Origin of the sequence: Mucilaginibacter polytrichastri (assembly GCF_001911425.1) — a bacterium.
Classification (GTDB): Bacteria; Bacteroidota; Bacteroidia; order Sphingobacteriales; family Sphingobacteriaceae; genus Mucilaginibacter; species Mucilaginibacter polytrichastri.
In genome coordinates this window covers 4,981,161-5,038,500 of record NZ_MPPL01000001.1, presented here as the reverse complement: position 1 = coordinate 5,038,500, position 57,340 = coordinate 4,981,161, and the positions used below count along the sequence as shown (strand labels likewise).

Genomic DNA, 57,340 nt, shown 5'->3' with positions numbered 1-57,340 from the left:
GTAATGATGAAAAGGTAAATACCAAAATACTAACCAAAGTACTTAAAGAAACTAAACCCGATGGTATATTTTGCTCGGTAGAGCGTTTGGCCTTTGCTACTTACCACGTATGTAATTCCCTGGGGGTTTCTATCCCTAACGATCTGAAGCTGATCAGTTTTTCGAGTCTGGGGATAGCACCCTTGCTTAGCCCGGCATTATCAACCATTACCCAGCCCGCATTTGAAATGGGCGTAAAAGCGGCCACCCTATTTTTTGAAGCCCTGGAAAATAAAGACCTTGACGTGCCTAAAAAGCATATCGTGCTTAAATCAAAGCTCTTTATTCGAAAGTCATCCGAGTAAATTAAAACAGCAAAGGCGCTTTTAAGCGCCTTTGCTGTAAGAGCGTAGATTGCTCTTGCGGTAACGTATTAAAACGATTATACGTGGATAAAAAGGTCTTCGGCTGGTTTGCGTACTTTGGCAAAAGTAGCCGTAACATCGTCGGCAGAGCGGTAACCAATGGTTACAATTACAGAGGCAGTTAAGCCCTTTTCTTTCAAACCTAATATTTCATCAAATTGGGGGGCGCTAAAGCCTTCCATCGGGCAGGTATCAATGCCCAGCTCTGCAGCAGCAGATACTAAAACACCTAAACCAATATAGGCTTGTTTGTGCGCCCATGTAGTTTTTTGCTCGTCGGTTAGGCCATTTATAGAGCCCAGCATCATGCCTTTGTAGCCTTCAAGGCTTTCGTGGCTTGTATGCCTAACTTTTACAACTTCGTCTAAGTATTTGTTTACATAAGCTTCGTCTAGCTTAGTTTCGGCAGCAAAAACAATTACTTGTGATGCATCAGTAATTTGAGTTTGGCTATAAGCTGCAGCTTTTAATTGCTCGCGCACTTCGGGGTTTTCAACAACTATTATTTTGTAATGTTGTAAACCATAAGAAGATGGTGCTAAGCGAACTGTTGCAAGTAATTGCGCTAAAGTAGCAGCAGGAATTTTTTTATTTGCGTCGAATTTTTTAGTGGCATAGCGCCAGCTAAGCGTTTCAATTAATGGCATGACTTGTATATTTTTAAATGTTTGAACAAACATAGATGTTCAAACATTTAAAATCGTCAGCCAAAGGTAAATCTATGAAAGTCCTCTTTCGTGCAATAATTTCCTGCGTTCTTTTTCCAGGCGTTTTTGTTCTTTCTTTTCTTCCTTTAAGCGCTTCTTATTTATAGCAGCCGTATCAATGGCTTCGTTCTTGGTCGTATCTTTTTTACCTCCGCCAAATAACCGTTTAAAAAATCCCGGTTTGCTTTCTTTCTCGGGTTCGGGCTCTACCGGTATTGGTACAATGCCGGTTTGGTCATCATCGCCATTTTGTTTCATCAAGCTGTCAACAACAGCCGGGTTATTATCTACAGCAGGGGCAGGGCGCAGGCTCTCTTTTAACCTAACGGTGTAAAAACCATAGGCACTCGTGTCGGGATTGGTTAGTCCGTTTTTGGCCATTAGCTTGCCTATTAAATTAAAATAGCCATGCAAGCGTGGGTTAAGCGAACCGTCTGATAAAAAGGCATACAAGCCCACTTTGGGCTTAGGCACAATACTGGCCAGAAAAATACTTTCGCCGAGGCTAAGATCGGCCGGTTTTTTATCAAAATAATAGTGAGATGCTTCGCCAATGCCATACACATTGCGGCCCCACTCAATAATATTAAAGTAAACCTCCAGCATACGGTTTTTAGTCATGATACCGGTATTCTCAATCATCCATACAATCAGCGTTTCTTCTATTTTGCGCGATAATGTTTTTTGCCTGCTTAAAAAAGCATTTTTAACCAATTGCATAGATATGGTACTGCCACCGCGTTTAAACTTCTTTTCCTTAAAATCTTCGGCAATTGATTTTCTGATAGATTCTTCCACAAAACCGTGGTTGCGGTAAAAGGAAGGGTCTTCGGCAGTCATTACTGCGTTACGCAAATTGGGCGAAATATCTTCGAGGGGTGTGTAATACGGGTTTTCGGGGCTGATATTACGCGCCGGCATGGGCTTGCCTTTTTCGTAAGGGGTGTACACAAAGGCGTGGTTCAGCTTGTCGAAATCTGTTTTGCCATAACTTAGCACCCTGAAATTGTCTTTATCTAAACGCGAATCAAACTTTACATTATCAGGGTCTGATGTATCGAGGTAAAAGTTAAGGTTATAGTTTAATTTACCGGCCACCTTCATTCCCTCCAGCGATTCGAACATGCCCTGCGGAAACGAGTTCCAAATGTCCTGTGCATTGATAAAACCGGTATGTACTTTCAGTTCATAGATTTTATTGGGCCTTACCGTGTATTTAATATAGGGGTTGGCCACGATATCCTTAATGCGGATTACAGAAGAGCTATCGACCGATACAGAGCTTTCGCCCACAAACAGGTTGGCATCCATACTGGCTTGTGGTACCACAATATCATTTGACGATAGCGCGGCATGATTGATCAGCATATTGCGAACAGAGGTATAAGCGAATATTTTGGTTTCGCCGCTGCTATGCTCTACCTTAATTAGTTTGGTGGTTAGGGTATCAAAGTTAAACTTTAACTTAAATTTCTTTTCTATTAAAGGCAACTCCACCTTTTTACCATCGGCATAAAGCTTTATGTCGATGTTTTTATCGGATGGGTGCATCTTGCCGTCAAAATGCCAGGTAGATTCGCCATTGTTAATATTGATGGTTGACTTAAGATTACCGTTTTTAATAATTGCCGTTGGAGTAACCACTTTAACCGTGTTACTGTCATCGGCAAAAGTGATGGCGAAATTTTTCAAGTTCAGGTTATCCGGTATTTTGTATAATACATCATTAACCAGGTTATTAGCCAGTTCGGCCATATCAACCTTTGATTTGGTTGCGGTAGAGTCCCGCTTCTTTTTAAACAAAAAGTCAAAGTTGCGTACGCCTTTTTTGCTGGTGAGGTTCAGGTAACCGTTCTGCAGGTTTACATCAGAGAGCTTTACATTACCAAAAATGAGGGGCAGCAGTTTAACACTTACCTCAAAGTTGTTAATTTTAAGCAAACTGTCGCGTTGGTAAGGCACTACCGTAATGTCTGAAAAGGCCACAGTGGCAAGCCCTGTAAAATGGGCAGAACCTATTTTTACATCTAAATTATAATCTCTCTGGGCTTTTGACTTAGCTTTGCTAATCACTTTTTGCAATAAAGCCTCGCGCTTTGAATAGGCAACTGCGCCGCCAATAAGCAATACTATTAGGAGTAAAACAAGTACGATAACGGCTATACGGATATATTTTGGATTGAGGCGATGCATCTGTTAAATTTAACCAAACATAAAACTAATCTTACTTCGTGCAAAACGGTTTGAAGTAAAGTTTATTTCCTAACAAACCCAAGCACCGCCTGTTTTTATAAATTTGCGTGATTTTTTTAAAGAAATAATGATAATAACCCAAGAACAAGTTCTGCAAGCCCTGGGCAATGTAGAAGAACCCGATCTGAAAAAGGACCTGGTTACTTTAAACATGATACAGGATATTAAGATAGACGGCAACAAGCTTAGCTTCTCTGTAATATTAACAACACCGGCCTGCCCGTTAAAAGCCTTAATAGAAAATGCCTGCCGTAATGCTATTGGCCATTTTATAAGTAAAGAAATTGAGGTTAGCATCAATATGACCTCGCAGGTTACTACGCAAAAGAATACTGGTGTACCGGGGGTTAAAAACATTATCGCTGTTGCATCTGGCAAGGGTGGCGTTGGTAAATCAACCGTTGCAGCCAATTTGGCATTAGGGCTTGCTAAAAAAGGGGCTAAGGTTGGCTTGATAGATGCAGATATATATGGCCCTTCTGTACCCATTATGTTTGGTCTGGAGGGTGCACGCCCATTGGCTTCGCAGGTAAATGGTAAAACCCGCATAGAGCCCATTGAAAAATATGGAATTAAATTATTGTCGATAGGTTTCTTTACAGACCCAAATCAACCGGTGCCGTGGCGCGGGCCAATGGTATCTACAGCGGTAAAGCAATTGTTTAATGATGCCGATTGGGGCGAACTGGACTATTTAGTGGTCGATTTGCCACCGGGTACCGGCGATATTCATATTACCGTTACGCAAAGCTTCCCGGTTACGGGGGCCGTAATTGTAACTACACCACAAAATGTAGCCCTGGCCGATGCGCGTAAGGGTATTGGTATGTTTATGATGGATGCCATTAATGTGCCCATATTAGGGGTTATCGAAAACATGTCGTACTTTACACCTGCAGAGTTGCCTGATAATAAATATTATATATTCGGACAAGGTGGCGGGCAAAAACTTGCAGAGCAAATTGAGGCACCGTTTTTGGGAGAGATACCATTGGTAAAAAGCATTAGCGAAAGCGGCGATGCTGGGCAGCCTGTAGTGCTGCAGGATAATAACCCAATGACTGATGCGTTTTTGAATATTGCAGAGCGCGTAGCCCAGCAGGTGGCTATTTGTAATGCAGGTATATCTAATAAAATAAATAATTAATATCTTTACTTTTATAATTAAGTATAAATGAGTTTAATAGATCGGGTAGAGGCAGCTCTGGACACCATTCGTCCATATCTGGAGGCAGACGGCGGAAACGTTTCTGTTGAAGAGATCACCCCTGAGCATGTTGTAAAGCTGAAGTTATTAGGATCGTGCGGTTCATGCCCAATGAGCATCATGACCCTGAAAGCAGGTATTGAACAGGCTATTATGAGGGCTGTGCCAGAAATTACTGCCATTGAGGCCATAAACTTAACAGATATTGACGACCCCAATGCGGTGTTGCCAGAAAATTTGAGATAATGTTAAGTTATGTTAAAAATACAGCTGCAGTATATGCAACGCTGTATTTTTGCGTTTTAACAAAACCATTTATCCTATTAATTAGTATTTAATTTAGGAGATTGATTAACAAGTTGATGAAGCGTTTAGCATGCATATTATTTTTTCTGTTAGTTACAGGAATAACAGCCTGGGCACAAGAAAAAGAGCAGCCATTAATACAGTTTACAGGTGTGATACACAATGCCGACAGTAGTGCGGTAATTGTGCCTTATGTAAATATTACCAACCTGTCATTTCATAACCAGTTAAACATGTCTAACTACCAGGGTTACTTCTCTTTTGTAGTACATGAGCTGGATACTTTGCGTTTTACCAGTGTGGGTTATTTGCCGGAGACGGTGGTAGTGCCTGCCGGAGGTAATAAAAGCTATGTTTTGCAGGTAAAGTTAAAACCGCAGACCATTAATCTGCCGGTTGTGCGCGTTTTCCCCTGGGCTACTACAGACGAGTTCAGAAAAGATTTTATCACCATGAAAATTGCGGATGATGACCTGGAAATTGCCAAGAAAAACTTGTATAAAGCCATTTATGGTGTAGATATAAACAGCCTGGCGCGTGATGCACAGGAAATTCAGATGGCCAGCTACCAGGATATGCACACACGGATAATGAATGAGCACTCGCTTACGCCTAACCCGCTGTTAAACCCTATTGCATGGGGTACGCTGATTAAGCAGATCTCTGACGGCGATTTTTCCAGAGGCCTTAATCGCAATTAACGCCCCTTTTTAACAGCCGGGAATTTCATTTTATAATCCACCTTTACCATCCCTTTCGAAATATCGTTCAATCTTTTTTCGATCAGGCGTTTACGTAGCGGGCTCAGCTTGTCGGTAAATAATTTACCTTCTATATGGTCATATTCATGCTGGATAACACGTGCTGCCAAGCCTTTAAAAGTTTCTTCATGGTGTTGCCAGTTTTCATCGTAATAGCTCAGGCGTACGGTATCTTTACGGTACACATCTTCGCGAATATCGGGGATGCTTAAACAACCTTCATTAAAGGCCCACTCTTCGCCGGTTTCTTCTACTATTTGTGCGTTAATAAAAGCTTTTTTAAAGTTAGCCAGCTCTGGTTCGTCATCATCAAAAGGAGATGCATCTACCACAAAAAGGCGTTTTAATATACCAACCTGTGGTGCTGCCAGGCCAACGCCACGTGCTGCATACATGGTTTCAAACATATCATCAACCATTTTTTTAAGATCGGCTTCGTCTTTTTCAATATCACTGGCCTTTTTTCTTAAAACCGGATCACCATACGCTACTATAGGAAGTCTCATACTGCAAAATTACGGATTTAAGTTTTGTTAAAAAATTAAGTAGTTTTATTAAAAGCAAAAATTTAAAATGATTGAGAATATTGGCTCAAATAAATATCAACTAATAGGGAAATTAATTGCGCAAATTGCGTTCATACTATTACTGATTCTTTTGTTATATGTTGCTATCTATCCAAGAGGAAATAAAATCCCTATTATTTTAAATGTGATAGTTATTGCTTTAGCTTTAATTGCTAATGTTTTAATAATAGTTCAAATTCTTCTTCTACCAATAGGTGTATCAATTAATAACTTAACACAGCAACTGGAAATAAAATACCTACTTAAAAGAAGAAAGGTTGTTCAAAACACTGACATTGAGTCATATAGTTTAACCAATATTTATACAAGGTCGTCAGAATATAATGGGGTATTAATTCAATTAGTAGAAAGAGAAAAAATACTTTTGAGTGATTTTAATTTAAAAATATTGTGGTCCGATTATTACATTTCTGAAAAGTTCAAAGATAAATTGCATTGGAAAAGAGAAGTTTGCTTTTATAACATATTACTCGCAATCTTTTAAATATTCGATTTAAGTTAAACGCTGTTTGTAATGCAATTGGATTGTAAGCGATTAAGATAAGATATGACGAAGCGGGCAACAATAAAACGAATACTGAACGCAATTAACCACCTTCCCAAAGGCAAGGTTAAGGAGATATCTGACTTTACCAAATTTGTTGCTAAACGCTACGACGAACAACACCTGTCTGAAAGTATTCAACAGATGACAGCAAAAAGCGAATCCTTTAGTTTTTTAAATAATGATGAAGATCTTTACTCTGAAGCTGACTTGAAAGAAGTTTACTAATACCTTAATCCAGCGGCTCAAATGATAAGGTTGTCATCTGTTGATTATCCAGTATCTCATTAGCAATTTCCAATGCCTGGTCTGCCGTTACGGCATTAATCTTAGCGATCACCTCCTCCAGCGAATCAATGTGGTTAAAATCCATCAGGCTTTTGGCCATAGAGATAATTAATCCCATGCGGTTTTCTTCGGCAAGGGCAATTTGTCCGTTAAATTTCTGCTTGGCCTGGTGTAGTTGTAAAGTACCCAGCTTATTTTCGCGCAGTTTTTTCAGTTCTTTATTAACCAGGCGCATAGCGCGTTCGGCTTTTTCGCTATCTGTGCCGTAATAAATATTAAATATGCCAGTATCGGTTAATGGCGTATAGCTCGATTCGATGGTGTAAGCAATACCATACTTTTCCCTGATCTCCAAGTTCAGCCTGCTGCTCATACCCATACCACCTAAAAGGTTATTAAGCAGCAATAAGCCGCTTTTATAAGGATGTGAAGAGGGATAGGCCTGCATACCCATAACACAATGGGTTTGCGAAATAGCCTTCTCTGACTTAACAAGCTGCGGTTTGTTAACAGGGGCCTTAATACGGTTTTTGGGCGTATTATTTACTGCAATGGCACCCATGTATTTATCGGCCAGTTTAACCAGCTTCTTGAAGTCGTAATCGCCGGCTACGGCCAGTATAATTTGCGAGGTATTGTAGTTATTGGCAATGAAACCACGCACATCTTCTTGAGTAATGCGGTTAACTGTATCCGGCGTTCCCAAAATATTACCGCCCAGGATATGGCCTTTAAAAAGCAATCCTTCAAAATCGTCCTGAATGGCTTCTTCGGGCTGATCGAGGTAAGAGGCAATCTCATCCAAAATAACGCCTCTTTCTTTTTCGAGCTCGGCCTGTGGAAAGGTAGAATGGAAAACAATGTCTTCAAACAGATCTATTGTACGCTCCAGGTGCTCCTTTAAAAAAGATGCGTGGATGCAGGTATATTCTTTAGTGGTGTAAGCGTTTAAATCGGCACCAACCAGTTCGAGCCGGTTAAGAATTTGCGAAGTACTGCGGCGCTCTGTTTCTTTGAACAAAAGGTGTTCAATAAAATGCGCCAGGCCTTCCTGCTCGGGGTTTTCATCGCGCGAACCTGCATTAATTAACAAACAACAGTGTGCAATTGCCGATTTTACGGGGTGGTGCAGTATACGTATGCCGTTAGATAGGGTATAAACCTGGTATTCCATAATAATGTGACAAAGATACTGTTATTTGAAGCCATAACTTTTATGCTTATTAGGTAGCTTTGTAGCATGAACGTAAAAGTTGTAGATCTTGAGTTTGAACCCCTTATCACCCATGAAGCTATCCAAAAGCGCCTGGCAGTACTTGGTGAACAAATTAGTAAAGAATATGATGGTAAGCTACCTGTATTTTTAGGTGTACTAAATGGCAGCTTTTTATTTATTGCCGATTTAATAAGGCTGATAGATATACCTTGTGAAGTAACTTTTACCAAGCTGGCATCATATTTTGGCGGCACCGCCAGCAGCCGAACCGTAAGAAACGACATTGACTTGGGTGTTGATATCCAGGGCCGTCACGTAATTATTGTAGAAGATATTATCGACTCGGGCAATACCCTGGCTTACCTGATAGAGCGCCTGAAGGTATTTAAACCAGCCTCGCTAAAAGTTTGTACCCTGTTATCAAAAACAACAGCTATCGAAATTTTTATCCAGGAACTTGCTTATGTAGGTTTTGAAATAGAGAAAGAGTTTGTGGTTGGCTATGGCCTGGATTACAAAGAACAAGGCCGTAACCTGAAAGATATTTATAGATTGGTTAGTGCATAAACGCAATGAAAAACATCCTTGCTGCATTTTTGCTGTTATTGGCAATGGCTTCCTGCAAAAAACAAGCTGCTGTTACTAATACAACCGCGTCTACACCTTTTGCCAATGTGCTGATACTGGGGAATAGCATCACTTATTCTCCGCCGAACCAATCACTCGGGTGGGCGGGTAGCTGGGGTATGGCAGCATCGGCGCTTAATAAAGACTATGTGCATTTATTAACCGCAAAGTTTCAGCAAGTGAATAAAAGCTGTGTGGTACAGGCAAAAAACATTGCAGGGTTTGAAACCAATTCTGATATCTACAATTTTGATGCTGAACTGAAGGCATACCGCGACAGCAAGCCCGACCTGCTTATTTTACGTATCGGCGAAAACGTGCAAAGCTCATTTGATTCGGTGGCATTTACCAAGCGCTACCAGGCCTTAATTGCTTACATGAAAGTGGATAACCCTAAATTGAAAGTATTGGCTGCAGGTTCTTTCTGGTCTAACCGGGATTACATTAATTTAATTATGAGCAGGTATACGCCATACATCTCTTTAGCAATTTTGGGCGAAGATCTTAGTAACTATGCTTTCGACAGAACCGATGTGGCCAGCGCAGTACAACAACACCCCGGCGATAAGGGCATGCAAGGCATAGCCGATATGATATGGGCAAAGGTAGATACCATGAAATAGTTAGGTTTAACTAACTATTTCGCCCGTCATTTCACCCAGTAACTCTACAGCGCGTTCTATAGTCGAAATTCCTTCCACGCTAATGCGCAGTGTGTTTTTAACTTCTTTCATGTTAACCCGGCGCGGGTTATATTGCACATAATTTAATACCTGCCTAAAGGCCTCGGTTTCAAAATAGGGCGATTGCTGGTTGCTGATGAAATATCCGCGCAGCACATTTTTTTTCAATGAAATTTTCTCGAAACCAATTGCTTTACCCAACCATTGCAGGCGTACGGTATTCAGAAGATCGTTCACCTGTGGCGGCACGGGGCCGAAACGATCTGTAAGCTGCTGTTCGAAGGCTCTTAGCTGTACTTCGTTCTCCAGCTTGGATATTTCTGTATATAAATTATACCGTTCGGCAATGTTGGTTACATATTCGTCGGGGATCAGGATCTCTAAATCGGTATCTATTTGGGTAAAGGAAATAAAAGGCCGCGGTTTTTCGTCCTGGAAAAGGTCTTTAAACTCATCGTCTTTCAACTCCTGGATAGCCTCGTCCAAAATTTTATGGTACATCTCGAAGCCGATCTCGGCAATAAAACCGCTTTGCTCGGCACCCAGCAAGTTTCCGCTGCCGCGAATGTCCAGATCGCGCATGGCTACATTAAATCCGCTGCCCAGTTCAGAAAACTCTTCGATAGCGCTTAGGCGTTTACGTGCTTCGGAAGTTAAGGTTGATAACGGAGGACTGAGTAAATAACAAAAAGCCTTTTTATTGCTCCGCCCTACACGGCCACGCATCTGGTGCAGGTCGCTTAACCCAAACATGTGCGCGTGGTTAATGATGATAGTATTAGCATTGGGGATATCCAACCCGGCCTCGATAATGGTGGTAGCAACCAACACATCGTACTCGTGGCTCACAAATTTCAGCATCACATCTTCCAGATCGTCACCTTCCAGCTGGCCGTGGGCAATGCCTATGCGAGCTTTAGGTACCAACTTGCGGATCATGCCGCCCAGCTGGGTTAAATCTGCTACCCGGTTATGGATAAAAAAGATCTGCCCGCCGCGGTCTATTTCATACTCAACAGCTTCTTTAATCAGCTTATCATTAAAAACGTGCAGTTCGGTAACTACCGGCTGGCGGTTTGGTGGTGGGGTTGATATAATGGAAAGATCACGCGCACCCATTAAAGAGAAGTGCAACGTACGCGGTATGGGCGTTGCGGTCAATGTCAAGGTATCTACATTAACCCGCATCTGTTTTAGTTTTTCTTTGGTAGATACGCCAAACTTTTGCTCCTCATCAATAATCATGAGGCCGAGGTCTTTAAACTTTACATCTTTGCTTACCAGGCGGTGGGTACCGATAATGATATCCACCTTGCCCTCTGCTAGCTTAGCCAAAGTATCTTTGATTTGCTTACTGGTTTTAAAACGATTGATGTAATCGATATTGCAAGGGAAACCTTTAAGCCTGTCTGTAAATGTTTTATGATGCTGTGCTGCAAGGATAGTGGTTGGCACCAATACAGCCACTTGTTTACTATCAGCAACGGCTTTAAAGGCAGCGCGGATAGCTACCTCGGTTTTGCCGAAACCAACATCGCCGCAAATAAGGCGGTCCATTGGGTGCGGCGATTCCATGTCCTTTTTAAAATCGGCAGTTGCTTTTTCCTGGTCGGGGGTATCCTCATAAATAAAGGAGGCCTCCAGTTCGGTTTGTAAGTAACTATCGGGGAGAAAAGCTGTGCCCTTTTGCGCCTTACGGATAGCGTAAAGCTTAATAAGGTCGCGGGCTATGTCTTTAACTTTTTTTTTTGTGGTTTTCTTTAACTTTTCCCAGGTATCGGTACCCAATTTATTCATTTTAGGTACAGTGCCCTCTTTGCCGCTGTATTTAGAGATGCGGTTAAGTGAGTTGATATTCACATACAGCAAATCATTATCGGCATAAATAAGCCGGATCATTTCCTGCATTTTGCCGCTCACCTCCACTTTTTCTAATCCGGCGTACTTGCCAATACCGTGGTCGATGTGGGTAACGTAATCGCCGGGTTTTAAATCCCGAAGTTCTTTGAGGGTGATGGCCTGCGTACGCTGGTAGCCTTTGCGCAGTTTGTATTTATAATAACGGTCAAAAATCTGGTGATCGGTGTAGCAGGCAATTTTCTGCTCGCGGTCTATAAAACCCTCCCGTACCGAAATATTGATCGGCGTAAATTTTACGGTATTATCCAGGTCTTCAAAAATGGCATATAAACGCTCTACTTGTTTGGCAGAATCTGTAAATATGTAATTCTCAATTTTATCAACCTCGTTATTTTTAATGTTATGGATTAGCAGGCTAAAATCTTTATTGAACGATGGCTGCGGGCGAATCTCAAAATTGAACGCGTTGGCGCCTTCATAAAAGAACTGCTTGCCATATTCTACAACCGCAAAATCATACAATTGATCTGCAATCAGCTTATCGTCCGTAAAGCCAAATTTAGGGTCAATCCAATCCGGGTTCTGGTTTTTCTCATCTGCGGATAATGCTTTCCATAATTGGGTGGCTTTTTTGTAGCCATCGCGAATTACATCTAAGGTAAACTGTACGTCCTTGATCCAGATCTGGGTTCCGGCTTCAGCGTATTCCAGCAGGGAAATATTATTCTCTGTCAAAAATTTCGATTGTACATTGGGCACAATCGTAATGCTTTTCATTTGCTCAATAGAAAGCTGGCTCTCTACTTCAAACGTGCGGATGGTTTCGATAAAGTCGCCAAAAAACTCTACCCGGTAAGGCAGGTCGTGCGAGAAAGAGAAAATATCTACAATACCGCCCCTTACCGAAAACTGGCCGGGTTCGTATACAAATTCAACACGCTCAAAATCATACTCTATTAAAAACTCGTTGATAAATTCGATGCTCAGGTTATTTTGAACCGAAATTTCCAGCGTGTTTTTCTCCAGCGAAGCCCGGTCAATCACCTTTTCGGCTAAAGCCTCGGGGTACGTAACAATTAAACGGCCTACCGATGACGTATGGTTCAGATCATTCAATACCTCGGCGCGGGCCAGCACATTGCTACTATCGGGCTGGGTAAATTCAAATGCTTTACGGTATGACGATGGGAAAAGCAAAACTTCCTGGCCGGTTAAACTTTCGAGGTCTGCCTGCATATAGCTGGCCTCTTCACGGTCGGGCAGTACAAATATCATGTGCTGGTGCTGCAAAAACCACAGCGCCACAGCAACTGTTGCATCGCTCGATCCAACAAGCCCACGTAATTGTATGCGGGGATTCTTGGATGCATTAAGTGCTTTCGCAACTTCTTGCACCCGGCTGTCGCCCTTGTAGCGGTCTAATATGTCACGGATATTCAAAACGATACAAATATAAACAAAAACAAGGCCTAAAAACAGTCTCTTGGAAAAGCCTCACCTAAATTCGCTCTAAAGGAGAGGCCTTTTAACAACCGCAAAGTTGCGCTTTCCCCCCGGATAGGGCAGGAGTGATACTCAGACACAAAAATATCTGTTAAAACAAACAATCTGCTGACAAAAAACCTTTTACATAAGCGGAGCAGATCAGCTGTTACTGGCAATTAACTTTAACCGAATTGTATTATGAGAAGTGATATTAAAAATGCAGTTATGTATGGATTGTTCATTGGCGTTCTAAGTATTATTTGGCTTGTTATAGTTCAAAAAATATGGCCTGGAGTAAAAGACAATACATTATCCCTTTATGAATATCTTTCTGGGCTTATACCGCTTATTGGTTTGTTTTTAGGTATCAACGCCTACAGAGCCTCTCTTAATGGGGAAATGGGGTTTATACAGGCGCTTGTTCAGTGCTTTAAGATTTTGATTATAGGTGGCGGTATCGCTGTATTGGCCGGGGCATTATACATTGGTACAATAACAGAAACAGGTACAGCCTCTGACCTTTCCGGGCGATTATTTGCCGCTTTACTTATTGGAATAATATTGGCTTTCGGTGTATCTTTACTCCTGATGACCAAATCCAGAAAGATTGATTAAAAAGGTACAGGCTAACTTCGAACTGATATTTTGGATAATGGCTATCATGGCGCTTGGTTTATGCAACCCGGCAACAGGTAGCCATTTTACTTTATGCCCGCTTAAATTGCTAGGCTTTGGCTGGTGCCCCGGTTGTGGGATAGGGCATGCGATAACATACCTGCTGCATGGCGATACCGGTAAATCTTTTAAAGCACATTGGTTGGGCTTGCCGGCATTGGCAATAATTTTATACCGGATTTGTAACTTAATTTACTTGCAAACATCTAAATTTAAGAAAATCAAACCCTTATAAATCATGGATCTTAACTCTTATGCAATGTTTCCGGGTGTTACTTATGAAGAAGCCACTTTTTTAGGCCAGCTAACTACCGGGCTTAGCGATACACAAAAGCATAATTTTGTAACCATTTATGGAGGTAAACGTCGCGACCCGCAAGATATTATGCTGGTTACCTTGCTTGGTTTTGTGGGTATTGCCGGGGTACAGCGTTTTTTAACCGGGCAAACGGTTATGGGTCTTATTTACTTTTTTACAGCTGGTTTTTGCTTTATTGGTACCATTGTAGATATTATTAATTATAAAAGCCTGGCCAATGAATTTAACCAGAAAATGGCCTACGAAAGTTTGGAAATAGCCCGGATGGGTGCTTAGCGGTCTTTTCTATATTTATAATTTGGAGGTAGCTAAACGTGTAGTTAACTTGCCGGGAATATTATGAAATTAGCAGAACTAACCACATACCTCGAAAGCCTGGCCCCGCTGGCCTACCAGGAAGATTATGATAATTCTGGCCTAATTGTTGGCCATCCCGAGCAGGAGGTTAACCAGGCGCTGATTTCGCTGGATTGTACCGAAGCCGTGGTTGATGAGGCCATTGCTAAAAACTGCCAGGTGATTATATCGCACCACCCAATCGTTTTTAAGGGGCTAAAAAAATTTAACGGCAAAACCTACGTAGAGCGCGTGGTAGAGAAGGCTATACGCCATCAAATTGCCTTATATGCCATACATACCAATTTGGATAGTGTAAGCGATGGCGTAAATGCACGCATATGCCAGGTTTTGGGTTTGCAAAACTGCCATATCCTTTCGCCTAAACCCAATTTACTTAAAAAGCTGGTTACCTATGTGCCGCAAGCGCATGCAGATGAAGTGCGTGAGGCATTGTTTAAAGCAGGGGCGGGTAACATTGGTAATTACAGCGAATGCAGTTTTAATGCCGAAGGTACCGGTACGTTTAAAGCCGGGGCAGATACCAACCCATATGTTGGCGAGCAAGGCCGGCAGCACCACGAGCCGGAGGTAAGGATAGAAACCATTTACCCAGCGCAGCAAGAAAGTAAAATTTTAATGGCACTTTTTCTTTCGCACCCTTATGAGGAGGTGGCTTACGATCTTTACCATTTAACAAACCATTACAAACAGGTAGGGGCTGGCATGGTTGGCGAACTGCCAATAGCGCTGGGCGAAGAGGAGTTTTTGCGCCATGTAAAATATAATATGAAAGCCCAGGTAATACGGCATACTGAACTGCGTGGTAAAAGCGTTAAAAAGGTAGCCGTTTGCGGAGGCTCGGGAGGCTTTTTATTGAAGCAGGCCATAGCCGCCGGAGCAGATGTTTTTATTACGGCCGACTATAAGTATCACGAGTTTTTTGACGCTGAAAAAAAGATTGTAATTGCCGACATCGGACATTTTGAAAGTGAGCAGTTTACGCAGCATTTATTATATGAAAAAATTCAAAAAAAATTCACTAACTTTGCCGTCCGTTTAACAGAAATTAATACAAACCCCATAAAATATTTTATTTGATGGAACAAACCATAGAACAGAAGCTAAAAGGTTTATACGAACTGCAAACCATCCACACTAAAATTGACAAAATCCGTCAGGTTAGAGGCGAATTGCCAATGGAAGTTGCAGACCTTGAAGATGATGTAGCCCAGCTTGAAACCCGTATCCAAAAGATCAAAGCAGAGCTTGATGATCTGGAAGATGATATCGTAACCCGTAAAAATCTGATCAAAGATTCGCAGGCGAATATCAAAAAATATGAAGGCCAGCTTACCGATGTGAAAAACAATCGGGAGTATGATGCAATCTCTAAAGAGGTTGAAATTCAGGGTCTGGATATCCAGGTGAGCGAGAAAAAAATCAGGGAGTTTGAGTACGAGATCAGCACCAAAACGCAGATCTACGAAAAAGCTGCTACCGATCTGGAAAGCCGCAAAAGTGACCTTGACGCTAAGAAAGCCGAACTAGGTACCATTACTGCCGAAACTCAGAAAGAAGAAGGAGAGTTGAATGCACAGGCAGAAACTGCTAAAGAAGGCATTGAGCCCCGCTTGTTAACAGCTTACAGCCGTTTACGCAACAACGCTAAAAATGGCCTTGCTGTAGTAACCATTCAGCGCGATTCATGCTCTGGTTGTTTTAACCAGATCCCGCCTCAGCGCCAATCGGATATCCGCCAGCGTAAAAAAATTATTGTTTGCGAACATTGTGGCCGTATTTTGGTTGATGAGCAAACAGCGCTCGAAACTGAGACTGCTTAAGCAGTTTTTTAAAATATTACTAAGGCGCCCCTCAAGGCGCCTTTTTTTGTTATGGTAAAAAAAATATTTGTACTAGCTATCTTTTTACTGGGCTGCAGCCCGGTGTTTGCCAATTTTGATTTTAACAGTAATTGTGTACAGGCCTACGATAACCTGCTAAGTTTAAAACTTAAACGTGCAAGGGTATTGATAGACCAGGAGAAGGCCCAGCACCCCGACAATGCCATTGCCATACTGCTTGATAATTACTACGATTATTTTTACCTGCTTACCACAGATAGCAAGGCAGACTTTGACCGACTGAAAGATAACAAAGGTAAACGCATAAGCCTGTTGGAGAACGAGGATGATAAATCGCCGTATTATAATTTTGCTGTAGCACAGGTTAACCTCCAATGGGCGCTCATCCATAGCCGGTTTGGCGAAAACACATCAGCAGGGCTCGAAATCAATAAGGCTTACAAACTGCTGCAAACCAATAGCAAGAAATTCCCGGCTTTTATGCCCGATGATATTCCGTTGGGGGTGGTTAATGTGTTGCTGGGCTCGCTGCCCGATGGCGCGTTGAAAAGTACGCTGAGCTTTTTCGGTATTAAAGGAAATGCTGCCACAGGTTTAAATATGCTGCAACAACTTTCGGTTAAATTGCCGCACTCGGGCTACGCCATGTATTACGATGAGTTGGTGTTTTATTTAACCTATATCCAGTCGTACGTAATTAATGATAGCAATGCTTACCAGAAAATGCAGCAGTACACCGCATCTATGGATAATAGCAGCCTCAACAAGGCTTATATTAAGGCCTTTGTGGCCTTAAGAACCGGGCATAGCGGCGAGACTGTAGATTACCTGGAGCATCGCCCTACAGGGCCGGATTATCAGCCTTACCCATATCTGGATTATTTGCTGGCCAATGCAAAAATGAACAGACTGGATAGTACTGCCGATGATTATTTTAAGAAATTTCTGACAGAAACCAAGGGCGTAAGTTTTATTAAGGATGCTTACCTGCACTTAGCATGGGATGCGTTACTGCATGGCGACGAGCGTAAGTACCAAAGCTATATCCAGCTGGTAAAAACAAAAGGCTACCAGTTTAATGATAAAGATAAGCAGGCCTTAACCGAAGCCGGTAACCCTACGCCCAATGCCGATTTATTACGAGCCCGTTTATTGTTTGACGGTGGTTTTTATGATAAAGCGTTGAAAATATTGCAGGATAAAACTCCAGCCAGCTTAACACAGTTACAGGACAAAACAGAATATTATTATCGTTTAGGACGCGTTTATGATGCCATGGATAAAGATGATGAAGCCTTACGCAATTACCAGTTAACTATTAACACAGGTAAGGGAACAGCCTATTATTATGCACCAACAGCTGCTGTTAAAATAGGCAACATTTACGAGCGCCAAAAAAACAAACCCGAGGCTGTACATTATTACAACATGGCAATTGCATTTAAAAACCACCAGTACGAAAACAGCATAGAGCAGAAAGCCAAAGAAGGCTTGAAGCGATTAGGATATTAGGGAGAGAGGCAAGAGTCGATAATCAAAGTAAAAGACAAAATACTTGAAACCAACATTGCGCTTGTTTTTAAACACTCATTTTTGTCATTCTGACGTAGGAAGAATCTTCTGCTGTAAATAAGTCAATTTTGGTAATAGCAGAAGATTTCCCACCATCGTTCGACAAGTTATTTAAAGCATTTTCCATATATAAGTGTTGAGTGAGGCACTAAAACAAACTCGTCTGCCTACCACTTTTAGGTGTAAAATGTGTAAGATCATAAGGTGGCATTTCCCGGCCGGCTAAAAAGCGGTTGCAGGCAATGCGGTACAGCTGATGGATAGATTCGGCAATGTTACCGTCGCCCGTCATGCGCCTTCCAAAATCACTATCATTTATTTTGCCTCCGTGGCAGCTGGCAATCATGTTCAGCACTTTTTCGGCTTTGTTGGGGAATGCTTTGTAAATCCAGTCGGTAAAAATATCACCTATGCTGCCATTTAAGCGTACTATGGTAAAACCAGCAGCAACAGCGCCCCGGTTGGCCCCGGCGCGGATAATATCGGGCACTTCATTGCTATTTAAGCCTGGTATAATGGGGGCCGACATTACCCTTACCGGTATGCCCGCTGCCGATAGTTTTTCTATAACCGCTAAACGCCCGGATGCCGTAACAGTACGGGGCTCCAACTTTTGCCGTAATTGCTCATCGAGCGAGGTGATCGAAACATTTACGTGGATGAGGTTAAGCTTGGCCAGTTCTATCAATATATCCAGATCGCGCAGTACCAGGTTGTTTTTGGTGATAATGCTTACCGGGTGTTTGTATTGAAGAAATACCTCGAGCAATTTGCGGGTTATTTCGAGTTTGCGCTCAACCGGTTGGTAGCAATCTGTATTGCCTGATAGTACAATAGGTGTTGGCAGATAGCCGCGTTTATTAAAATATTTTTCGAGCAACTCGGGCGCGTTATGTTTGATGATGATCTTACGTTCAAAATCCAACCCGGCGCTAAAACCATAATATTCATGACTATTACGGGCGTAGCAATAAATACAGCCATGTTCGCAACCCTGATAGGGGTTGATAGAATACATGTGGCTTAGATCGGGGCTGTTAGATTCGCTTACAATTTTTTTGGCATTTTCGTGATAAAACTGGGTAGCTTCGTTTTCTAGCAAAGGTTCGTCCAAACCCTCTGCATGCTCGAGCACATATTTGTTTTTTAGAAACTTATTGTGGGTGTTTACCTGCGCTCCTCTACCCTTAATATATTCGGGATTATCTTCAAATGGCATACAACAAATTTGCTAAAATAATTAGCAAATTTACAATTGAATTAAATTATTTTTTATGGCGTAAAGTACCAGGCCAACGCGGCTTTTAATTTGCAGTTTTTCAAATAGTTGATCGCGGTAACCATCAACAGTTCGGGCGCTGATGCACATCTGGTCGGCAATTTCTTTGTAGGTAAGCTCTGTACCGGCCAGCCTTAAAAATTCTATTTCCCGGTTATTTAATTTGATATGCTCTTTTTGATTGAGGTTTTTAATTAAATGATCTGTAACGAATGAAGGGTAATACAATTCGTTATTGGCCACTGCTTTTAAAGCCAGCTCAAACTCGTACGGTTCCGAATCTTTAAGCAGGTAACCATGCACCCCAAGCCTAACCATTTTTAATACCTTATCGGCATCCTCAAACATGGATAAAATAATGATCTTAATTTCGGGGTTGTTTTTTTTAAGCCATTGCGTGGTGGTGAAGCCATCCATCTCGGGCATATTAATATCAAGCAAAATAATGTCGGGCTTTTGGCTGGCCTTTATTTGCTCAATTAGCTCCAGGCCATTGGCTGCTTCAAATAAAATATTGTATCCGGTAAATTGATCAATTAATGAAGCAATTCCACTTCTGAAAAGACGATGATCATCAACTAATGCTATCTGCGTTGGCATATACGTGTTCTAAAAGCGGATCGAGTGAGATCATGACCGAACAGCCGTTGCCGGGCGAGCTTTTAATAGTTGCGACAGCACCAATTAAGTTTGCTCTGTTTTGCAGGTTTTTTAAACCAGACCCACGATGTTCATCCAATATGCTGGTCGGGAACCCGTCACCATCATCCGCGATGGTCAAATTAAACACTTTTGCTGAATATCGCAACTCAATTTTTAGTTGTTTGGCATTGGCATGCTTTAGCGCGTTATTAACAGTTTCCTGAAAGATCCTGAACAGTACCAGTTCATTTTTTTCTCCGAGTGAAAAAGCATCGCCTTCTACGCTAAGTTTTGCTTTAATCAGGCCGCTTTTGTTAATCCGATCCAGTTCAAAGGCTATCGTTTTTTCCAACCCCGCCGCTTTGATGGTATCAAAGCTCATGCTCTTGGATAAGTCACGAAGATCATTAATAGCCTGCGATATTAACTCCCGGCTTTCTGTTATTTTGGTTTGCGTATGTGCCGCATCTTTGCCCACTACACCAAGGGATAGTTTTACAAAAGAAAGCACCTGGGTAATGTTATCGTGTATTTCGCGGCTAACATAGGTAAGTGTTTGATCCTGAACCTCTATTTGGGTTTTCAGAATTTCCTGCTTCAGGTTCTGCTCAATTGCCGCAACCTTTTGCTGGTGCTCAAATGTTTTGCGCTGGTAAATAAATAAGATGGTAATTATAAATAGCACAAACAGTACTAAAATACCAATAGCAACTGTGAGTAAAATCCAAAAATCGAAACCTTCTGACACTAAATTGAGTATGCTTTTTTTGGTTTTGTAGCACTTTTAATTAATGCCACAAAAATGCATAAATATAAAAGGATATTGGTTAAATACAATAATGGTTTAACTGCAGCATATTGTTGTGATGCATACATGTGAGCTTTATTTAAGGGACTAAACATAACAGTTAATGGAACGTTGTGCAATTCAGAATAATTTACCAAGTATATTTCCGAAAAGTTTAGTATAATACTAAAACAAGAGTAAAAGAGTAAGGCTGCAACTACCATAAGCACATACACACTCAATTTTTTGTAGTTGCTTATTTGATCGAATATGTTTATTATATAGGCAATAGACCAAAGCGTTAATAGTAATCCTTTTGTGGCGATAACATAATCTAGCAATATTTTTGCTGGAAGAGGGGTGAGTTTGGTGAAATAATAGAGATAACCAATAATGAAACTAAAAAAGAGTAATACACTTGCTTTTATTAATTTCTTACAAGTTTTGTAATCGATATTAACATAAAAAAACCACGCAAAGCAGGCGTATTCAATAGGATTAAAAAAAAAGTAAACGTTTAAATTGTAATTAAATTTTAAAGTGAAAAGATGTGCTACAATTTCTTCAATTAGTGAAATAATAACTGCTAAAGCAACTGGATACATACTTTTACCCAGTTGCTTTAAAAATAATAATGATAGTCCTAACAAACTATCTATTATTAGAATACCCCAAGCAGAATATTCCATCTGTATTAGCTATTAAACAATGTTGTCATGCGGAGGGTTGGGATTACAATTAGGGGGGCAGGAGCTAAAGTCTTCATATACCTCAGAGTCTTCTTCGCCGGCTTTAATGGTATTAGATGCACTATTTACGCCAACAGCAACAAGTGTGTGCCCAACCGGTAGGCCTTGCGCTTTTACTGTAGGGTCGGCTAATGCGATGTGAAATTTAACATAATGGCAATCGGGCTGATCAATGATCTTTCTTAAATGGTCTGCGCTGATGGTTAAGTGATGGATGTGACTATCGTCGCAATTAGCTCTGTAATCAGAGATCATTTTTTCAGCTTGGCTCAGTTTAATTTTAGCGCCGATAATTGGAGGTGTTTTACCTTGTGACATTGTTTTTTGTTTAAGGAGGTCAAATAAAATTTGATCTAAAAATACTGTATTTATACATACCTCATTATACTATTAAAAGAATTACCGGTATAAATTCATGAGTTTATACTGGATTTATTGATTTTGTTGCCATCCGGTATTTTTATAATAAGTCTGATTATGTTATAAGTATTTTAAAGTATTAAAATTTGTGTTTTAACTATACATAGTAAGCATGCAGGTGTAGTTATTAAATATTATTATCAAATAAAACACAAAGCACTGGTTTTTAGTTAATTTGCAATGCGCCGTATTCTTCAAAAATTACTAACACAGCCCGTTATCAGGCTTTCTGATAAATACGCATCACGGCCCGATCAAAAGCGTGTTTTTAAGGCATTGAGCGACCTGCAAAAAAAAATTTTAACAGACCCCGGTAAACGTGGGCTGGTTGTGCCATTTGATGTTAACCAGGGTAAGTTTATAATTTTGTCAGATCAGCATAAAGGCGCACGCGACAATTCGGACGATTTTGCACTGGCCGAAAAAAATTACCTCACCGCACTTGAGCATTATAACAGAGATGGCTTTACCTACATTAATCTGGGCGATAGCGAAGAGCTTTGGGAAAACTTGCTATTAACCGTTAAACATCATAACAAAGCTACTTTCGAAGCAGAAAAACTTTTTTTAAAGCGGGATGCATTTGTAAAAATATTTGGCAACCATGATCTGTATTGGGATAACGACCCATTGGCATCGGTGAGCCTGTTTCAGATTTACGGCAGGGCCATTCGTATTTACGAGGGCATTATTTTGCAGACAATCATCAACGGCAAACCTTTAAATATATATATGACGCATGGCCACCAGGGCGATTTGCAAAGCGATGGTAACTGGTTTAGCAAGTGGTTTGTATCAAACGTATGGGCACCCGTGCAATCATACTTGCGCATTAACCTCAATACCCCGGCTAATAATGACGATTTAAAAACAGCGCATAACAAAATGATGTATGATTGGAGCGCCAAACAACAACATACGCTATTAATAACCGGGCATACTCATCAGCCGGTATTTCAATCGCTAACACACATTGAGAGTTTGTACATCCAGCGGGCCAGGGCAAAAAAAGCACACGATATTGCCACCATTACTAAACTGGAAGCAGAGATAACCAAGCGGCATTTAAAGAAAGACAGTTCGCTTAATTTCACAGGTTACCGGCCAACCTATTTTAATAGTGGCTGCTGCTGTTTTAATGATGGCGATATTACCGGAATTGAGGTTGCCGATGGCTATATCCGCCTTATTAAATGGGAGTACGATAAAGAAGGGAATAGCGTACGGGAAGTATTAGAAGAACGTACCCTGGAAAATTTGGCTGCTGAAATAGAAGCCAAGGCCTAGTTTATCCGTCTAACAGAAAAACAAAAAGTTCTTTAGGGCCGTGGGCGCCTAACACCAATGTTTTTTCAATATCTGCTGTGCGGCTTGGGCCGGTAATTATCGAGAGCATAGATGGTAGCTGGGTACCGTATTTTTGCTTAACAATATTAAATCCGTCTTTAAGGTCTATCACCAACTGTGAAGTATAGGCCAGCACAATATGTATAGGGGGATAGATACTTAGCCTGCGGCCTGCGGCATCGGCATTAGAAATTAATATGCTACCGTTGCGGGCAACTAGTGCTTCGCAAAGGGTAAAGCCAACTTCAGATTGTTCAAAGTCTTTATCTGTCTCATAATAGGGATACTCATACCTTTCTAAAATAGCTTTTAGAGCAGGTTCCCAGCAGTATATTTTGTGCCAGTTACGTTCTTCGGCCAGGGTAAGCAGGTTCTCTATAAACTGGATCTCATCTTCACAAAATACAAACTGGCCAGCGGCAGCTGTAAATTGTTCGGCAAACATTACCTCCGGAATTTCTTCTGCCGGGGGATAAATAGGCATCTCCTCCAGGTTGGGATAAGGGTTGTCCCTTTTTTCCAGCAAGGCTTTGCGTATTTTTTTAAGCAGTCGTTCTTTTGGTGTAATGTTACTCATCCCTTTAAAATAAAAAAGCCATTATGCCTAAGCATAATGGCTTTTTGGTTATTTAAAACTTACGGTTTTTCTGTGCCTTCAATATTAGTAGTTCCGGCAGGGTTGGTTACCGATTCCGGGATGGCGTTGTTATCAACATCCGGGTTTAAGGCCGCTTCGCCATTTACAAACTTATCGTAAGTGGTACGGTCATCAAACGGGCGTTTACCCAATAACTCTTCCAGGTCAGACTGGAATAGTACTTCTTTTTCCAAAAGCTTAGCTGCTAACAGTTCAAGGCCTGCACGTTTATCGTTCAACAAGTCTTTGGTACGTTGGTAAACTTTGTCAATCATAATACGTACTTCGGCATCAATCAGCTCGGCTGTGGTATCAGAGTATGGTTTGTTAAACTGGTATTCACCTTGTGGGTCGTAGAATGATACGTTACCAACTTTTTCGTTCATACCATAGATCTTAATCATGGCATAAGATAGTTTGGTAATGCGCTCTAAATCGCTTAGTGCACCGGTTGATATTTTACCGAATACAATGTCTTCAGCAACACGGCCACCCATTGATACGGTCATCTCATCCAATAACTGTTCTGTGGTATGTAAAAACTGCTCGCGCGGTAAATACTGTGCATAACCTAAGGCTGCAACACCACGGGGAACGATAGATACCTTAACCAACGGATCTGCATGCTCCAGAAACCAGCCTGCAATAGCGTGGCCCGCTTCGTGATAAGCCACAATGCGTTTTTCTTCTGGTGATATGATCTTGTTTTTCTTTTCTAAACCACCGATAACACGGTCAATAGCGTCTTGAAAATCTTGCATGTCAACAGCAACTTTATCGCGGCGGGCAGCAATTAATGCGGCTTCGTTACAAACGTTGGCAATTTCGGCGCCGGCAAAACCAGGTGTTTGTGCAGATAGCTTTTTGGCATCTACAGTTTCATCTAATTTTAGTGGCTGCAAGTGAACTTTGAAAATCTGCTCACGGCCAATCAAATCCGGCTTATCGATAGAAATTTGCCTGTCGAAACGTCCCGGACGCAATAAGGCCGAATCCAGTACGTCAGGACGGTTGGTAGCAGCAAGGATAATAATACCAGAATCTGTACCGAAACCATCCATTTCAACCAGTAACTGGTTAAGGGTGTTTTCGCGTTCGTCGTTGCCACCTACAATATTGTTTTTACCACGGGCGCGGCCTATAGCATCAATCTCATCAATAAAGATGATACATGGCGCTTTGTCTTTAGCCTGGCGGAACAAATCACGTACACGTGATGCACCCACACCTACAAACATCTCCACAAAGTCAGACCCTGACAGGGAGAAGAAAGGTACTTGTGCTTCGCCTGCAACAGCTTTAGCCATTAAGGTTTTACCGGTACCCGGCGAGCCTACAAGCAATGCGCCTTTAGGTATTTTACCACCCAGGTTGGTGTATTTTTTAGGGTTTTTAAGGAAATCTACAATTTCCATCACCTCTTCTTTAGCTTCTTGTAAACCGGCAACATCATTAAACGTAACGTTAACCTGTGCTTCTTTATCAAACAGGGTAGCTTTTGATTTACCGATGCTGAAGATCTGGCCACCCGGGCCGCCACCTGCACCACCATTCATGCGGCGCATAATGTACAACCATACAACGGCAAACAATACCATAATGATAACACCCTGTACCAGCCAGTTAGACAGCAGACTTTCGTGCTGCTCAAACTGAATAGATGTTTTTTGCGAATCTGGCAGGTCTTTTTCTATGGTGCCGATGGTTTGTTTCAAACTCTCGTAAGATGCATCACTAAAAGTATACTGCGGTCCTGCTGATGGGCTTAATGATCGCTGATCGCGAATGTCATTATAAGTAGGTTTACGCAGGCTGTCTTTTTTAATGTAAACGTCTGCAATTACCAGGTCGCCATTTTTGTAGGCTACCACGTGGTCAACATCACGGGCCTTCAGCATATCGTTTTGGAAACGCTGCGCGGTAATAGGTTTACCACTGTTACCGTTAATAAGGTACGATACCACAATTAATCCTAATATTAATACGGCATATAGCCACACTATGTTAAACTTAGGCGGCTTTGGAGTAATTTTTTTATTTGAAATTTTACGAATAGTCTTAGGCTTTTCGGATTTAGTTTCTTTCATGTTTTTATTTCAGCTCAAACGATGTAATCTATAATTATATTAATAAGGCAAAGGAAATGGCAGATTCTGTTTAAGCGCTTTGGTAAATTTTTATTTCAGCATCGCCCCATAGATCTTCTACTCCGTAAAACTCACGTTTATCGGTACGGAAGATGTGGACAACCACGTCAACATAATCAAGCAATATCCACTCGCTGTGTACAAGCCCTTCTTTACGCCAGGGTTCCTGTTGTGTGGCTTTAAATATTTCCTCTTCTACGCTATTTGCAATTGCTTTAACCTGGGTAGTTGAATCAGCATGGCAGATCACAAAATAATCTGACACCGAACTGAATATATTACGAAGGTCTAGCCTAACAATCTCATTTCCCTTTTTTTCCTGCATGCCATGTATGGCAAGTTCAGAAATGTAAGCGGATTCTTGTATCGCTTTGTTTTTTACCATCAAAAAGAATTAGTTTTGAACGATTTGATTTAATAACGTTTATACTTTGCAAAATAACATATTTTCAGGATTATTTGTCGGACAAAATTTAGTCACCCTGAAAGAAGTAGATTCTACAAATACTTTTCTAAAAAATATATTGTCAAATTCCAAGCCATTACCCGAAGGAACGGTCATTATGGCAGAAGATCAATATGCCGGTAGAGGCCAGCAACAGAACCGTTGGTTCACAGAAGCCGGCAAAAACCTCACTTTCAGTATTTTACTTAAACCCATTTTTTTACCCTTAAATGATCAATTTTATTTAACCCAGGCCATCAGCTTAGGAGTCGCTAAAGCATTGGCACATGTTACAGGCCCGGGCATAAAAATTAAATGGCCTAATGATATCTATTATAATAACCGCAAGCTGGGCGGCATATTAATAGAGAATATGGTGCAGGGCACAAAGATCAATAATTCGGTTATCGGGATAGGGCTTAACATTAATCAGCAGCAGTTTCCCGATTATTTACCCAAGGCTACTTCCATCAGGCAAATCTTACATACAGATTATGATTTGAAAGCTTTATTATCAGAAATTTGCAAAAGTATAGAAGCGTATTACCTGCAGTTAAGAGCGGGTAAGACTTCAGATTTAAATCAGGATTATTTAAGTTGTTTGTTTGGAATAAACGAAACCCGCAATTTCAAGTCAAACGGAACGTTGTTCGAGGGAATAATTACCGGTGTAACAAGCCTGGGATTGCTGAAAATTAAAACAGGCGAAACCGAACGGGAATACAATTTAAAGGAAGTAGAATTTTTAATCAATTAAACTATATATGAAAAAGTTATTATCAGCCTTATTTGTGCTGTTTTTGTACACCAGTGCGCATGCGCAAATATTAACCCCGGTAAAATGGAGCTATGCTGCCAAAAGGATCAGCGCAACAGAGGCTGTTGTTTTTATAAAAGCCACTATCGATAACGGCTGGCATATTTATTCGCAAAATGTAAAAGATGGTGGCCCGGTTAAAACCGAGTTTAAATTTGCACCATCAAAAGCATATACAGCGGTTGGTAAAACCAGCGAACCAACCCCGGTAACCAAATTTGAGAACGCATTTAAAATGAATGTGAGCTATTTTGAAAAAGAAGTAGTTTTTCAACAAAAAGTTAAACTGACCTCACCTAACGCAACTGTTGTTAAAGGCCAGCTTGAATACATGACTTGTAACGACAAACAATGCCTGCCACCAGAAGATGTAGATTTTACTGTGGCTATCAGCAAATAATAATAAGCGTTACATCAAATTATCATGAAAAATACGCTTAAGCGTTTTCTTAACCAAGGCATAGTACAGGCATTTATTGTTGCACTCGTTTTAACTTTAGTGTTTAGCTTGCATGCACAAGCGGCCCAAAAGGCCGATACCAGCGGTGTTGTTTTTACAACCATACCAACCGCCGCAGATAGTATAGCAGCGCAAAAAAAACTGGAAAAGCCTACAGCTATTAAAGCTGCCGGTGCTACGGCAGCTAAAAGTCATGAAAAGCCTCAAACCCTTTGGGAGATATTTATCAAAGGCCTGTTTGGCGGCTTTGCTGCTTTAATAATGCCTTGTATTTATCCGCTGTTGCCTTTAACTGTTAGCTTTTTTACTAAAAAAGCAGGTAACAGGCAAAAGGCTGTTTTTCAGTCGTTAATTTATGGCCTGTCTATCATTGTAATTTATGTATCGCTGGGTTTTATCATCACGCTGTGTTTTGGCTCTGATGCCTTAAATTCATTGGCTACCAATGGTATATTTAACCTGTTCTTTTTCTTGCTGCTAGTTGCATTTGGCGCTTCGTTTTTGGGTGCTTTCGAGTTGCAACTGCCAAGCTCGCTGGCTAACAAGCTGGATGAGAACTCTGACAAGGGCGGCCTGACAGGTATTTTCTTCATGGCAGCCACGCTGGTGGTGGTGTCATTCTCTTGTACGGGCCCAATTATTGGCAGTTTATTGGTTGATGCCGCCACCAAAGGCGAAAGGCTTGGCCCTGCTATTGGCATGTTGGGCTTCTCATCCGCGCTGGCTATTCCGTTTACCATATTTGCGCTTTTCCCTTCTTTGTTAAAATCTTTGCCAAAATCTGGCGGTTGGTTAAACAGTGTAAAGGTTGTGCTGGGCTTCTTAGAATTGGCATTCGCACTTAAATTCCTGTCGAATGTGGATCTGGCTTACCATTGGGACTGGTTTGACCGCGAAGTATTCCTATCGTTATGGATTGCCATCGGTGTGATGTTGTTCTTATACTTAATCGGGAAAATCAAGTTTTCGCACGATAGCCCGGTTGAGCATTTGTCGGTATTCCGTACATTTTTATCAGTAATTGTGTTTGCTTTCGTCATGTTCATGATCCCCGGATTGTGGGGCGCGCCATTGAAAGTAATTAGCGGATTTTTACCGCCACCGGCCACGCAAGATTTTTACCTGACCAATAATGGCGGGGGCAATAGCGATGCGCCAAAACAGGTAGTATCCATTAAAGATAAAAAATATGAAGACCTGTTTCGCCGTGGTAAACATGCCGGGTTAAACGAATGGTATGATTATGAACAAGCGATACAGGTATCAAAAGAATTAAAAAAACCGGTTATAATTGATTTTACCGGCTGGAATTGTGCTAACTGCCGCAGAATGGAGCAGGAGGTATGGTCTAACGCAGAAGTACACAAGCGGTTACAGAACGATTTTGTATTGCTGGAGCTTTATGTTGATGAAAAACAGGAACTGCCAAAAGGCGAACAAACTGTTTCTTCTTTCAGCGGAAAGAAGATAAATACTATCGGGAATAAGAACAGCGATTACGAAGCTTCAAAATTTAATGTAAATTCGCAACCTTATTACGTTATCATCAATGCACGCGGTGATGTATTGGTGCCACCACAAGGTGCGAATTATGACGTTGAAAACTATATTAAATTTTTAGACAGCGGCATAGCTGCCTATCAGAATAACAATGGCTCAAATTAAAAACGTAGGTGTTTACACATCTGGAGGCGACTCGCCCGGCATGAATGCTGCCATCAGGGCGGTTGTACGTACAGCATTATACCATAATTTAGAAGTAACAGGCATCCGCCGCGGATACGAAGGCATGATCACCGGCGATCTGTTTCCGATGGACCGCAAATCTGTTGCTAACATTATACAACGTGGCGGTACTATTTTAAAAACAGCACGCAGCGAACAATTTAAAACTGCCGAAGGCCGCAAAATGGCTTACGACAACCTTAAAAAGCATAAAATTGATGCTTTGGTAGGCATCGGTGGCGACGGTACTTTTACCGGGGCAAAAGTTTTTGGTAAAGAGTACGATATCCCGGTGGTGGGCTTACCCGGCACTATTGATAACGATTTGATAGGGACCGACTTTACCATTGGTTACGATACGGCCATTAATACGGTTATTGATGCAGTTGATAAAATACGCGACACTGCAGAATCTCATGATCGCTTATTCATTGTTGAGGTAATGGGCCGCGACTCGGGCTTAATAGCCCTGCGTACCGGTATTGCTGTAGGTGCAGAAGCAATTTTAATCCCCGAAACCAAGACAGATTTAAATGCCCTATACCACAAACTGGAACAAGGCCGCCGCGATAAATCATCTAAAATTGTAATTGTTGCCGAAGGCGAAGAAGCCGGTGGCGCATTCGAGATTGGCCGTTTAATAAAAGACCGTTTCCCTAACTACGATACCCGAGTATCGGTATTGGGCCACATCCAGCGTGGTGGCCGCCCAAGCTGCCAGGACCGTGTGTTGGCCAGCAGGGTAGGTGTTGCCGCTATTGAAGGATTATTAGAAGGCCATCGTAACGAAATGGTGGGCATTATTAACGGCGAGGTTGCTTTTACCCCGTTCGAAAATGCAATTAAGCACTTTATAGAGATAAACCCTAACTTTTTGAAGATAGTAGATATACTTTCTTTGTAGAAGAGAATCAGGAATCGAGAGTCAAGAATCAAGATAAAAAGAAAGGCGTTGAGCGAGAGCTTCAACGCCTTTCTTTTTGTTAATTAACCGATTTGTCATTCTGAACGTAGTGAAGAATCTTCTTCGATATTAAAGCCGCTCTTCAGAACGAAGAAGATTCTTCACTACGTTCAGAATGACAGAGGGCGAAATACGATGCCCCAACTCGCTAATAACTAAATCATTGACAATCATTTCCATATTTAAAATATATTTTTTACCTTTGCAACCCCGCAGAATATTCTCCGGGGGCATGTTGAATACATAAACAAAAAGAATGGCAACTAAAATCAGACTGCAAAGACACGGTAAAAAAGGAAAACCTTTTTACTATATCGTAGTAGCAGACGCCCGCGCACCACGTGACGGCCGTTTCATTGAGCGTATCGGTTCTTATAACCCGAACACCAATCCAGCTACAATCGACATTAATTTTGACAAAACTTTAGACTGGGTTAACAGTGGTGCACAACCAACTGATACCTGCCGTGCTATCCTTTCTTACAAAGGTGTACTTTACCGCAAGCACTTACAAGGTGGTGTTGCTAAAGGAGCTTTAACTACTGAGCAAGCTGATGAAAAATTCCAGGCTTGGTTAGATCAGAAAGATGGAAAAATCACTGGCAAAAAATCAACTTTAACTTCTGCAAAAGAAGAAGCCCGCAAAGCTGCTTTAGCTGCCGAAGCTAAGAAAAAAGAAGACAAAGCTGCTGCAATTGCTGCTAAGAATGCTCCTGTTGCCGAAGAAATTGAAGCTACTGAAGAAGAAGCTCCTGCAACTGACGCGCCGGCTGAAGATTCTGCAGAATAATTTATACTGCTTAAATAATTTTAATAGCGAAGTACTTAACAGTTCTTCGCTATTATTTTTTAAACCGTTTTTGATATGAAAACAGAAGATACTTTCCGCATAGGCAGCCTGCTTAAAACCCGCGGCCTCAAAGGCGAATTTCAACTTTATGTTGATTTTGATGGGCTAGAGAATATTAAGTTTGATGCCGTATTTATTGATGTGGCCGGTAAGCTGGTGCCTTTCTTTGTAAAGTCGATAAAGTATCCGCTGCCCAACACCGGTTATTTAAACTTGGATGGTGTAGATACTATTGAGGCAGCCGCCAAACTAGTTAAAAAAGATGTTTTTTTACCCAATACATTAAAGCCCGAAGTTGGCGAAGCAGAGTTTACCCTAATGGATCTGGAAGGATTTATTGCTATTGATGAAACCCATGGCGAACTAGGCGAAATACTGGAAGTGGTAGAATATCCGCAGCAAATTATCGCTTCTGTAAACTACAACAACAAGGAGGTGCTTTTCCCGCTGAATGCAGCCATTATAAAAGGCATTGACATAGCAGGCGGCGAAGTGTACGTTGACCTGCCTGAAGGCTTACTGGATGTGTACATGGACTAAGGATAGATGCAAGAAACAAGAGCCAGGAAACAAGGCTTGTCTGGTTCTTTAAGCCTTGCATCTCCCACGTTGTCATTGCGAGCGCTAGCGTGGCAATCTCGTCGCCAATGTTTGCCAAATCTGCATGGCTACGAGATTGCTTCGTTGCCTCTCCTCGCAACGACAAATTGCTAAAAGCCCTATCTTTGTCTTGTCTCTTGTTTCTAACTTCTTGCATCTAATTCAAATATGATCCGTTTCGATATCCTTACCGTTTTACCCGGCCTGCTCGAAAGCCCGTTTGCGCATTCGATATTGCATCGTGCCCAAAAGAAAGGGTTGACAGAAATTTTTGTGCATAACCTGCGCGATTACTCGAGCAATAAACATAAAAGCGTAGACGACTATCCTTACGGCGGCGGCAGCGGAATGGTGATGATGATTGAGCCTTTTGCGGTTTGTATAGAGAAATTAAAAAGCGAGCGTGAGTACGACGAAATTATTTTTATGACCCCAGATGGTGTAACGCTTAATCAATCATTAGCCAATCAATTATCGAGTGCAAAAAACATCATGATCCTTTGTGGGCATTATAAGGGTATAGACCAGCGTGTGCGCGATCTGTATGTTACCAGGGAGATGTCTGTAGGCGATTATGTATTGTCAGGAGGTGAGCTTCCGGCGGCTATTTTGGTAGATGCTATTGTAAGGCTGATCCCCGGAGTGTTATCGGATGAAACCTCAGCCCTGTCAGACTCGTTTCAGGACGATATGTTGGATGCTCCAGTATATACACGCCCGGCCGACTGGAAAGGCCATAGGGTGCCCGATATACTGTTAAGTGGCAATACGCCCGAAATAGAGAAGTGGCGCTTTGAGCAAGCCCTGGAGCGTACCAAAGCACGGCGGCCGGATTTGTTGGAGTAGGTTTTATTAGTTATTGAGTTACCCAGTTATTAAGATGCATTAACTCAATAACATAATAACCCAATAACTTCTTACCCACCTAAAATGTTAATTACTTAAATAATGTGGATAATTTTAAAAACAACTTTTTATTTTCAAAAATTATCCCTATAATTGCAATCCGATTTTTACGGGTTAAAAATCGCTTTAAGAGCTAAGAATCATGGATTTAGTAAAATTTGTTGAAGAGCAGTCAGTAGAAAAAAAGCAGGTTCCTGTATTTAAAGCAGGTGATACTGTCAGCGTGCACTATAAAATTAGAGAGGGTAACAAAGAGCGTATCCAGGTTTACCAAGGCGTATGTATACAACGTAACAGCGCAGGTACAACTGAAACTTTTACCGTACGTAAAGTATCAAACGGTATAGGTGTAGAACGTATCTTCCCTATAAACTCTCCAAACATCGATAAAATTGATGTTAACAGCCACGGTAAAGTGCGTCGTGCTAAATTGTACTACCTGCGTGCCCTTACAGGTAAAGCAGCTCGTATCAAATCAAAAAGAGTATAAGTTTACAATTATATCTTACAAAAGCCTTTCTGTTTTCCAGAAGGGCTTTTTGTTTTGATTTGAAAGCAACGCAAGTTCTCTCAAGGAAGATCGTCATTGCTGTAAGGGTTATGTAATTCGGTAACAGAATTAGGTATTTATTATTTGTTGTTTAGGGTGCACATTTCGATAGGTTTTTTGCCGTTAATGCCTTGATGCGGTCTTTCCCAATTGTAATAAACAAGATATTTTAACAATTCGTCTTCTAACTCTTGCAGGGTATCAAAATCTGTTTCTTCGATAAGATCTTCTTTTAATGTCCTCCAAAAGCGTTCAACCTTGCCGTTGGTTTGTGGCCTGTAGGGTTTCATGTAACGGCGTTTAATGCCGGTTTCCATTAGCATTCTTTCAAACGGGTGCTTGTTTTTGTTTTGACTGCCAGCTGGCCCAAATTCAGGCCCGTTATCTGCGATCATTTCCTCGAACTGGATACCGAACTCTCTTTTGATTGCCTGCATGCAATGCATAGCAGTAAACATGGTGGTTAGTGCGGTGATGTCCTCCATCACCTGCGCCCAGGCTACGCGTGAATAATCATCCAGCACACACAGCAGATAAAGCTTCCTGTTTTGCCCCCTGATCACACTTTTGCTTAAGTGATGACAGTCGATATGCCCTAACTGGCCCATACGTTCCTTAATGATCTTTACCTTTAATTCCCGGTCTGCCGGCTTTAAACGATTCCGGTTATGCCGCTTCAGGACGTTGTATACCCCTGATGGTGATGGTGTAAAGTTATTTGATTTCTGTTTAAGTTGATTCGTGATCTCAAACTTATTGCAACCCCGGTCCCGAAGGTTTAATATCTGCTGCTCATCTTCATCAGATGGCCTGCGGTTCCCATACTTAGGTCCGCGCTTGCCTGGCAACAGATCATTTTCATTACCAGACTGTTTGAAAAGATTGTAATACTTTAAAAAAGCCCTTGCATCTGTATCATGAGCCAAATAGAAATCTTTGGCAAATCTGAATACAGGGTGCTCCCCGCGCTTTACCTGTTCATACTCTCCAATTAGAAAACGATATTTACTTAAATAGTTCCGTTTTAAGGTGAGGTCATTATTAATGTTCCGCATAACGTTAGCTTTAATTGTATAAAGCTAATTCTGTTACCGAATTACTTGACCTTTACAGCAATGACGGGACATTGATAACAAAAAAGCCTCTGCTTTCGCGGAGGCTTCTCTTAAGATCTTAAACAATCAATTAAGCACCTTTCTTCTCGTCGTCAGTCTTTTTAACCGATTTCTCAGCAGTTGCTTTGGTTGTTTTTTTGCAGCACGATTTTCCAGGCGTGTTGCATTTCATCCCTTTGTCTTTATCTGTTTTATCGCCGGCAAATGAATTTGCTACAGCTACAGAAAATACTAGGGTTAACATTAAAGTAAATTTTCTCATCATTTTGGGTCTGTAATTGGTTAATAAAAGCCCGTTAAGCAGTGAGTTCGGCAAGCACTGTGCGGCCGCCTTTTACCACCTCGCCAAGGTTAACGTTAATCTTGGTTCCTAAAGGTAAAAAAATATCTACTCTCGAACCAAATTTTATGAAGCCAAATTGCTGGCCCTGATCTACTTTATCTCCTTCTTTTACATACCATACAATACGGCGTGCCATTGCACCGGCAATTTGGCGGAATAATACCGACGTGCCTTTGCTGTTTTCGATTACAACGGTGGTACGCTCGTTTTCGGTTGATGATTTTGGGTGCCAGGCCACAAGGTATTTGCCAGGGTGATATTTAAAGTATTTTACCACGCCGCCAATAGGGTTGCGGTTTACGTGTACGTTAACCGGCGACATAAATACAGAGATCTGGATGCGTTTATCTTTAAAAAATTCGCCTTCTTCTGTTTCTTCAATTACTACCACTTTACCGTCTGCTGGGCAAAGTACGGTCTGTTCGCCGGTATTAATGGCGAAACTCGGGCTGCGGAAAAACTGCACAATAATGATGAACAGCAGGGCCGATAAAATATAGATCACCCATTTTAAGGCAAAGGCCTGCGGGTAATAAAATTGCGTTACTGCATTTAAAATAAAAATGAACAGTATGCACAGGGCAAGGGATGTATATCCTTCTTTATGAAAAGTCATCTAAAACTAATTTTTGCAAAATTACTAATTTGTTATGAAGTACAGGTATGTATAAACAACAGGCGCTGCAAGCAGTAAACCATCAAACCGGTCTAGCAGGCCGCCGTGGCCAGGCAGTATGCCACCGCTGTCTTTAATATTAAGGCTGCGTTTAAACATAGATTCTACAAGGTCGCCTAATGTGCCTACACAGCCTATAATGATGGCTATAGATACCCACTGTTTCCAGTAAAGCTCCTTAAAGTAAAGGCTGATGATAAAACCTGCAATGGCGGCAATCGCTACGCCGCCAAAAAAGCCTTCCCATGTTTTTTTAGGCGAGTGGCGTTCAAATAGTTTGGTGCGGCCCAACCAGCGGCCGGTTAAATAAGCCCCGGTATCATTGGCCCAAAGCATCAGTAAAAAGCCCATGGCATAATGGCCGTTATAAGAGCCGTTAATAAAACCCAGCGCATGGAAAAAGCTAAATGGTACCACGGTAAATATTAAACCCAGGTAAGTAAAGCCGATATTGGTAAAAGGCTTTTCTGAAGTTTTAAAGAGTTCGTTTACAAAGATGAGGCAAGATGTTAAAGCAATTAGCAATAACAGTTTGTGGCTCATGGTGGGTGTTACGTAATAAATAAGCGCTACCGCAGTAAATATGTAAGCTCCGTTTAGCAAGCCAACCGGCAGGTTGGGGCTAAGGTTACTTTGCTTAAGCAGTTTATAAAACTCGTGCAGGCACAATAGGGTAAGCAGGAGGTAAAAACCGGTAAATACATATGGCCCAGATAAAACGGAGGCCAACATAACAATGATGAAGAAAAAGCCGGTAATGGCGCGTGTTTTCATATATTAATTTGGTTCAGGATCATAATTTCTACCGCTTGGGCAAAGTCTTCATGATGGATGTAGACTTCGATATTGCCAAAGTTACGGTGCGAAAAATCCTGTTTATTAAGGAGTACGGCGTCGATATGGTTTTCAATGAGCATTTGCTTAACCATTTCCGACTGGTAAAAGTTAGTGGAAGTAAAAAATTTAATCCAGTTCTGTTCCATCAGCTGTAGTATTGCGGCTTGCAGCAAGCGCAATGTTGCGATAATTAATTAACAAAAGTACGGTAATAATTATGCTAAACACATAGCCGGCTAAACTAAATACGTGTGTATCATCCGGGCTTGTTTTAATTGTTTTATGCTGATACAGGTAGGTTACTATTACGGCAGTACCGTTGTTAATAAAGTGCGCCCAGATAGATGTCCAGATGCTGCCGCTCCAATACACAAAGTAGCCGAAGAAAACCCCCAGCATCAGCCGTGGTAAAAAGCCGAAGAACTCCATGTGAAAGGCACTGAACAGGATGGCCGTGATCCAAATGGCGGCATGGTGGTTTTTAGTCCAGCGAATAAAAATGGTTTGCAGCGCCCCTCTAAACATCAGCTCTTCAACTATGGCAGTTAGGCCGCCAACAAATAATACGGTTTTAATAAGGTCCCAAATGTTATCCATTTTTAAAAGGATGTTTGTCGCCTTTTCGGCCTGTTGTTCAGATGCGCGCATCCACTCTTCTACGCCCTTTAAAAATGGTGGCAATACCAATCGCTGGTTAATATCGCTTAGTTGCTCCATAATAGGTAGCGACATAAACATGGTTATAAAAACCAGGGCTATTAGTTGCCACGGAAATTTATTTGTTAACCTTAAATAACTTTCGGGCTCTTTAACTATTACATAAGCAAAAAATACAGGGATGGCCAGTATGGGCATCGTTGTAGAAATAAACTGGATGATCCATAGTGCGCTTATAGCATTTGGCGTATCAATTTGCAGCTGCGAAACCTTCATAAACGTGTCAAAATTATACAGCAACGTAATAATGCCCATTGAAATAAGCAGCCCTATAATGAGCATCACTACTGTAACTGCAATAAAAACAAGGAATTGTAAACTTGGTCGCATCTGGCTGTAACCCGTATTTGTCATATTGGTTAATAAAATTTGTATTTTTGTACCGCTTTAAAGATAAGCCATGTCTGTACAAATTGGAAATATTGATTTAGGGGAGTTCCCGCTGCTGCTGGCACCGATGGAGGATGTGAGTGATCCGCCCTTCCGTTACGTTTGTAAGCAAAACGGCGCGGATATGATGTACACCGAATTTATCTCGTCGGAAGGGTTGATCCGGGATGCGGCAAAAAGCAGACAAAAACTGGATGTTTTTGACTATGAGCGTCCTATCGGGATCCAGATTTTCGGTAGCGATATTAACAGTATGCGCGAAGCTACAGAAATTGCCACATTGGCAGGCCCCGATTTGATGGACATTAATTACGGTTGCCCGGTAAAGCAAGTTGCCTGCCGTGGCGCAGGTGCAAGCTTACTGCAGGATATTGATAAAATGGTAGCCATGACTAAGGCCGTTGTAGAAGCAACCCATTTGCCTGTAACCGTAAAAACCCGCTTAGGCTGGGACGATAATACCAAAAACGTTTACGAAGTGGCCGAAAGGTTGCAAGATATAGGTATTAAGGCCTTAACCATACATGGCCGCACCCGCGCGCAGATGTATAAAGGCCAGGCCGATTGGGCGTTAATACGAGATATTAAGAAGAATCCGCGCATCCAAATCCCCATTTTTGGTAATGGAGACATCGATTCGCCCGAAAAAGCGGCTCAATGGCGCATGGAATATGAGGTGGATGGTATGATGATTGGCCGTGCGGCAATTGGCTATCCCTGGATTTTCCGCGAGATTAAGCATTATTTTGCCACAGGTGAACATTTAGAAGGCCCTACAATGGCAGAGCGTATCGATGTTTGCCGTACACATCTGGAGAAATCTGTAGCCTGGAAAGGCCCTAAAACAGGTATTTTTGAAATGCGCCGCCATTACGCCAGCTACTTTAAAGGCATCGAAAACTTCAAAGAATTTAGAATGAAATTGGTACAAGCTGGTACTATGGAGGATGTTGAAGAGATATTAGGGCAAATTAATGACAATTATGCCACAGAGATGGCTTGATTATTGATTAATGATCAATATATTTGATTTATAACACGTTACAAACATGGTTACCACAATTACAGATGGTGTTAAAGTTTCTGTAGAAACACAATATCAACCAGAATACTCAAACCCGGCAAGCGATCATTATATGTTTGCCTATAAAATAAATATAGAAAACGTAGGCGAAAATACTGTTCAGCTGTTGCGCCGCCGATGGGATATATTTGATTCTAACGGCGAACATCGTGAGGTAGAAGGCGAAGGCGTAGTGGGCGAACAACCGGTAATTGAACCAGGCAGCTCGCACGAATACATTTCTGGCTGTAACCTTAAAACAGATATGGGTACCATGAAAGGCGAATATCAAATGATCCGTACCGTAGATAATACCCTGTTTGATGTGCAGATTCCCCAATTTGATATGGTAGCACCATACCGTATGAACTAAGAATATTTTCTAATGGCATATAAGAAGCCCTGCTTGATCTTGTCAAGCAGGGCTTCTTGTTTTATACCTGTTTTATTAGGTTGTTAAGTTGTTTTAGAACTCTATTTCTGATGTTTTTTCATCATCCTGAACACCGCGTCCCGGAGCCGGAGCTGCCGGGAAGTTGATTACCGGGTGGGTTGGATTTAGTGTTTCTTTGATGCGTAAGTGTAAGTCGGCATAATGCGCAGCTGTTATGGCATCGCCGCCTTTAGGCAAGCCGGTGTCAATGCGTTTAAGTTCGGCACGTACCATTGGCTTAATGTCAGACAAGGCTGTGTTTATTGGCGTTAAACCCATGGAGGCCAACTGGGCCGATGTTGCACCAGGGAAAGTCCGGCTTACGTCTTCATTTAACAAACCTTTTAGCTGCTCCACATAACCGCGTTGCAGGTTACGTTTAAAGGCATCCGGTTTACCGGCATTAAAAATGCCCACGCGCAAATCATTAAACAAATCGGCAACGGTGTAAGCGGCAGCGCCGTTTTTGCCCTCATTATCATACATGCGCGCTAGGCGGTTTGATGATAATACAGCACCCAGTGTGTTTACTTGTACCGCTTTGATACGGTTAAGCATCACGCCATTATCAAATTTGCTTAACTCTTCGTTATTGATTAGCCAGGTTGGGGTTGCAAAAAGCTGTTTATTTAAAAACACCAAAGCCTCATGCTGGCGATCTTTGGCGATGAAGGTATAAACCGCACCTTTTTGATCGTACGTTTTAAAGTTTTCGCTCATGCCACCAACGTTGGTGATAACGTGGCCCATGTAACGGTTATATTGGGTTAAAACCTGGCCGTACATTTCCTGCAGGTCGTCAAAGTCTTCTCCTTTTTGGAAAGTCCATTTCTCCAGGTTAGGTAAAATGCGTTTCAGGTTGGCAATACCATAGGTGCTTGCAGTCATGGCGTTATCGCCCAAATCTTCATTTTGCAAACGCGGATCGATGCTGGTACCCTGGCGGCCGTAGTAATACAGCGGGTTGCCGGCGCGTTCTTTGGTCCAAACGTTTAAGGTTTCTTTTTCCTGTTCGGGTGTTTTATTACCCGGGAACCAGCTGTAACCCCATTTAATAGCCCAGTCGTCATACTCGCCAATTTGCGGGTACAGGTGGGTTACACCATCGCCTGGTTGGGCAATGTAGTTAAAACGGGCATAGTCCATAATAGACGGCGCGGTACCATGGGTATCTGTAAAGTGTTTAGAACGTAAAGAATCAACCTTATAAGCATAGCTCGAACCAAAATTGTGCGGCAGGCCTAGTGTGTGGCCAATTTCGTGCGATGATACAAAACGAATCAGCTGGCCCATCTGCTCATCGGTAAATTTAGGCGCACGTGCATTAGGGTTAACAGCTGCGGTTTGTACCATATACCAATCATGCACCAGGCTCATTACATTATGATACCAGCCTACATGGCTCTCCAGAATTTCGCCGGTACGCGGATCTGAGATATGCGGGCCGTAAGCGTTTTGCACATCTGATGCAAAGTAGCGTACTACACTGTAGCGGGCATCTTCGGTGCTAAATTCAGGATCTTCTTTAGCGGTAGGTGCTGGTTTGCCAATAATGGCATTTTTAAAACCGGCAGCCTCGAAAGCTTTATTCCAGTCGTTAATACCCATTATCAGGTAGGGCACCCACTTTTTCGGCGTAGCCGGATCAATGTAGTAAACAATTTGTTTTTTAGGTTCAACCAGCTCGCCGCGGGCGTAGGCAGCCGGGTCTTTCGGCTCCAGTTTCCAGCGATGGATATAAGCTGTTACCTCAGATTTTTGTGCACCTGTACCATAATCGGTTTGGCGCTGGCCGAAGTAACCTACACGGCTATCCATTAAACGGGCCTTCATAGGCACTTTAGGTAACAGCAGCATCGAGGTATTCAGTTCGAAAGTAATGGCCGCGGTAGAGTTATCAGTTGGCGATTCTGCCGCGCGGTAAGTCTTCAACGTGCGGACTTCTGTGTTGATAGGGAAGCTCTTAATGGTATCGATATACGAACGGCTGGCATCAACAGCAGAAATTTTATAGGCTTTTTTAATTGGGTCTGGGATGCCGGTAGCAGTAACATCACCATTATAAAAATCGGTAACATCAATTAAAACTCCTGTAGTATCTTTATTATAAGCCTTAACATCAAAAGAGGCCAATACGGCATCGATGTTTGAGTTTTTCACAGCTTCATACATGTCTGTCGTGCTGTCGGCTTTCAAACTGTAGCTTGGCACGCGGATCATTACTTGTTTGTCATGGCGTTCCCATTTCCAAACCTGGTCGTTAACTTCTTCGCCGCCATATTGCAAACCAAATGTTTTTAGGTTGGCAGGGGTTTTTACAAAGCGGGTTACTACCAGCATTTCGCGGTTAAGTAACGAATCCGGAATTTCGTAATAATATTTACCATCAACTTTGTATGTGGTAAATAATCCCTTATCGGCCTTGGTTTTTGGAGTTATAATATCGCTAAACTTTTTAATACCCTCTTTTTTAGGGGCGCCACCAAGCATGGCGGTAGCGGTAGAGCCACCACCCGGGGTAGATGATGTTTTTAGGGTTACCTGCTGGGCTGCGTGCTTTTTTGATGCGCACGACGCTGCAAAAACGGCAGCCGCTATCATAGAGGCATACAAACCCTGATTTAACTTTTTAGTCATTCGTGTTTTTTAAATTAATCTCTGGAAAAGGAGGTAAAAATATATTATCCGCAGCTAATTATTACTATGTTTTTATCTGTAACAAGATATTTTACAGTCGGCGTTTAAGGGTGATAATATAGCGGTAGCGTTTTTTATCGCGGTAAATATCAAGTATTAAGCTCCGGTCGGCACCAGATTTAAAAATATCATCAATTTCCTGGATACTCATATCTGCAACTGGTTTAAAATTGATATTTAAAATAGCATCATCTTTTTGCAACCCGGTTATATCCCCGGCAGAACCCGGCTCAACCCGGTTAATTACAATAGTGCGCAGATCGTCTCCCTCGGCATAATATTCAAGGCCGCTCATGTCGTGTTCAAACGGGGTTTTAAAATCCTTGCCGGGTTTTAAATACATCGCGTTATTTTGATAGTCGATAATCAATGTGAATTTTTTTAAGATCCCCAGGCCCAGGTTGCCGTCGCGAGGGATTGCCCGCCCAGTTGTTGTTGCAGAATCTGTAAGGGTGAACGATGTTATTACGTTTTTAAAAACATATTTCCCAATATATAACTCCTTAACACGGCTAATTAACCCGCTTACCGGCCCTGTTAAACCAACCCCAAGGTTGCCCACAATAAATTTTTGAGGCAGGGTATTGTTAGTAACCATGTTATCGAGCATCAGGGGGTGCCCGGCCCCAATATCAACCACCAGCTTAGTGGTAACTTCTTTATTGTCGGCCATTTTTATCCGCGCTTCAAGATAGGGCTTGCCCTGTTCTATGGTAAGTGGTATTTTTAGCCCCTTTTTAAATTCTTTTAAATAACCCGACCGAGCTACCGTTAATGTACTGTCGAAAAAATTAAATTTAACGGCCAGGCTGTTAAAAAAATCGTACCCGATAAGGCCATGTATGGGCATACCAGCATAATTAGAAAGGCCAAAACGGTCTTTCCTTAATATCGCGGCAGACATATTGTTGCCTTTTATACCGTTAATGTCAAAGCTAATATTAGAGCTTATGGTAGCATCAAAATCCTCGCCGGTGCCAAGCCCCGAGAGCTTGATAGTACGGCGGCTTTGCATGCCAACAGAATCGGCCAGCGAAGGGTCGGTTATAATAATAATGCCAACGCCACTATCTATAATAAAGTTATAGGGCCCCTTGCCATCAATTTTAGTTTTTACAATAACCATGTTGCGTACCATTTTAAATGGTACGCTGATTTTCTTTTTGCCAGGCGGTAAATCAAAAAATTGCGCCTTTGCCCCTGTTATGCTAAAAGCAAAAAGAAAAACAAGTAAGCAGCAACTAAGCCTTAATATATTAACAGCTTTAAGCAACAATTTATGGTTATAATTGGATGTTAAAATTACATAAACATATACATCAATAACAAATAATATATGCAGCGAAACCTGCTTAAATGGTTGGCCATAACCGCAATTATTTGCACGGTATTAAACATATGCCAAGCCGGCGGAATTAAAAAACGCAAGATTAAAAAACTGTTTAAACACTCCGTTATATTTAATACGCATTTTACCGGTTTTGCGTTGTATGATATTGATAAGCAGGAATCTGTTTACGAGCTCAACGCCGATCATTATTTTACACCGGCATCAAACACCAAGCTGTTTACGTTTTATACCTGCTTAAAGATGCTGGGCGATTCTGTGCCTGCGTTACGATACACCACGCGCAAAGATTCCCTTATTTTTTGGGGTACCGGCGATCCTTCCTTTTTGCATACCAAACTAAAAGGTACCCATGCATATATGTTGCTTAAACAAAGTGATAAAAAACTGTTTTACAGCAGCGGCCAATATCAAAATAACAGGTATGGTGCCGGCTGGGCTTGGGACGATTACAATGATTATTACCTGGCCGAAATAAATGACCTGCCTGTTGAAGACAACCTCATCTCTATTTATGCTGATGCCAGCGGGCAACTCCAAACCAGGCCCGCTCGCTTTAAACAATTTTTAACGTTAGACAGCAGTTACCACCCATTAAGTTACCGGGTGAAGCGTGATTTTTTAAACAATACACTTGCTTGCCCGGCAATGCCCATACCGGCAGGGTTTAAACAGGCTATTCCGTGGCAAACCAGCGATGGGTTAACCGCTGCGCTTTTGCAGGATACGCTAAAAAAAGCCGTCGGCTTACTTAAAATGCCATTACCTGCCGATGCCAAAGTAATTTACAATACCAATGCCGATTCTGTTTATCGCCTGATGCTGCAAACCAGCGATAATTTTATTGCCGAACAATTGCTGCTGGTTTGCTCATCTGCCAAATTCGGTTATCTCAATGCCGATTCTGTGAGGCAATACGCTACCCGTAATTACCTGGCTGACCTGCCAGATAAACCACAGTGGAACGACGGCTCGGGCTTATCGCGCTTAAATCTTTTTACACCCAAAACTATTATTGCACTATTAAATAAAATAAGCGACCAGGTAAAAGACGAACAGCTGCTGCATAGTATGTTATCCATTGGCGGAGTAAGCGGGACGCTAAAATCCGCCTATCAAACAGATAACGGGCAGCCCTTTGTATGGGCTAAAACAGGCACACTATCTAACAATTATTGCCAGAGCGGTTACCTGGTTACCCGTAAGGGCCGCCGGCTTGCTTTTTGCTTTATGAATAATAATTATGTAGACAGCACCCCCACCGTTCGCGATGAAATGGCCCGGGTAATTACTTATATCCACGATAAGTTTTGAGTTATAAAGAAGTGGTCGGATCAAGTGGCTCTTGTGCTGAAATAAGTCGATTTTTTATGAAAAATAATATCCATTAGGCCGAAATGACCTACAAATGAAACAATGCCATTACAATATCCTGCCGGGTGATTGTTTTTACCGAGCCATTGCATATATTTGCGCTGCTTAAAATATCATTTTTTTAGATCAAATGAGAGAACTACAGTTCAGAGAAGCGCTTCGTGAAGCAATGAACGAAGAGATGCGCAAGGATGATAAAATATACCTGATGGGTGAAGAAGTAGCCGAGTATAACGGTGCTTACAAAGTTAGTCAGGGAATGCTTGATGAGTTTGGTGCTAAACGAGTAATCGATACGCCAATCTCTGAGCTGGGCTTTGCCGGTATCGGTATTGGTTCGGCCATGAACGGCCTTCGCCCGATCATCGAATTCATGACGTTTAACTTTTCGCTGGTAGCTATCGACCAGGTGATCAACGCTGCGGCTAAGATCCACTCGATGAGCGGCGGCCAGTTTTCGGTGCCTATCGTATTTCGCGGGCCAACTGGTAACGCTGGTATGCTAAGCTCGCAGCATAGCCAGTGTTTTGAAAACTGGTATGCTAACTGCCCGGGCTTAAAGGTGGTTGTACCATCAAACCCTGCAGATGCAAAAGGTTTATTAAAATCAGCAATCATTGATCCGGATCCGGTTATTTTTATGGAGTCGGAATTAATGTATGGCGATAAAGGTATGGTGCCGGATGGCGAATACTATATTGAAATTGGTAAGGCCGATGTAACCAAACAAGGTACTGATGTAACTTTAGTAGGTTTCGGTAAAATTATGAAAGTGGTTAATGCTGCTGCTGCCGAGCTTGAAAAAGAAGGCATCCATGCAGAGGTGATCGACTTACGTACTGTACGCCCTATCGATTACGCAACTGTTATCAACTCTGTTAAAAAAACTAACCGTTTGGTAATTGTTGAAGAAAGCTGGCCTTTAGGTTCTATCGCAACCGAGGTAGCCTTTAAAGTACAAAAAGATGCATTCGATTATTTAGATGCACCTATCCTGCGTATAATGGGTGGCGACGTGCCATTGCCTTACGCTCCAACTTTAATTCAAGAGTACCTGCCAAATGCAGAACGCGTAATTAAAGCGGTTAAAGAAGTAATGTACGTTACTAAGTAATTAGTAACTAAATTAATATTGGAAGCTCTGCTATTTATTTAGCAGGGCTTTTTTTATGCTCATTAAAACCATATAACCCTAATCGCCCGAGATAATCGAATGATTTATATTTGTTTTTCAACATAATGTCCTTATATTCAATTACCTAAATTGATTTATGGAAGCAACCTTACCGCCAATTAAACAACGGATCCAGTCTATTGACACCCTGCGCGGTATCATCATGATCATCATGGCGCTCGATCATGTGCGCGATTTTTATACCAACGTACCTTTCGATCCGCTCGATTTGAGTAAAACGACGCCCTGGCTTTTTTTGACCCGGTGGATCACGCATTTTTGTGCGCCTACGTTTATATTTCTGTCGGGCACAAGTGCATTTTTGTCGCACGGTAAGCGGGCTACAAAAAATGAGGCGGCGGGTTTTTTGTTGAAGCGAGGCCTTTGGCTGCTATTTTTAGAATTTACAATTATCGAGTTCGGCTGGCTGTTAGATCCTGGCTTTCACATGCTATTTGCACAGGTAATTTGGGCGATAGGTTGCAGCATGCTTTTCCTTGCATTGTTGATATGGCTGAACTTAAAGCCGGGTACCATTGCCATTGTGGGATTAGTGCTGATATTTGGGCATAATTCGCTGGATAGCATTAAAGCCAGTTCATTCGGCCATTTTCAATTGCTGTGGTTGATATTACACCAACAAGGTTTTTACCAGATTAATAGTTACGAGTCGGTATTTCTACTATATCCCATAGTGCCGTGGATTGGTGTAATGGCAGCGGGTTATGGTTTCGGTACATTTTTTAAATGGGAGCCTAAAGCACGCCAGGCCTTGTTTGTGAAAATTGGGCTCGGTTGCCTTGCGCTATTTTTGATGCTGAGAATTTTCAACATCTACGGCGATCCTTTCCCTTGGGAACAGCAGCATGTGTGGTGGAAAACCATATTGGCGGTAATAAAATGCCAAAAATATCCGCCATCGCTATTGTATCTGTTAATGACGCTGGGTGTTTCTATCCTTGCGCTGGCCGGATTAGAGCATGTAAATAATTGGCTTACCCGAATCTTTACGGTTTATGGTCGCGTGCCTTTCTTTTATTACGTGCCGCATATTTACCTGGTGCATATATCGCAGGTAATTATAGCGCTATCAATGGGCTTTACGGTGAAAGAACTTATTGCCGCCGGTAATGGCAATCCCGGTAAGTGGGGTTTCGATTTACCGGTGGTTTACTTGGTCTGGATCATTATTGTAGTAATCTTGTATTTCCCTTGCCGCTGGTTTATGAAAGTGAAGCAGAGAAGGAAAGATTGGTGGTTAAGTTATTTGTAGGGAAGGTGATTTTAGTATTATTCCCGTTGTAATCTTAAGCTATCACTCTTAATCCTTGTTAAAATCCATTTTTGACCTGTGTATTTCATTGTGCAGGTTAGGAATAGATTAACTCCTTTCCCAGAAAGTTCAATATTAAATTTTATTGGGTTTGTTTCTTTTGGACGCTCCATGTAGCTGTAAGTTTGGAAGTCTCCGACTTTATTATTAATGTATTTATTTGCTCTTAACTGTTTTATTCCCTCTTCAAAATAACCCGGGCCTTTTTGTAAATACGAAACCAAAACTAATAAAATGATACACCCTAATGCAAAAATTGGATACCATTTCAGAATTAAACCTCTGGTGTCTTTATTTTGGCTGTACGGTTTAATAAATAGATAGGATACGATAAATCCAACTAGTAAAAAGATAGAGCAAATGAGAAGGAACTTATAATCCATTGTTAATGATGGGTTATAAATCAACTGAATGCTTGCCGAAACGCTACCATAATGGCTAGATAGGTATCCCGGTCAAAATCAAAATCCTTCGGTTTATCGGGACGGATGGCTTTGCCATTTTTAAACTCGACTGGAAACAAAGCGAGAAAATCTGGCAGTGAGATCTCATCGGGTATCCAGCCAGAACCCCTGTAAATTTCTTCCAGCTTCATTTCATACATCCGTTGCGCGTACTGATCCATTAGCTACAAAGGTAATTAATTCGGTTATCTGTTGTGAATTGTCCGTTGTCAGAAAAAAGTAATACATACCCTATAAAGCCTTAGGTAAAGAACAGAAAGTTAACTGAAAAATAATTTTGACTTTCGTACTTATAGCTTCAACTTTGCACTCTTTAAAATTGAACATCAATGCCAGATCATTATATCAAGATAGCGCAAGAACTTTCCATCTCCTCTAAGCAAGTTGCCACCACTGCCGGCTTGCTCGATGAGGGCGCTACCGTACCATTTATTTCCCGTTACCGTAAAGAGCTTACAGGCTCATTGGATGAGGTACAGGTGGCCGCCATCCGCGATCGCGTGCAGCAACTTCGCGAACTGGATAAACGCCGTGAAGCTATCTTGAAATCGCTTACCGAACTGGGTAAATTAACGCCCGAGTTGGAGAAGCTGGTAAATGAAGCAGAAACGATGGTGGCGTTGGAGGATATTTATCTGCCATATCGACCTAAGCGTAAAACCCGCGCCAGCATGGCCCGCGAAAAAGGCTTACAACCATTGGCCGATCTATTATTGGCCCAAGGCACAGGCGACCCCGAACTGTATGCTGCTACTTATATAGATGCCGAAAAAGGGGTAAACAATACTGCCGAAGCTTTGGCTGGTGCAAGAGATATTATCGCCGAGATAATTAGCGAAAATGCAGAAGTGCGCGCTAAAATGCGCGACCTGTTTTTAAACAAAGGCACATTTCAATCAAAAGTAATTCCGGGTAAAGAAGATGCCGGGATTAAGTATAAGGATTATTTCGACTGGACCGAGCCACTAACCTCTGCACCATCCCACCGTGTACTGGCTATGCGCCGTGCGGAGAAAGAGGAGATCTTATACCTCGACATCCAACCGCAGGAAGAGGAAGCAATTGATTTATTAGATCGAACATTTGTAACTGCCAATAACCCCGCTGCTGCCCAGGTTAAACAGGCCGCAGGCGATAGCTACAAACGCCTGCTGAAACCATCGATGGAAACGGAAGTGCGTTTGCTGACTAAAAAGAAAGCAGATGAAGAGGCTATTCGTGTGTTTGCCGAAAATGCCCGTCAGCTTTTACTGGCTGCACCACTTGGGCAGAAACGTTTAATTGCAATTGATCCGGGTTTCCGCACAGGTTGTAAGGTTGTTGCTTTGGACGAGCAGGGTAAACTGTTAGAGTATACGGCGATATTCCCACATACAGGTGCCGGCCAGCAAAGAGAAGCAGAGAAAACACTAAGGCACATGGTAGAAAAATATAAAACAGAAGCCATTGCAATAGGTAACGGTACCGCCGGCCGCGAAACCGAGCTTTTTGTTAAAAACCTAAATATTGATGGCGTAACCATGGTAATGGTGAACGAAAGCGGTGCGTCAATCTATTCGGCATCTGATGTAGCGCGTGAGGAGTTTCCCGATCAGGATATTACGGTGCGTGGCGCGGTATCTATAGGCCGCAGACTGATGGACCCACTGGCCGAGTTGGTAAAGATAGACCCAAAATCCATAGGGGTAGGCCAGTACCAGCACGATGTTGATCAGAATAAACTGCAAACATCTTTGGATGATACTGTAACCAGTTGTGTTAATGCCGTAGGTGTAGAACTAAATACTGCATCCAAACAAATTTTGGCTTATGTATCGGGCCTGGGCCCGCAGTTGGCGCAAAACATTGTAGACTACCGTAACCAGAACGGGGCCTTTAAAAAACGCGAGCAATTAAAAAAGGTAGCCCGTTTGGGCGATAAGGCTTACGAGCAGGCAGCCGGCTTTTTACGCATCCGGCATGCAGAAAACCCATTGGATGCAAGTGCAGTACACCCCGAGCGTTATGCCCTGGTAGAGCAAATGGCCAAAGATATTAAATGCTCGGTAAGCGATTTAATGAGCGATAGTAAACTGCGTGCCAGCATACCGCTTAAGCAATATATTACAGATACGGTGGGTTTGCCAACCTTAAATGATATTATGGCCGAACTGGCTAAACCAGGCCTTGACCCCCGCGAAAAATTTGAAGCATTTAGCTTTACTGAAGGCGTAAATACCATTAACGATTTAAAGGCGGGTATGAAACTGCCAGGCATTGTAACCAATATCACCAATTTTGGGGCTTTTGTTGATATTGGTGTACATCAGGATGGTTTGGTGCATTTAAGCCAGATAACCAACCGGTTTATTAAAGATCCTAACGAGGTGTTAAAAGTGCATCAGCAGGTAATGGTAACCGTTACCGAGGTTGATGCCAACCGTAAAAGGATCTCGCTATCAATGAAAGAAGCAGAACCGCAGGCAAGAGTGAAAAAAGCAATACAACCCCAGGCTAAGGTTCAGCGCGAACCTGAGATGGATTTGCAAAGCAAGCTTGCTGCGTTAAAAAATAAGTTCAGGTAGGTCAGTCTAAACTGATCTGCCTTTTCACGCTTTCTTCTAACGAGATAAAGGTTTCTGTACGTTGTATGCCGGGTACGCTTTGTATGCGTTCATTTAGCACTTCGCGCAGGTGTGTAGTATCATGGCAAACAATTTTGGCAAAAATACTCCAGCTGCCTGTAGTGTAATACAGCTCAACAATTTCCTTTACTTCTTTAAGGCGTTTAACAGCTTCATTGTATTGCGAACCTTTTTCAAGATAAATCCCTAAAAAGGCCGTAATGTCAAAACCTAACTTTTGAGGATCGACCTCGAGGCTGGCACCTTTAATTACACCCATCTCTTCCAGTTTTTTCATCCTCACATGGATGGTGCCGCCCGATACAATTAACTCTTTTGCAATCTCTGTATAAGGAGTTGTTGCATTGTTCATCAATATTGACAAAATCTGAATATCGAGATTGTCAATTTCTAAATTTTGAGCTTTTTTGTGGGGCATAAATTTTCAATTCATTATTTAATCACAAGTCTAATTAAAATTTGAATAAAAATAAAATTATTTTGTTGAAATATTTGCAAGGAATGGTTATCAACGTTAGATTTGTAATAAGCAATCAGAAATGGCGGCGCGTTCTTAAATAAAAATAAAATGTTGGGTGGTGAAATTTTTGGCAGACACACCTCCTTGTCCCGGTGGCGGAGAATATGGGAAATCAGCCTTGGCTGACTAACCACTCTGTGGAGGTTCGAATCCTTCCCCAACAGCTCTTCTCATAATTTAGGTTTATAATTGGTTAGTAAAAGTCCCCTGCCCATCAGGGGCTTTGCTGTATATAGGGGTTTTTGTTTTGCGTATAGCTTAAGGCTAATGCCAATCTTGCCCAATTATGTTACTCCCTGTGTTTTTAAGCTAATCTGAAAGCATATACATGTTCATCTAACACCTCATTATTTTTAATAACAGATTGCCTGATGATTCCCTGCTGCTCATATCCGGCCTTTCCAGTACACGCATAGATTTTGGATTCTTGCTTAAGGCATAGGCTACAATACAAATTACCTCCAATTGCTCAAAAGCATAATTGGTAATCAGTTTTACAGCTTCGGGCATAATACCCTGGCCCCAGTACTGCTCGCTAAGCCAATAACCCAGTAGAGGTGTTTTACGGTAAACATCCTGTCTAAACTCGAGGCCAATACCGCCGATCACTTCACCCTCAATATCTATAGCAAAATTTACGGTGGGCTGTTGGCCTAGTCTGGTGTTAATAAAAGCGGCAGCATCAACCAATGTATAAGGATTTGGAAAGCGATCCAGCAAAAACCCCGACACGTTGATATTATCTGCATGCTTTTGCAGTGATGGGGCATCGGCTTTTTGCCAGGTACGTAGGCTGAATTTTGATCCTTGTAAACGCATTGTAACAATTAAATGGCTAAAAGTAATGATATTGGCTATCTGTTTAACTTGGCACTGTTAATTAATTACCCTTTTTATGAACAAACTTTTTACGCTATTACTATTAGCGGCTTGTGGCAACTCTTTTGCCCAAACGCCGGAAAAGCTTACCGTCGAGAAGATTATGCGCGACCCTAAATGGATGGGCACATCACCTTCAAACATTAAATGGAGCGACGATGGCAAGAAAATATATTTTAATTGGAATCCCGAAAACGCAGACCGCGACCCGTTATATAGCATTACCACCGGCGACATTAAGCCGCAAAAGGTAGGGATAGAAGAACGTAGAACCTCGGTACCGGGTAACGGTACCTGGAATAAAAAGCATACCGAAAAGGTTTATGAGCGCAATGGCGACATTTATCTATCGGATATTAAGGGCGGTAAAACAGTACAGTTAACCAATACTACAGATCGCGAAGCTACCCCGGTTTTTAGCGGCGATGAAAACCGGATCTTATTTATTAAGGGTGATAATCTTTTCGCGGTTAAATTAAACACTGGCGAACTTACCCAGCTAACCAACTTTACCCATGGTGCGGCGGGCAGCCCGGCAGCATCGCCGGCTGGTGGCCGGAGGGGAGGTGGTACAAGTACAACTCTGGCAGCACAAACGGGTGGTACCGAACAGGACCGCTGGCTTAAAGCCGAACAGGTGGAGCTATTTGACGTAATAAAAGAGAAGAACAAAAATGAAAAAGCAGATGCCGCCGAGCGTAAGGAGCTGCAACCTAAAAAGCTAAAAGATATTGCCGTTGGCGAGCAAGTGGTAACCTCGGTTGAGCTAAGCCCCGATAACCGCTATGTTACGTACCGCTTAATTAAACAGCCGGAAGGCGCTAAAACTACCATTGTACCTAATTACGTTACCGCATCGGGCTTTACTGAAGACATTGCCAACCGCACCAAAGTAGGCGCGCCACAGGCTACTTCACAAACTTTTGTGTTTGACACGCAGCGCGACACGCTTTACAGTGTAATTACTTCGGACATCCCGGGCATTAAAGATTTGCCGGATTATGTAAAGGAGTACCCTAAACAATTGGAAGAGCGCACCAAGCGCAATGAAGACCGCAAGGTAAACGTACATGGCCCATACTGGAGCGACGATGCCAAAAATGCGATTGTAATTGTAACAGCGCAGGATAATAAAGACCGCTGGATTATGAAACTCGACCCGGCTACAGGTAAGCTTAGTATTTTAGACCGCCAGCGGGATGAGGCCTGGATTGGCGGCCCTGGTATAGGCGGTGGCGGCTACTCTGGCGGTAATGTGGGTTGGGTTGACAATACACACTTTTACTATCAAAGTGAAGCCAGCGGATACTCACACGTGTATGTGGCTGATATTACGACTAACACTAAAAAACAATTAACCAGTGGTAAGTGGGAAGTGCAATCGCTAGATCTGTCTAACGATAAAAAGACTTTCTACTTTACAGCAAACATTGAGCATCCGGGTATTACCAATTTTTATCGGCTCCCCGTAACAGGTGGTGCACCTGTAAAGTTAACCGGTATGAAAGGCGGCAACGAAACTGAATTATCACCAGATGAAAAATGGCTGGCCATTCGTTACTCTTATTCAAACAAACCTTGGGAATTATACATCCAGCCAAACAAGCCCGGTGCAAAAGCCATACAGGTAACCAGTTCAGAAAGTGCCGAATTTAAGGCCTATCCTTGGCGCGAACCGCAGGTGATTACCTTTAAAAACCGTTATGGCAGCGATGTTTATGCCCGCCTCTATGTACCGGCCAATCCGGACCCTGCCAAACCTGCCGTGGTATTTGTGCATGGTGCGGGCTATTTGCAGAATGTACACTACTACTGGAGTTCTTACTTCCGCGAGTATATGTTTAATAACTTACTGGCAGAGCAAGGCTATACCGTTTTAGATATTGACTATACCGGCAGTTCGGGTTACGGCCGCGACTGGCGTACGGGTATTTATCGCCATATGGGTGGTAAAGACCTGACAGACCAGGTTGATGGTGTAAAACTATTGGTAGAAAAATATGGCGTAAACCCTAAACATGTAGGCTTGTATGGTGGCTCTTACGGCGGTTTTATTACCCTGATGGCTATGTTTAATGAACCCGATGTGTTTGCCGCAGGTGGGGCGCTGCGCTCTGTTACAGACTGGGCACATTATAACCACGGATATACCGCTAACATTTTAAATGAGCCTTATAATGATGAGAAAGCTTATCGCGCAAGCTCGCCAATTTATTTTGCCAATGGATTGAAAGGACATTTGCTGATGGCGCATGGCATGGTAGACCAGAATGTAAACTTCCAGGATATTGTGCGTTTAACGCAACGACTGATTGAGCTGCATAAAGAAAACTGGTCGCTTGCGCCTTACCCGGTAGAAGACCACGGCTTTGTACAGCCCAGCAGCTGGACAGATGAGTACAAACGTATTCTTAACCTGTTTGATACCAGTTTAAAGAAATAAGGAATCGGTGTGTAGAAAAGCCCTGCTTGATTTTTATCGGGCAGGGCTTTTTATTGAATAGCTTTGTTGTATGTAAATGCTCCGTCGCTTTTAAAAGCAAGCAAATTATATTAAAATAACGGGTAAACCACAGCTTATTTCAGCTGACTGAGGTTCTCAAAAAAGGCCGATTGCAGATCAAGAAGCGATCTCACTTTCATGGTTTCTCCGTAGGTATCAAAGCATAAGAATTTTGACTTTTCAGGTTCGCTACTGTTCGATCTTTCAATAAAATTGAAAGTTTCGAAAAAATAATGACGGGTAGTAATGTTATTTTTTTGATTGGTGTCTGACGTGTTGAGGCGAAAGCCTACTGTGTCTATCCAGTTGTGCACCCGTGAGTGCAAAGAAGCGCGTACCTTGTTCATAAGTTAATGCTTTGTTGTATAACGAAAAGAAAATCAATGTGTTTCAAACATTTTGATTGATTTTATTCCCCATTTGTTAAAACGTAAACATTACTTCATTAAGCGCGTTGTTTAAGTAAATTAACGGCAAACTTGCTTTAATTGTATAGCAGATGGTTTAAATAGTTACAGTGATGTTACATGCTTATAAAAATATAAGGTTAAGTAATATATTTTTTACAATCATACTTTCTTAATATTCTAAAAAACCGTCTTAATTACCGGCAACAGACGTTTAATGTGTTATATGTAACAATCCTATATAAATGAATTATATATAATAAACTAATTGAACCTTTGTAGTCAAACTATTGTATTAACATAACCCCAAACAATTTTATTCATAAGATATAGTATGAAAAAACGAATACCCTTATTATTACTAATTATCTGTTTAACCATTATACGTACCTACGCCCAGGGAACCCATGAGGTGAGGGGTACCATTATAGATACAACCAAACAAACCTTGCCCGGTAGTGTAATTACGCTGGTAAGCGACCAGGGCGACAGTGTAAACACTGCGGCCAATGTTGATGGAAAGTTTGTATTCCCTGCCGTAAAGGGCCTTAAAATAACGCTTACCATTGCGTCTATAGGCTATGAGTCGGTAAAAAAGCATTTTGCGTTACCTGCCGATCCAAAACCGGTTGATCTGGGATCCATTATGCTCCGTACTTCTAATACAACCCTTAATGAGGTGAAAATTGTGGGTGTTAACCCAATTGTAGTTAAAGAGGATACCGTAGAGTACAAGGTAAGTGCTCTGAATGTGCGGCCTAATGCAACCCTCGAAGACGCCTTGAAAAAAGCGCCTGGTGTGGATGTTGATCCATCTACAGGTGCGGTAACAGCACAGGGGCAGTCGGTTACCAAAGTACGGATTAACGGTAAAGATTACATGGGGGGCGACGTTGCATCCCTTACCAAAAATATACCTGCCGACCTGTTGGAAAGCATCCAGATTGTGGATGACTACGGCGACCAGGCTAACTTAACTGGTATTAAAACCGGCGACCCGGTTAAAGTGCTTAACGTAAACATACGTAAGGATAAAAATTATGGCTACTCTTTGCAGGCAACCGCAGGCGATGGCCGGGATGCCTTGCCTTCTCCGCAAGAGAATGATAACCGTTACTTAGGTTCATTAAACTTATTTGATTTTAAAGGCGACAGGCAGATCTCTGTTTTAGGAAGCATCAATAATACCAACGTTAATACTTTTTCCTTTGGCAGTACCACCGGCGGTTTCGGCGGCGGCGGTGCAGGCGGTAACTTTGGTGGCGGCGGTGGTGGTGGCCGTGGTAATGCAGCACGTGCATCATCTGGCCTTACCAGTAATACCAATGGTATTACAGATGCACACTCAATAGGCGCTAACTTCCGCGACCAGTGGGGTAAGCATCTTGCCGTTTATGGCAGCTATAGCTTTGCCGATAACACTACATTTACCAATACTACTTCTAACCAGGTAAACACAGGTTCAAATCCAAGCAGTACAGATCAAAAAAGCTTAGAGACTGACAATAACATCAATCACCGCTTTACCTGGAATATGGAGTACAAGCCGGATACGATTAATTATTTAAAAGTAACACCTACATTTTCGTACGCTAAAACGTTAACCAACGCTACCGATGATGTAGTAAACAAGCTAACATCAGCTACAACAGGCGCGCTTACTACAAACACGGCTTATAATTCTGCTACTTATGCTAATTCATCGTCGCCAAGCCTTGGCTTAACAGCTTTGTATAACCACCGTTTTAATGGGCATGGCCGTAACTTAAGCGTTAATGTTACTTTAAGCACAACTAAAAATGATCAGTCGCAAAACCCAATATACAACTACACGGTTGGTACCCCATTGGCCCCGGCAAATCAGCTAATTAACACCAATGGTAAAACGCAAACAGTAGGTGCCACCTTCTCTTATATAGAGCCACTGTCCAAAGTATCGTTCCTGGAGTTTAACTATGCTTACAATCACTCTTATACCTCCAGCGATAAGCAAACAGATACCCTTACTGTACTTGCACCGCAAGTTTACCAGCCTTACGCGCTGTTAAGTAATGATTATAATTTTACCTTTACAACCAACCGCGTGGGTTTAAACTACCGTGTGGTTGAAAAGAAATATAATTATACTTTAGGTTTAGGAATCCAGCCATCAACATTGGATGGCCACTCTGTTACCACCGGGCAAGATACCCGCGTAAATACAGTTAACTTTGCACCAACTGCGCGTTTTGTTTACAACTTTGCCCGTAGTAATACCTTAAGTATTAATTACAGCGGTACCAGTAACCAGCCAACCTTTAGCCAGCTACAGCCGGTAACAGATTATTCAAATGCGCTATACCCGGTGCAGGGTAATCCTGATTTAAAACCGGAGTTTGCCAATAATATCTCTATCCGTTATAATAAGTTTAACTTCCAGACTAATGATATCATATTTACCAACCTATCATTTACCCAAACGGATAATAAAATTGTAACCGATGTAATTACCGTACCTAAGAGTGCAGCATTAGCTGCAAGCCCGGTTTATAACAAATTACAAAATACCATTTTAACCCGCTACCAAAATGCAGATGGTTATTATTCTGCAAATGGTTTTGTTACTTATGCCAAGCCATGGGCCAACCGCAGGTATACCTTATATTTAAACGGTTCTGTAACCTATACCAACAACATTAGCTACGTAGGTAGCGTAGACCCAACTACCACCGCATTGGATCTTGAAAAAAACATTGCTAAAAACTTAGTTTTTACACCAGGCGCTCGTTTTAGAGTAGATATAACGGACATTGTTGATGCGCAATTGCTTACCAGCTATTCTGTTAATAAAACAGATAACTCTGTTAAAAATGATTTAACCTCGGCAAGTTCAAACGTACGCGCATTTACACTTGGCTTAAACGGTAAAAACTATCTGTGGAAAAACTGGACCGTTAGTTATGACTTTAGCCGCGTAATGAACTCTGGCTATACCGTAGCCGTTACTAATCCTAACATTTTAAATGCTTATTTAGAGCGCCGTTTCCTTAAAAATAACGCTGCTACTATACGTGCTTCGGTATTTGATGCTTTTAATGAAAATACAGGATATAGCAGTACCACAACAGGTTCGTCTATTACACAAAGTAATGTAAACAGGCTGGGCCGTTATTACCTGCTCACTTTTACCCTGCGCTTGCAGAAATTTGCAGGCCGTGCACCTGGTCAGGGGCAAGGTGGCGACAGGGGTGGCAGGCGTGATGGTGGCGGCCCTGGTCCTGGTGGCCCTCCTCCGGGCGGTGGTAACTTTTAAGGATATACCTTTAACCCAATCAATATAAAATACAAAAGCCTCATTGCATATAACAATGAGGCTTTTGTATTTTATATTGGGAAATTATTTAACCAATACGGTGTTAATAATCTGTTCCAGATCTTCCAGGT

The 57,340-nt window shown here is 41.9% G+C and carries 57 protein-coding genes and 1 tRNA gene (1 of these 58 running past the window's edge); 32 read left to right on the top strand and 26 right to left on the bottom strand.

The window, feature by feature from the left end; all coding sequences use genetic code 11:
* On the top strand, positions 1-344 hold the 3' end of the coding sequence (locus tag RG47T_RS21695) for a LacI family DNA-binding transcriptional regulator (RefSeq protein ID WP_074491685.1). The gene continues 664 nt to the left of window position 1, outside the view; 344 of the gene's 1,008 nt are visible here — the last part of the coding sequence; the start codon falls outside the window, past its left edge; it ends in the stop codon at positions 342-344.
* A 77-nt stretch (positions 345-421) separates the two neighbouring features.
* On the opposite strand, the gene RG47T_RS21690 is transcribed toward RG47T_RS21695, so the two are convergent.
* Positions 422-1,051: a nitroreductase family protein gene (locus tag RG47T_RS21690; RefSeq protein ID WP_074493651.1), complete on the bottom strand. Its 630-nt coding sequence runs from the start codon at positions 1,049-1,051 to the stop codon at positions 422-424.
* 72 nt (positions 1,052-1,123) lie between these two features.
* The gene (locus RG47T_RS21685) at positions 1,124-3,304 is read right to left on the bottom strand and encodes a biosynthetic peptidoglycan transglycosylase (RefSeq protein WP_074491683.1); all 2,181 of its coding nucleotides are present in this window, start codon (positions 3,302-3,304) and stop codon (positions 1,124-1,126) included.
* A gap of 127 nt (positions 3,305-3,431) precedes the next feature.
* On the opposite strand from RG47T_RS21685, the gene RG47T_RS21680 reads away from it, so the two are divergent.
* The 3 genes from RG47T_RS21680 (at position 3,432) to RG47T_RS21670 (ending at position 5,578) form a co-directional block, all read left to right on the top strand.
* Positions 3,432-4,511: an Mrp/NBP35 family ATP-binding protein gene (locus RG47T_RS21680; RefSeq protein WP_171972578.1), complete on the top strand. Its 1,080-nt coding sequence runs from the start codon at positions 3,432-3,434 to the stop codon at positions 4,509-4,511.
* Positions 4,512-4,538: 27 nt separating this feature from the next.
* Positions 4,539-4,817, top strand: coding sequence for a NifU family protein (locus RG47T_RS21675; RefSeq protein WP_074491680.1), 279 nt, complete (start codon positions 4,539-4,541; stop codon positions 4,815-4,817).
* A 116-nt stretch (positions 4,818-4,933) separates the two neighbouring features.
* Positions 4,934-5,578 carry a peptidase associated/transthyretin-like domain-containing protein gene (locus RG47T_RS21670; protein WP_074491678.1) on the top strand — a complete coding sequence of 215 codons (645 nt, stop codon included), beginning with the start codon at positions 4,934-4,936 and terminating at the stop codon, positions 5,576-5,578.
* Here RG47T_RS21670 and def read toward each other — a convergent pair.
* Positions 5,575-6,144: a peptide deformylase gene (def, locus tag RG47T_RS21665; protein ID WP_074491675.1), complete on the bottom strand. Its 570-nt coding sequence runs from the start codon at positions 6,142-6,144 to the stop codon at positions 5,575-5,577. The genes RG47T_RS21670 and def overlap by 4 nt on opposite strands.
* Positions 6,145-6,211: 67 nt before the next feature.
* Between def and RG47T_RS21660 the strand changes: the two genes are divergently transcribed.
* A complete protein-coding gene (locus tag RG47T_RS21660; protein ID WP_074491673.1) occupies positions 6,212-6,709 on the top strand; it encodes a hypothetical protein in 498 nt (165 codons plus the stop codon).
* A 63-nt stretch (positions 6,710-6,772) separates the two neighbouring features.
* A complete protein-coding gene (locus RG47T_RS21655) occupies positions 6,773-6,997 on the top strand; it encodes a hypothetical protein (protein ID WP_074491671.1) in 225 nt (74 codons plus the stop codon).
* Between the two features lie 4 nt (positions 6,998-7,001).
* Here the strand turns inward: RG47T_RS21655 and RG47T_RS21650 are convergent, their stop codons facing one another.
* Complete coding sequence (locus RG47T_RS21650; protein WP_074491669.1) at positions 7,002-8,231, bottom strand: M16 family metallopeptidase; 1,230 nt, start codon at positions 8,229-8,231, stop codon at positions 7,002-7,004.
* A gap of 66 nt (positions 8,232-8,297) precedes the next feature.
* On the opposite strand from RG47T_RS21650, the gene hpt reads away from it, so the two are divergent.
* Both hpt and RG47T_RS21640 read left to right on the top strand, forming a co-directional pair.
* Positions 8,298-8,840, top strand: coding sequence for a hypoxanthine phosphoribosyltransferase (gene hpt / locus RG47T_RS21645; RefSeq protein ID WP_074491667.1), 543 nt, complete (start codon positions 8,298-8,300; stop codon positions 8,838-8,840).
* A gap of 5 nt (positions 8,841-8,845) precedes the next feature.
* The gene (locus RG47T_RS21640) at positions 8,846-9,523 is read left to right on the top strand and encodes an SGNH/GDSL hydrolase family protein (RefSeq protein WP_074491664.1); all 678 of its coding nucleotides are present in this window, start codon (positions 8,846-8,848) and stop codon (positions 9,521-9,523) included.
* A gap of 6 nt (positions 9,524-9,529) precedes the next feature.
* Here RG47T_RS21640 and mfd read toward each other — a convergent pair whose 3' ends face one another.
* Positions 9,530-12,883, bottom strand: a complete 3,354-nt coding sequence (gene mfd / locus RG47T_RS21635) for a transcription-repair coupling factor (RefSeq protein ID WP_074491662.1) — start codon at positions 12,881-12,883, stop codon at positions 9,530-9,532.
* A gap of 243 nt (positions 12,884-13,126) precedes the next feature.
* On the opposite strand from mfd, the gene RG47T_RS21630 reads away from it, so the two are divergent.
* The 6 genes from RG47T_RS21630 (at position 13,127) to RG47T_RS21605 (ending at position 17,635) form a co-directional block, all read left to right on the top strand.
* Entirely contained in the window at positions 13,127-13,543 is a 417-nt protein-coding gene (locus RG47T_RS21630) for a hypothetical protein (protein ID WP_074491659.1), read from the top strand.
* Positions 13,536-13,838: a DUF2752 domain-containing protein gene (locus RG47T_RS21625; RefSeq protein ID WP_245770823.1), complete on the top strand. Its 303-nt coding sequence runs from the start codon at positions 13,536-13,538 to the stop codon at positions 13,836-13,838. The genes RG47T_RS21630 and RG47T_RS21625 overlap by 8 nt, the downstream gene beginning before the upstream one ends.
* A 3-nt stretch (positions 13,839-13,841) precedes the next feature.
* Positions 13,842-14,198 carry an NINE protein gene (locus tag RG47T_RS21620; protein WP_074491656.1) on the top strand — a complete coding sequence of 119 codons (357 nt, stop codon included), beginning with the start codon at positions 13,842-13,844 and terminating at the stop codon, positions 14,196-14,198.
* 63 nt (positions 14,199-14,261) lie between these two features.
* A complete protein-coding gene (locus RG47T_RS21615; protein ID WP_074491654.1) occupies positions 14,262-15,359 on the top strand; it encodes a Nif3-like dinuclear metal center hexameric protein in 1,098 nt (365 codons plus the stop codon).
* On the top strand, positions 15,359-16,102 hold the full coding sequence (locus tag RG47T_RS21610) for a zinc ribbon domain-containing protein (RefSeq protein ID WP_074491652.1): 744 nt from the start codon (positions 15,359-15,361) through the stop codon (positions 16,100-16,102). The genes RG47T_RS21615 and RG47T_RS21610 overlap by 1 nt, the downstream gene beginning before the upstream one ends.
* Positions 16,103-16,153: 51 nt before the next feature.
* Entirely contained in the window at positions 16,154-17,635 is a 1,482-nt protein-coding gene (locus tag RG47T_RS21605) for a hypothetical protein (protein WP_074491650.1), read from the top strand.
* Positions 17,636-17,843: 208 nt separating this feature from the next.
* On the opposite strand, the gene RG47T_RS21600 is transcribed toward RG47T_RS21605, so the two are convergent.
* Genes RG47T_RS21600 through RG47T_RS21580 form a run of 5 tightly spaced genes read right to left on the bottom strand, consistent with a single transcriptional unit; the run spans position 17,844 to position 21,470 of the window.
* Complete coding sequence (locus RG47T_RS21600) at positions 17,844-18,914, bottom strand: PA0069 family radical SAM protein (RefSeq protein WP_074491648.1); 1,071 nt, start codon at positions 18,912-18,914, stop codon at positions 17,844-17,846.
* A gap of 30 nt (positions 18,915-18,944) precedes the next feature.
* The gene (locus RG47T_RS21595) at positions 18,945-19,574 is read right to left on the bottom strand and encodes a response regulator transcription factor (protein WP_074491645.1); all 630 of its coding nucleotides are present in this window, start codon (positions 19,572-19,574) and stop codon (positions 18,945-18,947) included.
* On the bottom strand, positions 19,549-20,364 hold the full coding sequence (locus tag RG47T_RS21590) for a sensor histidine kinase (RefSeq protein ID WP_083627490.1): 816 nt from the start codon (positions 20,362-20,364) through the stop codon (positions 19,549-19,551). The genes RG47T_RS21595 and RG47T_RS21590 overlap by 26 nt, the downstream gene beginning before the upstream one ends.
* A complete protein-coding gene (locus RG47T_RS21585; RefSeq protein ID WP_074491643.1) occupies positions 20,364-21,092 on the bottom strand; it encodes a hypothetical protein in 729 nt (242 codons plus the stop codon). Before RG47T_RS21585 ends, RG47T_RS21590 begins: the two co-directional genes overlap by 1 nt.
* 12 nt (positions 21,093-21,104) lie before the next feature.
* A complete protein-coding gene (locus RG47T_RS21580) occupies positions 21,105-21,470 on the bottom strand; it encodes a hypothetical protein (protein ID WP_074491642.1) in 366 nt (121 codons plus the stop codon).
* A 282-nt stretch (positions 21,471-21,752) separates the two neighbouring features.
* Between RG47T_RS21580 and RG47T_RS21575 the strand changes: the two genes are divergently transcribed.
* The gene (locus tag RG47T_RS21575; protein ID WP_074491640.1) at positions 21,753-22,859 is read left to right on the top strand and encodes a metallophosphoesterase; all 1,107 of its coding nucleotides are present in this window, start codon (positions 21,753-21,755) and stop codon (positions 22,857-22,859) included.
* 1 nt (position 22,860) lies between these two features.
* On the opposite strand, the gene RG47T_RS21570 is transcribed toward RG47T_RS21575, so the two are convergent.
* From RG47T_RS21570 to rsfS, 3 genes are all read right to left on the bottom strand, one after another.
* The gene (locus RG47T_RS21570) at positions 22,861-23,496 is read right to left on the bottom strand and encodes a LutC/YkgG family protein (RefSeq protein WP_074491638.1); all 636 of its coding nucleotides are present in this window, start codon (positions 23,494-23,496) and stop codon (positions 22,861-22,863) included.
* 59 nt (positions 23,497-23,555) lie between these two features.
* A complete protein-coding gene (gene ftsH, locus RG47T_RS21565; RefSeq protein ID WP_074491636.1) occupies positions 23,556-25,643 on the bottom strand; it encodes an ATP-dependent zinc metalloprotease FtsH in 2,088 nt (695 codons plus the stop codon).
* Between the two features lie 70 nt (positions 25,644-25,713).
* Positions 25,714-26,088, bottom strand: a complete 375-nt coding sequence (gene rsfS / locus RG47T_RS21560; protein ID WP_074491634.1) for a ribosome silencing factor — start codon at positions 26,086-26,088, stop codon at positions 25,714-25,716.
* A 46-nt stretch (positions 26,089-26,134) separates the two neighbouring features.
* Here rsfS and RG47T_RS21555 point away from each other — a divergent pair, with 46 nt between their 5' ends.
* From RG47T_RS21555 to rplS, 8 genes are all read left to right on the top strand, one after another.
* Positions 26,135-26,905, top strand: coding sequence for a biotin--[acetyl-CoA-carboxylase] ligase (locus RG47T_RS21555; protein WP_074491632.1), 771 nt, complete (start codon positions 26,135-26,137; stop codon positions 26,903-26,905).
* Between the two features lie 7 nt (positions 26,906-26,912).
* Entirely contained in the window at positions 26,913-27,365 is a 453-nt protein-coding gene (locus RG47T_RS21550) for a protein-disulfide reductase DsbD domain-containing protein (RefSeq protein WP_074491630.1), read from the top strand.
* 24 nt (positions 27,366-27,389) lie between these two features.
* Positions 27,390-29,090 (top strand): protein-disulfide reductase DsbD family protein, encoded by a 1,701-nt coding sequence (locus tag RG47T_RS21545; protein WP_074491627.1) that lies wholly within the window; start codon positions 27,390-27,392, stop codon positions 29,088-29,090.
* Positions 29,077-30,054: a 6-phosphofructokinase gene (gene pfkA / locus RG47T_RS21540; protein ID WP_074491624.1), complete on the top strand. Its 978-nt coding sequence runs from the start codon at positions 29,077-29,079 to the stop codon at positions 30,052-30,054. Before RG47T_RS21545 ends, pfkA begins: the two co-directional genes overlap by 14 nt.
* A gap of 316 nt (positions 30,055-30,370) precedes the next feature.
* Positions 30,371-30,904, top strand: coding sequence for a 30S ribosomal protein S16 (locus RG47T_RS21535; RefSeq protein ID WP_074491620.1), 534 nt, complete (start codon positions 30,371-30,373; stop codon positions 30,902-30,904).
* Positions 30,905-30,979: 75 nt separating this feature from the next.
* Complete coding sequence (gene rimM, locus RG47T_RS21530; protein WP_074491615.1) at positions 30,980-31,504, top strand: ribosome maturation factor RimM; 525 nt, start codon at positions 30,980-30,982, stop codon at positions 31,502-31,504.
* 231 nt (positions 31,505-31,735) lie between these two features.
* On the top strand, positions 31,736-32,410 hold the full coding sequence (gene trmD, locus RG47T_RS21525; protein WP_074493644.1) for a tRNA (guanosine(37)-N1)-methyltransferase TrmD: 675 nt from the start codon (positions 31,736-31,738) through the stop codon (positions 32,408-32,410).
* 202 nt (positions 32,411-32,612) lie between these two features.
* Positions 32,613-32,960 (top strand): 50S ribosomal protein L19, encoded by a 348-nt coding sequence (gene rplS / locus RG47T_RS21520; RefSeq protein WP_074491613.1) that lies wholly within the window; start codon positions 32,613-32,615, stop codon positions 32,958-32,960.
* Positions 32,961-33,100: 140 nt separating this feature from the next.
* Here the strand turns inward: rplS and RG47T_RS21515 are convergent, their stop codons facing one another.
* From RG47T_RS21515 to RG47T_RS21495, 6 genes are all read right to left on the bottom strand, one after another.
* Positions 33,101-34,075 carry an integrase core domain-containing protein gene (locus tag RG47T_RS21515; RefSeq protein ID WP_074490421.1) on the bottom strand — a complete coding sequence of 325 codons (975 nt, stop codon included), beginning with the start codon at positions 34,073-34,075 and terminating at the stop codon, positions 33,101-33,103.
* Between the two features lie 130 nt (positions 34,076-34,205).
* Positions 34,206-34,400, bottom strand: a complete 195-nt coding sequence (locus RG47T_RS26200) for a hypothetical protein (RefSeq protein ID WP_139235791.1) — start codon at positions 34,398-34,400, stop codon at positions 34,206-34,208.
* A 31-nt stretch (positions 34,401-34,431) separates the two neighbouring features.
* Complete coding sequence (locus RG47T_RS21510) at positions 34,432-35,094, bottom strand: phosphatidylserine decarboxylase family protein (protein WP_074491610.1); 663 nt, start codon at positions 35,092-35,094, stop codon at positions 34,432-34,434.
* 24 nt (positions 35,095-35,118) lie between these two features.
* Positions 35,119-35,928, bottom strand: coding sequence for a phosphatidate cytidylyltransferase (locus RG47T_RS21505; protein WP_074491607.1), 810 nt, complete (start codon positions 35,926-35,928; stop codon positions 35,119-35,121).
* A complete protein-coding gene (locus RG47T_RS21500; RefSeq protein ID WP_074491604.1) occupies positions 35,925-36,137 on the bottom strand; it encodes a putative signal transducing protein in 213 nt (70 codons plus the stop codon). The genes RG47T_RS21505 and RG47T_RS21500 overlap by 4 nt, the downstream gene beginning before the upstream one ends.
* Positions 36,118-37,062, bottom strand: a complete 945-nt coding sequence (locus RG47T_RS21495; RefSeq protein WP_074491602.1) for a CPBP family intramembrane glutamic endopeptidase — start codon at positions 37,060-37,062, stop codon at positions 36,118-36,120. Before RG47T_RS21495 ends, RG47T_RS21500 begins: the two co-directional genes overlap by 20 nt.
* Before the next feature lie 46 nt (positions 37,063-37,108).
* Between RG47T_RS21495 and dusB the strand changes: the two genes are divergently transcribed.
* On the top strand, positions 37,109-38,101 hold the full coding sequence (dusB, locus tag RG47T_RS21490; protein WP_074491599.1) for a tRNA dihydrouridine synthase DusB: 993 nt from the start codon (positions 37,109-37,111) through the stop codon (positions 38,099-38,101).
* Positions 38,102-38,147: 46 nt separating this feature from the next.
* A complete protein-coding gene (apaG, locus tag RG47T_RS21485) occupies positions 38,148-38,534 on the top strand; it encodes a Co2+/Mg2+ efflux facilitator ApaG/CorD (protein WP_074491597.1) in 387 nt (128 codons plus the stop codon).
* A 93-nt stretch (positions 38,535-38,627) separates the two neighbouring features.
* Here apaG and RG47T_RS21480 read toward each other — a convergent pair whose 3' ends face one another.
* Both RG47T_RS21480 and RG47T_RS21475 read right to left on the bottom strand, forming a co-directional pair.
* Positions 38,628-41,231, bottom strand: coding sequence for a zinc-dependent metalloprotease (locus RG47T_RS21480; protein ID WP_074491594.1), 2,604 nt, complete (start codon positions 41,229-41,231; stop codon positions 38,628-38,630).
* Positions 41,232-41,322: 91 nt separating this feature from the next.
* Positions 41,323-42,429, bottom strand: coding sequence for an aspartyl protease family protein (locus tag RG47T_RS21475; RefSeq protein WP_083627489.1), 1,107 nt, complete (start codon positions 42,427-42,429; stop codon positions 41,323-41,325).
* A gap of 198 nt (positions 42,430-42,627) precedes the next feature.
* Between RG47T_RS21475 and RG47T_RS21470 the strand changes: the two genes are divergently transcribed.
* From RG47T_RS21470 to RG47T_RS21460, 3 genes are all read left to right on the top strand, one after another.
* A complete protein-coding gene (locus tag RG47T_RS21470; protein ID WP_074491589.1) occupies positions 42,628-43,953 on the top strand; it encodes a D-alanyl-D-alanine carboxypeptidase/D-alanyl-D-alanine-endopeptidase in 1,326 nt (441 codons plus the stop codon).
* 190 nt (positions 43,954-44,143) lie between these two features.
* Positions 44,144-45,127: a pyruvate dehydrogenase complex E1 component subunit beta gene (locus tag RG47T_RS21465; protein ID WP_074491587.1), complete on the top strand. Its 984-nt coding sequence runs from the start codon at positions 44,144-44,146 to the stop codon at positions 45,125-45,127.
* A 157-nt stretch (positions 45,128-45,284) separates the two neighbouring features.
* Entirely contained in the window at positions 45,285-46,460 is a 1,176-nt protein-coding gene (locus RG47T_RS21460) for an acetyltransferase domain-containing protein (protein WP_074491585.1), read from the top strand.
* A gap of 17 nt (positions 46,461-46,477) precedes the next feature.
* Here RG47T_RS21460 and RG47T_RS21455 read toward each other — a convergent pair whose 3' ends face one another.
* Together RG47T_RS21455 and RG47T_RS21450 are read right to left on the bottom strand one after the other, a co-directional pair.
* A complete protein-coding gene (locus tag RG47T_RS21455) occupies positions 46,478-46,903 on the bottom strand; it encodes a hypothetical protein (RefSeq protein ID WP_074491582.1) in 426 nt (141 codons plus the stop codon).
* Between the two features lie 20 nt (positions 46,904-46,923).
* Positions 46,924-47,145 (bottom strand): hypothetical protein, encoded by a 222-nt coding sequence (locus RG47T_RS21450; RefSeq protein ID WP_074491580.1) that lies wholly within the window; start codon positions 47,143-47,145, stop codon positions 46,924-46,926.
* 168 nt (positions 47,146-47,313) lie between these two features.
* Here RG47T_RS21450 and RG47T_RS21445 point away from each other — a divergent pair, with 168 nt between their 5' ends.
* Positions 47,314-49,548 (top strand): Tex family protein, encoded by a 2,235-nt coding sequence (locus RG47T_RS21445; RefSeq protein ID WP_074491577.1) that lies wholly within the window; start codon positions 47,314-47,316, stop codon positions 49,546-49,548.
* A 1-nt stretch (position 49,549) separates the two neighbouring features.
* Here the strand turns inward: RG47T_RS21445 and RG47T_RS21440 are convergent, their stop codons facing one another.
* Entirely contained in the window at positions 49,550-50,026 is a 477-nt protein-coding gene (locus RG47T_RS21440; protein WP_074491574.1) for an Lrp/AsnC ligand binding domain-containing protein, read from the bottom strand.
* Positions 50,027-50,177: 151 nt separating this feature from the next.
* Here RG47T_RS21440 and RG47T_RS26195 point away from each other — a divergent pair.
* A tRNA-Asp gene (locus tag RG47T_RS26195) sits at positions 50,178-50,292 on the top strand.
* A 172-nt stretch (positions 50,293-50,464) separates the two neighbouring features.
* On the opposite strand, the gene RG47T_RS21435 is transcribed toward RG47T_RS26195, so the two are convergent.
* Entirely contained in the window at positions 50,465-50,947 is a 483-nt protein-coding gene (locus RG47T_RS21435) for a GNAT family N-acetyltransferase (protein ID WP_083627488.1), read from the bottom strand.
* A 76-nt stretch (positions 50,948-51,023) separates the two neighbouring features.
* On the opposite strand from RG47T_RS21435, the gene RG47T_RS21430 reads away from it, so the two are divergent.
* Positions 51,024-53,450 (top strand): S9 family peptidase, encoded by a 2,427-nt coding sequence (locus RG47T_RS21430; protein ID WP_074491572.1) that lies wholly within the window; start codon positions 51,024-51,026, stop codon positions 53,448-53,450.
* Between the two features lie 134 nt (positions 53,451-53,584).
* Here the strand turns inward: RG47T_RS21430 and RG47T_RS21425 are convergent, their stop codons facing one another.
* The gene (locus RG47T_RS21425) at positions 53,585-53,857 is read right to left on the bottom strand and encodes a hypothetical protein (RefSeq protein ID WP_074491569.1); all 273 of its coding nucleotides are present in this window, start codon (positions 53,855-53,857) and stop codon (positions 53,585-53,587) included.
* A gap of 394 nt (positions 53,858-54,251) precedes the next feature.
* Between RG47T_RS21425 and RG47T_RS21420 the strand changes: the two genes are divergently transcribed.
* On the top strand, positions 54,252-57,209 hold the full coding sequence (locus RG47T_RS21420) for an outer membrane beta-barrel protein (RefSeq protein WP_074491568.1): 2,958 nt from the start codon (positions 54,252-54,254) through the stop codon (positions 57,207-57,209).
* Positions 57,210-57,340: the final 131 nt, after the last annotated feature.

Excerpts from the sequence above, each read along its gene's own strand:
- RG47T_RS21690 (WP_074493651.1), bottom strand. The coding sequence starts at position 1,051 with ATGCCATTAATTGAAACGCTTAGCTGGCGCTATGCCACTAAAAAATTC.
- RG47T_RS21685 (WP_074491683.1), bottom strand. The coding sequence starts at position 3,304 with ATGCATCGCCTCAATCCAAAATATATCCGTATAGCCGTTATCGTACTT.
- RG47T_RS21680 (WP_171972578.1), top strand. The coding sequence starts at position 3,432 with ATGATAATAACCCAAGAACAAGTTCTGCAAGCCCTGGGCAATGTAGAA.
- RG47T_RS21675 (WP_074491680.1), top strand. The coding sequence starts at position 4,539 with ATGAGTTTAATAGATCGGGTAGAGGCAGCTCTGGACACCATTCGTCCA.
- RG47T_RS21670 (WP_074491678.1), top strand. The coding sequence starts at position 4,934 with ATGAAGCGTTTAGCATGCATATTATTTTTTCTGTTAGTTACAGGAATA.
- def (WP_074491675.1), bottom strand. The coding sequence starts at position 6,144 with ATGAGACTTCCTATAGTAGCGTATGGTGATCCGGTTTTAAGAAAAAAG.
- RG47T_RS21660 (WP_074491673.1), top strand. The coding sequence starts at position 6,212 with ATGATTGAGAATATTGGCTCAAATAAATATCAACTAATAGGGAAATTA.
- RG47T_RS21655 (WP_074491671.1), top strand. The coding sequence starts at position 6,773 with ATGACGAAGCGGGCAACAATAAAACGAATACTGAACGCAATTAACCAC.
- RG47T_RS21650 (WP_074491669.1), bottom strand. The coding sequence starts at position 8,231 with ATGGAATACCAGGTTTATACCCTATCTAACGGCATACGTATACTGCAC.
- hpt (WP_074491667.1), top strand. The coding sequence starts at position 8,298 with ATGAACGTAAAAGTTGTAGATCTTGAGTTTGAACCCCTTATCACCCAT.
- RG47T_RS21640 (WP_074491664.1), top strand. The coding sequence starts at position 8,846 with ATGAAAAACATCCTTGCTGCATTTTTGCTGTTATTGGCAATGGCTTCC.
- RG47T_RS21630 (WP_074491659.1), top strand. The coding sequence starts at position 13,127 with ATGAGAAGTGATATTAAAAATGCAGTTATGTATGGATTGTTCATTGGC.
- RG47T_RS21620 (WP_074491656.1), top strand. The coding sequence starts at position 13,842 with ATGGATCTTAACTCTTATGCAATGTTTCCGGGTGTTACTTATGAAGAA.
- RG47T_RS21615 (WP_074491654.1), top strand. The coding sequence starts at position 14,262 with ATGAAATTAGCAGAACTAACCACATACCTCGAAAGCCTGGCCCCGCTG.
- RG47T_RS21610 (WP_074491652.1), top strand. The coding sequence starts at position 15,359 with ATGGAACAAACCATAGAACAGAAGCTAAAAGGTTTATACGAACTGCAA.
- RG47T_RS21605 (WP_074491650.1), top strand. The coding sequence starts at position 16,154 with ATGGTAAAAAAAATATTTGTACTAGCTATCTTTTTACTGGGCTGCAGC.
- RG47T_RS21600 (WP_074491648.1), bottom strand. The coding sequence starts at position 18,914 with ATGCCATTTGAAGATAATCCCGAATATATTAAGGGTAGAGGAGCGCAG.
- RG47T_RS21595 (WP_074491645.1), bottom strand. The coding sequence starts at position 19,574 with ATGCCAACGCAGATAGCATTAGTTGATGATCATCGTCTTTTCAGAAGT.
- RG47T_RS21585 (WP_074491643.1), bottom strand. The coding sequence starts at position 21,092 with ATGGAATATTCTGCTTGGGGTATTCTAATAATAGATAGTTTGTTAGGA.
- RG47T_RS21580 (WP_074491642.1), bottom strand. The coding sequence starts at position 21,470 with ATGTCACAAGGTAAAACACCTCCAATTATCGGCGCTAAAATTAAACTG.
- RG47T_RS21575 (WP_074491640.1), top strand. The coding sequence starts at position 21,753 with ATGCGCCGTATTCTTCAAAAATTACTAACACAGCCCGTTATCAGGCTT.
- RG47T_RS21570 (WP_074491638.1), bottom strand. The coding sequence starts at position 23,496 with ATGAGTAACATTACACCAAAAGAACGACTGCTTAAAAAAATACGCAAA.
- ftsH (WP_074491636.1), bottom strand. The coding sequence starts at position 25,643 with ATGAAAGAAACTAAATCCGAAAAGCCTAAGACTATTCGTAAAATTTCA.
- rsfS (WP_074491634.1), bottom strand. The coding sequence starts at position 26,088 with ATGGTAAAAAACAAAGCGATACAAGAATCCGCTTACATTTCTGAACTT.
- RG47T_RS21550 (WP_074491630.1), top strand. The coding sequence starts at position 26,913 with ATGAAAAAGTTATTATCAGCCTTATTTGTGCTGTTTTTGTACACCAGT.
- RG47T_RS21545 (WP_074491627.1), top strand. The coding sequence starts at position 27,390 with ATGAAAAATACGCTTAAGCGTTTTCTTAACCAAGGCATAGTACAGGCA.
- pfkA (WP_074491624.1), top strand. The coding sequence starts at position 29,077 with ATGGCTCAAATTAAAAACGTAGGTGTTTACACATCTGGAGGCGACTCG.
- RG47T_RS21535 (WP_074491620.1), top strand. The coding sequence starts at position 30,371 with ATGGCAACTAAAATCAGACTGCAAAGACACGGTAAAAAAGGAAAACCT.
- rimM (WP_074491615.1), top strand. The coding sequence starts at position 30,980 with ATGAAAACAGAAGATACTTTCCGCATAGGCAGCCTGCTTAAAACCCGC.
- rplS (WP_074491613.1), top strand. The coding sequence starts at position 32,613 with ATGGATTTAGTAAAATTTGTTGAAGAGCAGTCAGTAGAAAAAAAGCAG.
- RG47T_RS21515 (WP_074490421.1), bottom strand. The coding sequence starts at position 34,075 with ATGCGGAACATTAATAATGACCTCACCTTAAAACGGAACTATTTAAGT.
- RG47T_RS26200 (WP_139235791.1), bottom strand. The coding sequence starts at position 34,400 with ATGATGAGAAAATTTACTTTAATGTTAACCCTAGTATTTTCTGTAGCT.
- RG47T_RS21510 (WP_074491610.1), bottom strand. The coding sequence starts at position 35,094 with ATGACTTTTCATAAAGAAGGATATACATCCCTTGCCCTGTGCATACTG.
- RG47T_RS21505 (WP_074491607.1), bottom strand. The coding sequence starts at position 35,928 with ATGAAAACACGCGCCATTACCGGCTTTTTCTTCATCATTGTTATGTTG.
- RG47T_RS21500 (WP_074491604.1), bottom strand. The coding sequence starts at position 36,137 with ATGGAACAGAACTGGATTAAATTTTTTACTTCCACTAACTTTTACCAG.
- RG47T_RS21495 (WP_074491602.1), bottom strand. The coding sequence starts at position 37,062 with ATGACAAATACGGGTTACAGCCAGATGCGACCAAGTTTACAATTCCTT.
- dusB (WP_074491599.1), top strand. The coding sequence starts at position 37,109 with ATGTCTGTACAAATTGGAAATATTGATTTAGGGGAGTTCCCGCTGCTG.
- apaG (WP_074491597.1), top strand. The coding sequence starts at position 38,148 with ATGGTTACCACAATTACAGATGGTGTTAAAGTTTCTGTAGAAACACAA.
- RG47T_RS21480 (WP_074491594.1), bottom strand. The coding sequence starts at position 41,231 with ATGACTAAAAAGTTAAATCAGGGTTTGTATGCCTCTATGATAGCGGCT.
- RG47T_RS21475 (WP_083627489.1), bottom strand. The coding sequence starts at position 42,429 with ATGGTACGCAACATGGTTATTGTAAAAACTAAAATTGATGGCAAGGGG.
- RG47T_RS21470 (WP_074491589.1), top strand. The coding sequence starts at position 42,628 with ATGCAGCGAAACCTGCTTAAATGGTTGGCCATAACCGCAATTATTTGC.
- RG47T_RS21465 (WP_074491587.1), top strand. The coding sequence starts at position 44,144 with ATGAGAGAACTACAGTTCAGAGAAGCGCTTCGTGAAGCAATGAACGAA.
- RG47T_RS21460 (WP_074491585.1), top strand. The coding sequence starts at position 45,285 with ATGGAAGCAACCTTACCGCCAATTAAACAACGGATCCAGTCTATTGAC.
- RG47T_RS21455 (WP_074491582.1), bottom strand. The coding sequence starts at position 46,903 with ATGGATTATAAGTTCCTTCTCATTTGCTCTATCTTTTTACTAGTTGGA.
- RG47T_RS21450 (WP_074491580.1), bottom strand. The coding sequence starts at position 47,145 with ATGGATCAGTACGCGCAACGGATGTATGAAATGAAGCTGGAAGAAATT.
- RG47T_RS21445 (WP_074491577.1), top strand. The coding sequence starts at position 47,314 with ATGCCAGATCATTATATCAAGATAGCGCAAGAACTTTCCATCTCCTCT.
- RG47T_RS21440 (WP_074491574.1), bottom strand. The coding sequence starts at position 50,026 with ATGCCCCACAAAAAAGCTCAAAATTTAGAAATTGACAATCTCGATATT.
- RG47T_RS21435 (WP_083627488.1), bottom strand. The coding sequence starts at position 50,947 with ATGCGTTTACAAGGATCAAAATTCAGCCTACGTACCTGGCAAAAAGCC.
- RG47T_RS21430 (WP_074491572.1), top strand. The coding sequence starts at position 51,024 with ATGAACAAACTTTTTACGCTATTACTATTAGCGGCTTGTGGCAACTCT.
- RG47T_RS21425 (WP_074491569.1), bottom strand. The coding sequence starts at position 53,857 with ATGAACAAGGTACGCGCTTCTTTGCACTCACGGGTGCACAACTGGATA.
- RG47T_RS21420 (WP_074491568.1), top strand. The coding sequence starts at position 54,252 with ATGAAAAAACGAATACCCTTATTATTACTAATTATCTGTTTAACCATT.